This window comes from Pseudodesulfovibrio karagichevae, assembly GCF_041414475.1.
Classification (GTDB): Bacteria; Desulfobacterota; Desulfovibrionia; order Desulfovibrionales; family Desulfovibrionaceae; genus Pseudodesulfovibrio; species Pseudodesulfovibrio karagichevae.
Genome location: NZ_JBGLYH010000038.1, coordinates 1 through 41407 on the forward strand (window position 1 = coordinate 1; position 41407 = coordinate 41407).

Genomic DNA, 41407 nt, shown 5'->3' on the forward strand with positions numbered 1-41407 from the left:
CAGCGCCCGGATGGTGTCCCGGATGCCCGTAAGTGCCCGCAGCGCCTCCGCATCCCCCACCAGCCGCATATGCAGCCCGAAGGACATGAGCTCATAAAACCGCCCGGCCAGCTCCTCAAGCGGCTTGTTCGCCGCGAGGAGGTCCGGGGTTTCGCGTACGGCGGAGAAGTCGGTGTCGAGGGTGGAGAGCCAGCCGGTGTCCGGCGTTTCCAGCCATTTTTTATTACTCAAGAAACTGGCGATACCACACATGGCGGTCGTGTACTCCTGATGGATGGTTTTGATGAAGGGCGGCAGGGCGGCGCGGGAAGCCCGTTGCGCCGGCGTCCTGCACGCATGCTTTGAGTTACTGTACCTGCCGTGCCTTGGCAAGGGCGCGGCCGACCCGGAAGGGGGGACTTGAAGATTTCGATGGGTCGGGCCCATTTTCATAGGGAAAGTGATTAGAACAATCTTTTCAACATGTAATGGATATGCTATAGTCGTCTCAAAATATAGGCGAAAAGTGGGGGAACATGGCGAAACGGTGGGGCGCGGCATGATATCCGGCGGGGCGCATCGGCGGTCCATCCTGCTCGCCCTGTGTTTGGCGTGCCTCGCCTGGCCGGGGTCACGGGTCCTGGCCCGGGAGCCGGCCGGTTACGCGCTCGGCATGTCCGCCGCCTTCACCGGCTCCAGCGACGGCCTGGGGGTGGAGCTCTATCGCGGGTCCATGGCCTACTTCGCTTTTCTCAACGCGCACGGCGGCATCCACGGCAAGCCGGTCGCCATCCGCATCCTGGACGACGGCTACCAGCCCGGACCGGCCATCGACAACACCATACAATTCCTGCAGGGCGACGAGCCCCTGTGCCTGTTCAACTACGTGGGCACGCCCACGGTGACCCGCATCCTGCCCCTGCTCAAGGGGTACGGGGGGCGGCGTAAGCTCCTCTTCTTCCCCTTTTCCGGGGCCGAACCCCAACGCGAGCCGCCCTATGCCGACTACGTGTTCAACCTGCGCGCCTCCTACCGCCGGGAGCTGGCCGGGCTGGTGGACCGCTTCCTGGCCCTGAACCGCAATCGGCTGGCGGTCTTCTACCAGGCCGACGCCTTCGGGCGCAGCGGCTGGGACGGGGCGCAACGGGCGCTCAGGTCGCACGGGTACGTGCCGGTGGGCGAGGCCACCTACCGGCGAGGGGCGCGCTTCGAGGAGTCCATGAAGCGGCAGGTGGACATTCTCATGCGCGCCAATCCGGACGCGGTCCTGTCCATCGGCTCGTACGCGGCCTGCGCGGCCCTGATCCGAGACGCCCGGGACATGGGGCTGACCGTGCCCATCGCCAACGTCTCCTTCGTGGGCAGCGAGAAGATGCTCTCCCTGTTGCAGGAGGCCGGACGCGAACGGGGGCGCGACTACACCTCGAACCTGGTCAACTCCCAGGTGGTCCCGAGCTACGAGGACCTGAGCCTGCCCGCGGTGCGGGAGTATCGCGAGCTCATGGACCGCTACGCGCCGGACGCTCCGGCCCTGTCCTCCCGGGGCTACGTGCCCCTGCGCTACAGCTTCACCAGTTTCGAGGGGTTCCTCAACGCCAAGGCCATGGCCCGCATCCTGGAGACCTATGACGCCCATCCCGCGCAAGGGTTGCGGGCGGCGGCCGAATCCCTGGCCGATGTCGACATCGGCATCGACGCGCCCCTGCGCTTCGGCCCGGACCGGCACCAGGGGCTGGAGCGCGTCTATTTCACCGTTGTCCGGGACGGCAAGTTCGTGCCCATGGACGAAAGGCGGTGGCGGGCATGGCAACGATAAGGGGCATGTCCCTGTTCAAGAAGACCGGCCTGATCGCTTTTTGTCTGTTCGGGGTCATCGCGAGCCTGACCTCGGCCATGACCGCCTGGACCCTGTACGGGATGATGACACGCGAATACGTCAGCAAGGGCACGGCCATCGCCCAGTCCATCGCCGGGGCCAGCCAGGATATCCTGCTCAACCGCGACGCGGCCACGGTTCAGTCCATGATCGACCAGTACCTGGAGATCGAGGGCGTGGCCTACGTCTTCGTGGTCGACGCCGACGGGCTGGTTGTCTCGCACACCTTCGTGCCCGAGTTCCCGCCCATGCTGCGCGAGGTCCGGGGCCTGAAGCACGAGACGACCCTCGCCTACCTGGTGCTCCCTCCCTTCGGGCGGGTTATCGACATCTGCGCCCCGATCCTGGCCGGGCTGGCCGGGCACGTGCACGTGGGCATGGGCAAGGAGTTGATCCTGTCCTACTTCTGGGACGTGGTCCTCAAGATGCAGATTCTGCTCTTCCTCGTCTTCTGGGGATGCGTGGGCATTCTCTACCTGATGATGCGGCGCGTCTCTCGGCCCCTGGGGCAACTGACCGACTACGCCCGCAAGCTGGCGGCCCACGACTTTTCGGCCAGCATCGACATCCGCACCCACGACGAACTGGAGGTGCTCGGGCGGGCCATGATGTCCATGGGCCAGGAGCTGGCTCTGCTCTTCTCCGAGATGGAGAGCGAAGTGGACAAGGCCACCGCCGACCTGCGCGACCACATGGCCTACCTGTCGGCGATCATCGACAACCTGGCCGACGGCCTGCTGGTGGTGGACGTGACCGGGGCCGTCTCGGTCATCAACCCGGCCATGCGCGAATACTTCGACCTGGACGACGCCCCGTGCAAGGGGCGGTCCCCGTCCCGGTTCTTCCCCGAAGAGGTCACGGCCATGGCCGACCGGATCCGGCGGTGCACCACCGAGGTGCTGTCCGCCGAGATTCCCCTGGCGCGCGGCCGGACCGGCAAGGCCGTGGGCTCGTCCATCTTCGCGGAGGGGCCGGACCGCCCGTGCCTGGGCGGGGTGCTGCTCATCCGCGACATCACCCGCGAGAAGGAGCTCGACCAGCTCAAGACGGATTTCATCGCCACGGTCTCCCACGAACTGCGCACGCCCATGACCTCGGTCCTCGGATTCTCCAAGATCATCCGCAAGAAGCTGGACCGGGCCGTGTTCCCCCTGCTCGCCGGGGAGAAGAGCGTGGAGAAGCCCATCAGCCAGGTGCGCGGCAACATGGACATCATCGTGGCCGAGGCCGAGCGGCTGACCGAGCTGATCAACGACGTCCTGGACATCGCCCGCATGGAGGCCGGGGAGATCCAGTGGCGGGACGAGAACGTGTCCGTGGCCGGAGTCCTGCACCAGTCGGTGGAGGCCACGCGCGGCCTGTGGGAGGCCAAGGGGCTCAAGGTCGAGGTCGACGCCGGGGAGGACCTGCCCCTGGTGCGCGGCGACCGCGACCGGCTGGTCCAGGTGGTGGTCAACCTGCTGTCCAACGCCATCAAGTTCACCGAAAAGGGGCCCATCCGCTGCACGGCCATGCGCGAGGGGGAATACGTGCGGGTCTCGGTGGAGGACAACGGCGCGGGCATCGACATGGCCGATATGCGCATGGTCTTCGACAAGTTCAAGCAGGTGGGCGACACCCTGACCGGCAAGCCCGAGGGGTCCGGCCTGGGGCTGCCCATCTGCCGCCAGATCGTGGAGCGCCACGGCGGGTCCATCTGGGTCGAAAGCGAGCCCGGCAAGGGCAGCGTCTTTTCCTTCACCATCCCCCTGGCCGGGGTGGAGCCCCTGGCCGCCCTCGAGGGTGCGCCCGGGCCCTGCCGCGAGGCGGACGCGGCCCAGCCGTCCGGCGTGCCGGGCCTGCGGGTGCGGACCTCGCCCCTGGTCCTGGTGGTGGACGACGACCCCTCGCTCATCAAATATCTCAGCCAGGTCTTCGAGGAGCGGGGGTTCACCGTGCGCGAGGCGGTCAACGGCCCGGACGCCGTGGCCACGGCCAGGTCCGTGCTGCCCGACCTGATCACCATGGACATCATGATGCCGGGCATGGACGGCCACGAGGTCATCGCCCGGCTGCGGGCCATGTCCGAGACCCGGGACATCCCCATCCTGGTCATCACCGCCCTGAGCGGAGCCGAGGGAGCGGCCGGAGACATGGCCCTGGTCAAGCCCGTGGACGACGCCACCGTGATCGAGGCCGCCGAGGCGCTGCTTCGCGGCAAGGCCTACGGCGACGCCTGCATCGTGCTCGGCGGGCGGGAGTGCAACCTGAACGGGCTGCGGGTCCTGTGCTCGGGCGAGGTGACCTTCGCCACGGCCGAGGAGTTCTGGCCCCTGGTGGAGCACGGATTCCGGGGCACGGTGTTCATCTCCTCGGAGGTGGTGGGCGACCTGGAATTGGCCCGGCTGACGAGGCTCGACGGGGTGTCGGTCATCATCCTGCCGCCCTTCGCCTGCGGGGGATGAGGACCGTCGGCGTTATTCCAATTGCGATACCCCGCACTCTTGTGGCATGGTCGTGCCATTGGGGGCAGAGATTGAATTTCATTTCAACCGGTTTGTTTCAAGGAGATGAGTGATGGCCAAGAAGATCCTCATAGTTGATGACGAGGTCCACATCAAAATGCTGCTCGAGCAGACGCTCGAGGAGCTCGAGGACGAGTTTGAGGTGGACCTGTACACGGCCTCGGACGGCGAGGAGGGGCTGGAGTTCATCCGGAGCAAGCGCCCGGACCTGGTCTTCCTCGACATCATGATGCCCAAGATGAACGGCTACGAGGTCTGTCGGATCATCAAGGACGACCCGTCCCTCAAGGACGTGAAGATCATCCTGCTCACCGCCAAGGGACAGGAAGTGGACCGCAAGCAGGGGCTGGAACTGGGAGCCATGATGTACATGACCAAGCCCTTCGACCCGGACGAGATCCTGCGCGTCTCCAAGGAGCTGCTCGAGTTGTAATCGGGGCTGCCCCCGGACCGATCCCTTCGGCATGACACCTTTGAAAAAATACATACGTCCCGGGGTATTGCGCAACCTTCTTCGCAAGGCTGCCGAGTTGGCGGGCGGCCGGTGCTCACTGGCCATAAGCTTCGAGGGCGAGATCGCCATCGTGGAGGGCCCGGCCCCGGCGGCCGCCTTCGGCGAGGGCGAGCCCGGGGTGCTCGGCGCCCCCATCCGGTTCGACGAGGTCCACTCCGGGCGGCTGTTCATGCTCGTGGACGGGTCCGGCGACCTGGAGAAGTGTGCCAATCTCCTGAATTTCATCGCTTACTCCATACAGGAACTCGTGGACATGGAGTGCGCCCGGCGGTCCATTGCCGAGGAGGCCCTGGCCAAGTATCGCGAGCTGGCCCTGTTCCACCGTTCGGTGCCGAACATCAACACCTCCCTGCGCATGCGCGACGTGGTCAACGCGCTCATCGACGAGTGCCGGCTGGAGAATTATCCCGGCGAACTGGGCATGATCTTCCTGCTGGAGCCCGCCCGCAAGATATTCCGCCTGGCCGTGCAGTTCGGCTTTCCCTTCGGCACCTACCTGCAGCCCATGGTGGACAGCGCCCTGTTCCAGGAGGTGGCCGGTTCGGGCCGGGGCGAGATCGTCAACGACCTGGAGAAGGAGGCCCGCTGGGACAACGAGCTGCCCGGCATCGGGTCCATGATCCTCATCCCCATCAACTCGCCCAACCGGTGCGAGGGCGTACTCATCCTGGCCTCCAGGAATACCGGGGTGTTCGAGGCCGCCCACCGGCGCAGCCTGTCCACCCTGGCCTCGGTGGCGGGCATCTCGGTCTCCAACGCCTTCAACTTCGAGGGCATCCAGAAGCTGATGAACGCCATCATGCAGGCCCTGGCCGAGGCCATCGACTCGCGGGACCCTTACACGGCGGGCCACTCCGAGCGAGTGGCCCATCTGGCCGTGGCCTTCGGGCACGCCCTGAACGAGTCCGGGGGCTACCAGGGGCGGGTCTTCAGCGACGACGAGCTACGCGAGATCTACTACGCGGGCATCCTGCACGACGTGGGCAAGATCGGCATCAAGGAGGACGTCCTGACCAAGCGCACTCGGTTGCCCGAGCGGCGCATGGACGTAGTCCGGGCGCGGTTCCAGCTGCTGGGCCAGTTCGACGATTTCGACTGGGGCCGGGCGTTTGAGCGGCTGTGCGACGTGAACAAGGCCATGGTCCCGGACGCCAACGCCCTGGAGTTCGTCCGCGAGCTGGGCGCCAAGGTCATGCGCCGCAACGGTACCAGCCTGCGCTACCTCTACGACGACGAGTTGGAAAACCTGCTGCTGTCCTACGGCAACCTGACCCGCGACGAGCGCCGCGAGATCCAGCGCCATCCGGCCGAGAGCGAGCGCATCCTCCAGCATATCCCCATGCAGGACGGCTACGGCAACCTGCTGGCCATCATCCGACAGCACCATGAGCGCATGGACGGCTCGGGCTATCCCGACGGGCTCAAGGGCGAGGAAATCTTGACCCAGAGCCGGTTGATGGCCATCGTGGACATCTACGACGCCGTCACCCAGGAGCGCCATTACAAACCCGCCTACACCCGCAGCGAAGCCATGAAGATTCTCCGCCAGGAGGTGGAGGAGGGCAAGCTGGACGGTGAGCTGACGGACTTCTTCCTGAACAATATCGAGAACATCGAAATGCTCTCCGAGCAGGTCAAGGTGACCAAGGCCACGCACCTGTCGGCCCTGGGCAACCTGTCCAGCCTCTGATTCCCGCTTTTTCTTCGGATACTCAGCGCACCGGGCGCTGGGCGATGGTGGACAGGGGCAACTGTCCCTCGGCGAACAGGGCCCTGCAGAAGAGCGGCAGGTCCAGCCGCCACTGGCGGCGCAGTTCGGTCAGTTCGTGCAGGCCAAGCACGGGCATGGTCCGGTGGCCGGGGGCCGTGCGGATCTGCCGCACCTCGGCCAGTCCCTCCTCGCGGGTGAACCCGGCGCGGTCCAGGATGTCCAGGCAGTGGTCCTGGTCCAGGCCGCCCACGGCCAGCTCGGTGTCGATGCGCGCCAGGGCCGCCCGCCGGAGGCCGCGCGCGTGGTAAACCAGCCGGTCCAGGTCGGTCTCCAGGTAGCCCAACTCGTCCAGCAGGTGCTCGGAAAAGGCCAGCCAGCCCGCCATGAACACGGGGTTGGTCACCTGGCACAGGCACGGGTCGGCCAGGGCGCGGCGCTGGGAGTCGAGCAGGTGGCGGCCCGGGTAGGTCTGGGCTGCGGCCAGGAAAGGAAATTCGCGGCGCATGCGGGCCAGGTGGGCCGGGGTGTCGCGGAACCGGTTGCCGGAAAATATCTGCGGGTTGACGTAGCAGCGGGACGGCTCGTTCTCCCAGGCCCCGAGCACGGGGTCGTGGTGGATGGGGCGCAGGGAGGAGGCCATGTGCCGGGGCTGGGGGTCGATGCGCAGGCCGGAGTCGGCGAACACGCCCGCCAGCGGCCCCTCCTGCACGAAGGCGCGCAGCCGGTGTATCTCGCGGATGATCAGGTCCAGGGGGGCCAGGCCATCGGTGGGCGGTCCCTCGTATCCCTCGTACAGCTCGCGCCAGGAGCCGCCGCCGATCTCGGTCTCAAGCCGGTGCAGCGAGGTCAGCCGGGCCTCGAACTCGGCCTCGGCCAGGTCGCGCAGCTCGGCGATGGAGCGGTCCGTGCCCAGCACGTGCTCGGCGGTGTAGCGGAAGGAGGGCCCGTCCGGGTCGGGAATCTCCGGCCGGGAGGTGACGAAGCGGTCGTACTCGCGCAGGGCCGCCAGGGCGTCCGCCAGGAAGCGGGGAGCCTTGCCTGTCCGGCCCAGCTCCTGGCCGCCCAGTTCGGTCAGGTAGCGGGCGCAGTCCCGGATCATGGTCTGGGAAGTGGCCCGGCTGGTCGTGCTGGCGGCCTCGATGTTCTCGGTGGCGTGTGTCAGCAGGGCGGGGATGGCCTTGAGGCGGCTGATGAACCGCTTCTGCCGCGCCCGGTCGTTCTTGGCGGGCAGGTCGGCGGCCTGCTCCAGGCCGGTGAAGGCCACCTGCAGGTAGAGCTCCGGGGCGTGCTCCCAGGCGCGGATGCCGTCCAGTTCGGCGATGGCCCCGCCCGCGTTCATGGCCAGGGCGAGGGCGCGGGCCCTCTCCGCCGGGTCCGAGGCCTTTTCCGCCTCGGCCAGGAACGTATTCCGGAAGGTCTGCAGGGCGTCCACGTGCCGGGCGATGCCCCGGCCGGACAGGTCGTCCAGCCGGTCCAGCCATTTGGAGGCGTCGGTCACGGGGGGCATGAGCGGGAAGGCGCCGGAGGCGCACATCACCGGATAGTGCTTGGCCAGATAGGCGAAGAACTTCTTGGCAACTGCTGGTTTCATGGTGTTCTTTGCCTTTGGCGTTTCGTGCTTAGCCGGCCTGTTCTTCGAGCAGTTTGAGCGCCTTGGGTGCGAGCTCGCCCAGTTCGGCCTTGGAGATCTGGTCGTCGGCACCCACGGCGATGCCTTTGTGGTGCAGGGTTTCGGTGATGATGGAGGAGCACAGGATGACCGGCAGATGGCGCAGGTCGTTGTCGTCCTTGATGCGCCGGGTCAGGGTGTGGCCGTCCATGGAGGGCATCTCGATGTCCGTGACCACCAGGTTGACGTATTTTTCCAGGGGATGGCCCTCGGACTCGGCCAGGGCCTTGACCTTGAGCAGGTATTGCAGGGCCAGCTCGCCGTTTTCCTCGGTGTGGACCTTGAACCCGGCCGTGGTCAGGATGTTGGCGATCATCTTGCGCGCCATGGTGGAATCGTCGGCCAGGAGCACCCGGTAGGTCTTGTGGGCGATGGCCTCGCGGACCGTGTCCGTGGCCTCCATGTCCGGTCCGCTGCCGGGGTTCAGGTCCATGCAGATCTTCTCCATGTCCAGGATGAAGGTGATCCTGCCGGCGATCTTGACCACGCCGGTGATGGAGTTGACCGTCAGGGAGGAGACGTAGTTGGTCGGGGCCTCGACCTCCTGCCAGCCGATGCGGTGGATGCGAGTCACGCCCGAGACCAGGAAGGCGCTCTTGGTCCGGTTGAATTCGGTGACGATGACCTTGGGCGGCTCCTTTTCGGAGCGCTGCTTGTGCAGCCACCCGGCCAGGTCGATGAGCGGGATGATCTCGTTGCGCAGGTTGAACGCGCCGAGCACGGACGGGTGGGCCGCTTCGGGCATCTCGGTCAGCTCGGGCATCTGGATGATCTCCAGCACCTTGGCCACATTGATGCCGTAATAGCCCCGGTAGTCCCCCTTCGCGCGCGATTCGTCGAGATAGAATTCGACGATCTCGAGCTCGTTGGTGCCCGACTCCAGCAGGATCTTGGTTTCACTCATGAACTGGTCTCTCCAGGGCCCTCTACAGGTCCGACGGTAACGTGACCTTGAACATATACAAGCGGTTTGCCGTGCGCAACCCCGGACATGCGGCAAATCTCGGCAGAATACTCGCTATTCCTCGCCGATGCCGTACTTCTTGATCTTGTAGTGGATGGCCCTGCGGCTGATGCCCAGGCGGTCCGCCGCGTCCTTCTTGACACCGCCCGCCGCCTCCAGGGCACGGATGATGGTCTCCCGCTCGTTGTCCTCCAGGGACAGGCTGGTCCCGGACGCGGCCGGGGCGCCCGCCGGGGGGGCCTCCAGTTGCAGGTCGCCCGGTTCGATGACGTCCCCGTGGCAGAAGACCAGGGCCGCTTCGAGCGTGTTCTCCAGCTCCCGGACGTTGCCCGGCCAGGGATGGGCTTCGAGCAGGCGCATGGCCTCGGCCGAGACCTCGGCGCGGGGCCGCTGTTGGCGGGAGCAGAGCCGGGCCAGGAGCCCGTCCACCAGGGCCGGGATGTCCTCGCGCCGCTCCCTCAGCGGCGGGATGGTCAGGGTAACCACCTTGAGGCGGTAGTAGAGGTCCTCGCGGAACGCGCCGTCTGCGACCATGCGGGGCAGGTCCGCGTTGGTGGCGGCGATGACCCGGCAGGCCACGGCCCGCTCGTGGTTGTCGCCCACCCGCCGGATGGTCCCCTCCTGCAGGAAGCGCAGCAGCCGGGTCTGCATGTCCGGGGAGATGTTGCCGATTTCGTCCAGGAACAGGGTGCCGTTGTCCGCCTCCTCGATGAGGCCCTTCTTGTCCTTGACCGCGTGGGTGAACGACCCCTTGACGTGGCCGAAGAGTTCGCTTTCGAGCAGGGTGGGCTGAGTGGAGCCGCAGTCCACGACCACGAACGGCCCGCCCGAGCGGGGGCTGCCCTCGTGCAGGATGCGCGCGGCCATCTCCTTGCCCGTGCCCGACTCGCCGAAGAGCAGGACCGTGGCCGTGGATCGGGCTACCCGGTCCAACCGCTCCAGGAAGCGGGCCATGGCCGGGGCCAGGCCGCCGAGCAGGCCGTGCGCCGAGGGGGCGGTCCGGGGCGTCGGTTTTGCGGCGGACTTCGGGGCAGGGGCCATGGGCGCACCCGTGGAGGCGGGCGTTTCCGCCCGGGCTTCGAGCCGGGCGCGGACCCGGCGGACCAGCTCCTTGCCGTCGAACGGCTTGGTCAGGTAGTCGGCGGCCCCGTCCTGGATGGAGCCCACGGCGTCCGGGATGGTCCCGTGGGCCGTGAGCATGATGATCGGGATGTGCGGCCAGTGCTCCATGACTTCCCTGAGCAGTCCCCGTCCGCCCATGCCGGGCATCTTCACGTCGGAGATGATCAGGTCCACGGGCTCGTCGGCCAGCATCTCCAGGGCGGTCTCGGCCCGGTCGGCCAGAAGCGGGCTCAGGCCTGCGGAAAGCAGGCGCGCCTCGAGCACCTCCAGGATGCTCTCGTCGTCGTCCACCACCAGGATGGTCGGAATGTCCGGTTTGCTCATGATCGTCCTCGTCAGGCGGTTGCGGGCAGGGTGAAACAGAAGGTGGAGCCGTGGCCCGGTTCGCTCTCGACCCAGATGCGCCCGCCGTGGGCCAGGACGATGCGCCGGGAGATGGCCAGGCCCAGCCCGGCCCCGTCGATGGAGTCCCGCACGCCGGGCTCCCGGTAATACTTGAGAAAGATGCGCTCCCGCTCGTCCTCCGGGATGCCCGGCCCGTTGTCGCTGACGCGGAAGAGCGCCTCCTTGCCGCTGCGCGCGGCGCTCACCCGGACCCTGCCGTTCCGGCCGGAAAACTTGATGGCGTTGCCCAGCAGGTTGGTCAGCACCTGGCTGATGTGCGCGGGGTCGGCGGTTACGGCCAGACCGGGCTCGACCTCGGCCTCGAGGGTCGCGTCGGCGCCCCGGGCCGTGGGAGCCAGACGCTCCAGGGCGGCGTCCACCAACCCGGCGGCCTCCACCCGTTCCGGGGCCAGGACCAGCTCCCGGGTCTCCATGCGCGATACGGACAGCAGCCGCGCGAGTAGGTCGGACAACCGCTCGGACTCCTTTTCCGCGATGTCCAGGAACCGCTTCTGCTTCTCGTTGACCTCGCCGAAGGTCCCGGACCCGATGAGGTCCACGGCCTCGCGCACCGAGGTCAGCGGGGTGCGGATCTCGTGGGAGAGCATGGCGATGAAGTCGGCGCGCATGCGCTCCTCGCGCCGCAGCCGCGCGGCCATGGCGTTGAAGGCCAGGGCCAGTTCGCCCAGCTCGTCGTGCGACAGGATGCGCACGTCGCGGGGCGTGGCCCCGGTGCCCAGGTCGCGGATGCCCCGGCGGACCTCGCTCAGCGAGCGGTTCAGGGTCCAGGCCAGGAGCAGGCTGCCGCCCACGCCGACGACCAGGCAGAAGGCCAGACCGTACATGCCCACGTTCGCCGCGTGGCGGCCCGCGTCGCGGAGCCGGGTCAGCCGCGCCTCGGTGTCGGCCTGGTTGTCCAGCAGGGACTGCTCCAGGATGTCGGTCCAGTTGCTGACCGTGTTGTCCGGGGTCAGGTTGTCGCCGGGGGCGGCGGACGGGTCCAGGGTGATCTCGTACTCCGAGGTCAGCTCCTTCCACTCGCCGGCGTAGCGGGGGTGCTTCCGGATGGTCTCGTTGAGGATTTCGCCGAACCGGGTCAGGTCCTCGACGATGAAGCCCACGGCGGCCTGGTCGCCGCCCAGGATGCGGTAGCGCCTGATGTTGTTCTGCACGTTGTACAGCCGCTCGAGCATGCGCTGGATGGCCGAGTCCAGGTCGTGGTTCTCGGTGACCATGCGCCCGGCGATGTCCGCGTCCGCGCGGACCTGATGGAAGAGGTAGGCCGAGGTGGCGAAGAACACCGCGATCAGGGCGCAGGCCCAAATGGTCAGCTTGGTGGCGATGTTCAGATGGCGGGCCTCGGGCATGGCGCGAATCCTACTGTATTCTCAGGGGCAGGGCAAACCGGGGCGGGGGCGAAAAAAATCCCGCCCGTCACGCCGGAGGGCGCGGCGGGCAGGCCGAGGAGTCCGGGCTTGACGGGATCAGCCCCGGATCTCAAAGACGTCGAAGACCTTGTCGTATTCGATGGAATTGCAGGTTATCTCACCCCGGTCCACGATGGGGGCCTCCGCCAGGAGATGTTCGCGGAAGGCGTTGAACTTGTCCGCATCTCCCTGGAGCAGGATCTCGGCCTTGCGGTCGGCGATGTTGCGCACCCAGCCGGTCAGCCCGAGCTGCCGGGCCATGTCCTGGACCCAGGATTGGAAATTGCCGCCTGTGACCTTTCCTTCGACAACGCATGTGTAGCTCAGCATGGTGATCCTCCGATTTCGTGTTTCCTCTATACTGTAATATAGTGCAAAATCGGCGAAGTGAAAAGAGCGCGGGAAAAGAAAATGGACCTCTTTGCGGTTGCCTGGCCCGGCCGTCTATTGTATGGTGCCATTCTGCTCTGAGCGCTTCGCAGTCGTGAAGCGGAGGAATCCCCAATGCGTTCGTTGTTTTTTCTCGTCGCCTTCCTGGCGATGATCGTTTTCTCGGCCCCGGCCTGGGCGTCGCTGCCCTATTACAATGCGGACATGGGCTATACCATCTGGCTCCCCAAGGGCTGGAGCGAGGCCCCCCCGGACTCGCTGGTCGCCTTCGGGCGGACCTGCGGGGCGTGGCCCGCGCAGAATGTGACCTCGGAGCGCCGGGCGGGCTACATGGACCCGGGCCGCGGGCGGACGTGCAGCCTCCTGGTTGAGGTCAAGCCCGGCCGGACCATGCGGGCCGCCGACATCTCCAACTTCAACCGCTTCCTGGTCCTCTCCCTGGCCCGGTCCATCCGCGAAGGCGTCCGGCTGCCCGGCGATCCGGTGACGGTTCTCAAGGACGCCACCTACTTCCAGGACAAGCGGACCCTGCGCATCGAGACCGAAGTGGCCCAGAACGGCGTGACCGTGCTCAGCCTGGCCTACATCGTCTACACCCGGAAGGGCATGCTGACCTTCACGGCCTTCGTGGACCCCGCCGACCGCGAGGCGCGGCGGGCCGTGGACGAGGCCGTGCTCTCGGTCTACCTGGACGAAAGGCTGCGTCCGGCCTCCGACCGTTGACGCACCGCGGCGGGCCAGCTACCATCGGGCCGAGCGGGAACGGATGGTTCCCGGTGCGCACTTTTGGGTGCGCGCGTCCCGCGCGGTCCGGGGCAGCCTGTCGGAATCACAGTGGTTTCACGGCGGCACGCCCCTTGCTCAAGCGCGGTAGGAGGCCCGAGTGAAGAAGATTATCGTTGCGACAGTCATCACTCTCTTGATGCTCTCACCGGCCTGGGCCGCGGATGTCCGCTTCCCGGCGGGTTCTTTGCTCGTGGCCTCCCAACAGGATGACCGGAACCAGGGCGGCCGCGAGGACCAGGGCGGGAAGAAGCCGTCCACGGTCATCATCAAGGGCAAGGGCGGCAAGGTCACCGGCGTGGAGCGCGAGCCGAGGAAGCCGCCGCAAAAGAAGCGGTAGCGCCCCGCGCAACCACGCAAAAAGCCCCCGGAACCGATCGGTTCCGGGGGCTTTTTGCGCGTCTAGGGACGGGCTACTGGGCGGTGTCGCAGGTCGGGACCTGGGGGTCCGCGCCGCTTTCGAGCAGCTTGGTGCGGTACTCCTTGACCTCGTCCAGGGCGTTCCAGCCCTCGTACATCTCCAGCCATTCGCCGAACTCCATGAACTCCTCGTCCAGGTGGGGTTCGTGCATCTTCAGCCAGACGTTGAACAGATACATCTCGACCTTGAACTTGGCGTCGTCGAAGACCTGGGGCAGGACCGTGACCTCGTATTTCTGGCCGTCCAGGCGGGCGGCCACGAAGGTGCAGACGTTGTCCTGGGAACGCTGGTAGTCGAGCTCGGCGTCGTTGACCATGTCGGCGTAGCGGAACAGGTCGGGATGGTTCTCCTCGATCTTTTTCAGCTTGTCGTCCGGAATCTCGATCCACAGCTTGCCGGCCTTGTCGACCACGAAATAGAAACGGAGCCACTGGTCGAACTGGAAGATTTCGACGGCATCCTTGATCGCATTCTTCACGCTGACGCTTCTGAGCATGGCACTGATCCTTTGGAATATGAACTTGGAGACGGGAATATGGACATCATACCGTTTGGAGTCAAGGGGAAATCGGGCGCGCCGGGGGTAGACAAAGGGGATGCAGTTGTTATATGAAGTGCGGCTCGCAAGACAGAAATGCCCTCACCGGGCCGTAATATCCAAGGAGACAATCATGGCACGCCACAAGAAGCACGAACGCAAGAAAGAACTGGACCGCAAGCGTCAGCGCCGTCAGAAGGCCATCAAGGCCCGCATCAAGGAAGCCAAGGCCGCCAAGGCCTAGCCGAGTCGTTCGCGTGCGCCGCGTTTGCGGCGGCGCATCGCGTCAGCCGGGCCGCCGAGATCGTCGTGCGGCGCCGGATTTCAGCCGCGCCCCGCATGAGGCGCCGAGAATATTCGCCTTTGCCGTCGAAGGAACACGCTACGTCATGCCTATCTACGAGTATCAATGCCAGTCCTGCCACGCCATTTTCGAGGAGTGGCAGTCCGGGTTCGAAGACCAGGAGTTTCCCTGCCCCGAATGCGGCGGGGAGTCCAAGAAGCTCATTTCCCATTCCTCCTTCCATCTGAAGGGCGGCGGCTGGTACGCCGACGGCTACGGCGGACACAGCGCCGGGAACAAGCCCGGCGAAGCGCAGACGCCCGCCGCCGACTCGGCATCCGAGTCCCCGGCCAAGCCCCAGTCGGCCCCAGCCTCGACATGTCCCGCCAAGTCGGACACGTCCAGTGTGGGGTCCGCGTCCTAGACACGCGCCAAAGGCAGCACCCGCTGCCTTTTTTTATGGGTTCGCGCCCCTTGAGTTTTTGCGGCACCGTTGCCATAGTATGCCGTTCGCGCGGCCGAGCACCCCTAACACGGAGAGAACAAGACGATGCTTGAACGGTATTCCCGTCCCGAGATGCGGGCGTTGTGGACCCTGGAGAACAAGTTCCGGGTCTGGCTGGAGGTTGAGCTGGCGGTCGTCCGGGCCTGGACCGAGATGGGCAAGGTCCCGCAGGACGCCTGCGACGAGATCCTCGACAAGGCGGATTTCGACGTGGACCGCATCCTCGAGATCGAGGAGACCACCAAGCACGACGTCATCGCCTTCCTGTCCGCCGTGGAGGAGAAGGTCGGGCCGAGCTCCCGCTACATCCACCTGGGCTGCACCTCCTCGGACATCGTGGACACGGCCAACGGCCTGCTCCTGACCCGCGCCGGGGGGATCATCGCCGAGGGCATCGACCGCCTGCTCGAAGTCCTCAAGGGGCTCGCCTTCAAGCACAGGGGGCTGCTGTGCATGGGCCGGACCCACGGCATCCACGCCGAGCCGACCACCTACGGCCTGAAATTCACCGGGTTCTACGCCGAGTTCATCCGGCACCGGGAGCGCTTCGAGGCGGCCCGGGAGAACATCCGCGTGGGCAAGCTGTCCGGTGCGGTGGGCACCTTCGCCCACTCCGGCCCCGAGCTCGAGGAGCGCACCTGCGCCTTCCTCGGCCTGACGCCCGACCCGCACTCCACCCAGATCGTCCAGCGCGACCGCTATGCGCAGTTCTTCGCCGCCCTGGCCATGCTGGCCGGCGGCGTCGAGCGCCTCGGCCTGGAGCTGCGGCACCTGCAGCGCACCGAGGTCTCCGAGGTGGAGGAGGGCTTCACCAAGGGCCAGAAGGGCTCCTCGGCCATGCCCCACAAGAAGAACCCCATCTCCGCCGAAAACCTCTGCGGCCTGTCCAGGGTCCTTCGGGGCAACGCCCTGGCGGCCATGGAGAACCAGGCCCTGTGGCACGAACGCGACATCTCCCACTCCTCGGTGGAGCGGGTCATCATGCCGGACTCCACCGCGCTCATCGACTACATGCTCCACCGCATGGCGGGCGTGCTCGAACGGCTGGTGGTCAAGGCGGACGTCATTGAGCGCAACATGCTGAGTTCCTTCGGCCTCTTCTACTCCCAGCGGGTCCTGAACAAGCTTATCGATACCGGGCTGAAGCGCCAGGAGGCGTACGAGATGGTCCAGAAGGTGGCCATGCGCTGCTGGGAAAACCGCGTCCAGTTCGAGGACGAGGTGCGTAACGACCCGGAAGTAAACAAGCATCTCGATTCTAACGATCTTGACGAAGCTTTTGACCCTTCGTATTACAAACGGTATGAGGACGTGATCTTCGACCGCGTTTTTGAGGGGAAATAGGATGACTGAATTGAAATCACGGCTGGCCAAGCTCCTGCTCGAGCTCTCCTACAAGGAGGGCGACTTCACGCTGACGTCGGGGAAGAAGAGCGACTACTATTTCGACTGCAAGCAGACGGCGCTGAACGCCGAGGGCGGCTACCTCATCGGGCGGCTGTTCGTCGAAATGCTCAAGGATTACGCGGTGCAGGGCGTGGGCGGCATGACCCTGGGGGCGGACCCGCTGGTCACCTCGGTGACCGTGGTCTCCTTTCTGGAGGGGCGGCCCCTGCCCGGGTTCATCATCCGCAAGAAGTCCAAGGGCCACGGCACCAACCAGTACCTTGAGGGGCTGGCCAACTTCAAACAGGGCGACAAGGTCGTCCTGCTGGAGGACGTGTGCACCACCGGCGGCACGCTGATCACGGCGGCCGAGCGGGTGCGCGACGCCGGGCTCGAAATCGTCGGCGTCCTGGCGGTCCTGGACCGCGAGGAGGGCGGCCGGGAGCGGTTGAAGGAGGCGGGGCTTGAGCTCAACGCCATCTTCACCCGGCAGGAACTGCTGGCTGCGGGGAAATAGGGCTCGCCGGGGAGACGGGGGTCCGGATCGGGGTAACCAGGAGCGGTAGTAAGAGTATATGCGGGTAGTTTTCTTCATCCTGACAATCATCTTGTCCGCAACCACGGCCCTGGCCGGGGGCTGGACGCCGTTGCTCTCTTCCCACACATACGGGCCGAAGCGGATCATCGCCGTGGACAAGGAAGCCCAGGAACTGATCGTCCTCGAACAGCAGTCTCCCCTGCACGAGGTGCGGCGCTTCCCCTGCACCACGGGCCAGTCCACGGGCGACAAGGCCGTGGAAGGCGACATGCGCACCCCCGAGGGCGTCTACTTCGTGGGCCACCGCATCAACCGCAAGCTGGACTGGGGGCTGTACGGCAACATCGCCTACTCCCTGAATTATCCCAACCCCATCGACCGCATCAAGGGCAAGACCGGCTCGGGCATCTGGCTGCACGGCCGGGGCAAGACCTTCCTGCCGCGCGACACGCTGGGCTGCGTGGCCCTCAAGGTCCCGGACATGAAGGACGTGGCCCTGGACGCCTCCTACGGCACGCCGGTGGTCATCGCCGACGACGTCAACTGGTCCGCCGAGCCGGGCGAGAGCGAGGTCACGGCCCTGACCCTGGCCAATACCCTCAAGTCCTGGGCCCATGACTGGGGCGCCAAGGACGAGAAGTTCTTCTCCTACTACGACGGCCCGCTGCTGGAGCAGTCCGAGGGGCTGGATTTCGCCGGGTTCGAGGAGAACAAGCGCAACATCTTCGCCTCCCAGCCCTGGATTCAGGTCATGGTGGACAACGTCCGGGCCGTTCCCGGTCCAGGCTACTGGGTGACCTGGTTCGACCAGTACTACCGGACCCAGGGCATGGCCTCGACCACAGGCAAGCGGTTCTACTGGGTGCAGGACGGGCAGGGCGGCTGGCGCATCGCCGGGCGCGAGTACGTTCCGGCCTCGGAGCAGCTGGACGCCAAGTACCTGGCCTCCAAGACCGGCGAGGCCCAGGCGCTGGTCGAGAAGTGGCGCCAGGCGTGGCTCGCAAAGGACGCGGACGCCTACGAGAAATTTTACGAGCCCGACGCCGACCAAGGCGGGCGGAAGGGCGCGGCCAGCATCGCAAAATACAAAAAGACATTGTGGGAGGAGAAACCTCCTGTTAGGTTGGAGGTTGATGATCTGAAAGTCGCTTTGCATCCCAAGGGGCTCAAGGTGGCCTTTGACCAGGCGTTCGCCGACGCCAGCGGCTACTCGGACCGGGGGCGCAAGACCCTGATCCTGGTGCCCGACGGCGATTCCTGGAAAATCGACAGTGAGCAGTGGAGACGGATGAGATGAGCGATTCCAAGTACAGCGTGCTCTTCATGCGCGACGACCGGGACGTGACCCGGTATCGCCTCAGCCCGTTCTGGTTGAAGATGTTCGTCTTCAGCCAGGTCTTTCTCCTGCTCTGCGCCGCGGGCGGCATCTACATGGGCGTGCGCGGCTTCCGGATCAACGCGGCCCTTCACAACCAGAAGAAGGACCTGGAACAGCGGCTGGTGGACGCCGAGGTCCGCCTGGAGCGCCTGGGCAACATGGAGAAGATCCTCGAATCCTACGACCCGGCCGAACTGCAATCCCTGCTTTCCGCGGCGACCACCGAGGCCGAGCAGCAGCCCGAGCCGCGCGAGGATATCAACCTGAACAAGATCTTCACCCGCACCGACACCCGCCAGGTCGGAGTGGAGAACATGCAGGCCAAGCTGACCGGCCGCAAGCTGACCGTCACCTTCGAGCTGAACAATTTGCAGGCCTCCAAGTCCATGGCCGGACAGGCGGACTTCATCTACCTGACCAAGGGCGGCCGGTCCGAGGACGCCGAAACCAACAAGGACGATCTGTCGTTCCAGATTCAACGCTTCAAGCGCATCCGGACCACCTTCCTCCTGCCCGAGGGCATGGATCGCAAGGACCTCTTCGGGCTGCGTCTTGAAATCAAGGGAAAGGATGGCGATGTCATTTTTGCCGAAACGTATCCCTTCTATCACATTCTGGCTTCTTAGCCTGACCCTCCTCGCCGCTTCCCCCGCCCTCGCCGGGTCGTGGGAACACGCCTTTTTCGCGGGCACCCAATACCCGCTCAGGGTCGTCTATCTGCAGGGCGAGCAGCCCGGCCCCACGGTCATGGTCCAGGGCGGCATCCAGGGCGACGAGTCCTCGGGCTACATCACGGCCCAGCTCCTGTCCAAGTCCACGGTCTTGCGGGGCAACCTGATCGTCCTGCCGCGCGCCAACGTGCCGTCCATCAACCTGTGCAAGCGCCAGATCAACGTGGACATGAACCGGCGGTTCGACCAGAACTACAACCGCTTCTACGAGGACCGCGTGGCCCGGGTCATCCGCTTCCTGCTCAACCAGGCGGACGCCTTCATTCACCTGCACGAGGGCAGCGGGTTCTACAACCCGACCTATGTGGACAACCTGCGCAATCCCAAGCGGTACGGCCAGTCCATCATCGTGGACACCCTGGTCTACAACAAGATCGACCTGGCCCGGACCGTGAATTCGGTGCTGGACGAGCTGAACGACCACATCGGCGCGAGCGATTACAAGTTCCGGCTGTTCAACACCCGGACCTTCGACAAGGGGACCGACTACCCCGAGATGCGCAAGTCCCTGACCTGCTACGCCCTGGCCGAGCACAACATCCCGGCCATGGCCGTGGAGGTCTCCAAGTCCATCCGACAGATCGACTGGAAGGTCCGCCAGCAGCTGACCGCCACGCGCATGCTCCTGCACCGCCTCGGCGTGGAGGTCACTCCGCCCGATTTCACGGACGAGGATGTCCGGGCCTACGCCCGCACCGGGATCAAGGTCACGGTCAACGGCCGCACCCTGGGCAGCGACGGGGTCATCAACCTGGCCCCGGGCACGACCCTGGCGGTCAAGTCCGTGTCCTCCGGGCCGAACGAATTTTCCCCGGAACTGGCCCTGTTCGCCTCGGACAGGCCCGGCGTGAACCTGATCAACGCCCGGCGCATGGTCCTGGAGCCGTTCTCCGAGCTGGAGCTGCGCTCCGACGGCAGCAAGGTGGCCGAAGCCAAGGTCCGCTGGACCGGCAAGCTGCCCAACGCGCCCGGCGACGACACCCCAGTGTTCGTCTGCTGGCTGAACGGCAACCCCGTGTTCGTGCGCGACGGCGAGACCCTGCGGGCCGTGCTCGGCGACCAGCTCATCCTCGAGGGCATGTGGGGCAGCGACCTCAAGGAAGTGATCAATCTCAAGGGATTCGTGGCCATTCCCTGGGCCAACAACGGCCAGGATCTGGGCTGGGAGATCATCCTGGACCCGGACAACTTCCTTTCGCACTACGCGCTCAAATCCGACCATGCGGGCGCCACCCGGTTCAAGGTGGTCCGCGAGACGCCCGGCGCGCCGGAGGCGTCCTTCTACGTGGACATCCGGCCGCGCACGGTCCTGGCCCTGCGCCTGGGCGACAAGCACGGCCAGAACCTGCTCATCCCCTGGAACGCGGGCGGCAGCTACCGGCTCCCCGAGGGCGAGTACGTGTTTGAATCCGCCTGGAGCAACGGGCCGGACGACAAGCTCCTGGCCACGGCCGGGGACAAGCCCCTCAACGAGGGCCAGTCCTTCAAGGTGGACTACGGCGCCCCGCTCAAGCTGACCGTGCGCCAGGCCACCACCTTCGGCGACATCGGGACCATGACCTTCACCGCGAGCGGACTGGCCAGCCGGTAGGCGCGGCCCGGTCCGTCCCTCCCACGCGACAAGCCTCCGCCGGAATTCGTTCCGGCGGGGGCTTGTCGCGTGGGACGGGGCGGGAGTTCGGCCTCGCCCCGGAGAATACCTATCTCGGCAGGTTGCGCTTCCGGTTGACCGGAGGACAGGCGCTCTCGGGATGCAGCACCCGCCAGGCCCAGACGGCGACGGTCACGCCGAGGAACGCGCCGAAGAGCACGTCCGAGGGGTAGTGGCGCAGGGCGAGCACGCGGCTGACGCCCACGGCCGAGGCCAGCACCAGGGCGGGCACGCGCAGCCGGGACAGGATGAACCCCAGGGCGGTCATGGCCGAGAATATGCGCAGGGTGTGCCCGGACGGGAACGAGGAGTGCATGTCGCCCCCGGCCAGGGGAAAGAAGCCGTACACGCCCTTGGTGAAGAGCAGGGGCGGCCGGGCCCGGCCGAAGAACTCCTTGAACACGTCGCCGATGAGCATGGCCGAGGCCACGGCCAGGCAGAGGTAGAGCAGGTTGCGCGAGCGGTTCGTCAGCCCGTTGACCAGCCCGTCCACGGCTCCGGCGATCAATCCGGCGGCCACCAGGACGGTGAAGAACAGGTGGTTGGCCACCTGGGACAGTCCCTTGGCCAGGGCGTGCCAGGCCGTGTCGCGCAGGGTCAGGGCCGCTTCGGCCACGGGCCGGTCCACGAACAGGTAGCTGATGACGATGAGCAGTCCGACGGCCAGGGCGGCCCGGCAGGTTCTTGTCAGTGTGGTGTTCAAGTTTCGCCCCCTTTTATTAATTTTTCATAAGTAAGCCCCAGGCTGGATGCCGTTTTTGCCAAGTATATTGAAGTTTCCTAGAGTCTCAAAGCGAGTGGTGGCTTTTGGGCTATACATTGCGGTGATTGTTAGTATGTGCTATATGCATAACAAATATACCAATACTCTTAAATGGACGTTCTGAAATGTACCCTGATCGCATTGCGTTGTACCGAGAAATTGAAGAGGCACGGGGGTCAAAAATCCTAACCTATGTGACCGGAGATAGACCTGGATTAGAAACCCAGATTCATCCTGAAGTTGTTGACTATTTTACCGATCATTTGGATAGTTTTGGGTTGCCAATCCCAAAAATTAGTCTCCTGCTATATAGCAGGGGGGGAGTGACCCTTGCTGGTTGGTCTATTGTGAATTTGATACGAATTTTTTGTGATGAATTTGAGGTTATTGTACCTTCAAAGGCCCACAGTACGGCGACCTTGATTGCGATTGGAGCCGATCATATTGTTATGACCAAGCAAGCGACTCTCGGTCCCATTGACCCTAGTACCAATGGTCCCTATAACCCTCCTATTCCTGGGGGACAACCAAATCAAACCCTTTCAGTAAGCGTTGAAGACGTTGCTGGCTACTTTGAACTCGCGAAGGGGGAGCTCGAAGGAAGAGGATTGGAGAAGGCATTTGAGCTCCTAGCGGCGAAAGTTCATCCATTGGCTTTAGGGAAGGTCTATAGGTCAAGAGCTCAGATTCAGATGTTGGCTCAAAAATTGCTTAAAAATCATATGGACGAAGAAGCGAATATCAAAAAAGTTATTTCTTTCTTATGTAGCGACTCTGGAAGTCACGACTATACTATCAACCGTAGAGAAGCGAAAAACGATCTAAAATTGCCAATAGAAAATCCAGACGATGCTCTCTATGATCTGATTAAACGGATATATCTAGATATTCGCGATGATCTTGAGCTAACAAATCCTTACAATCAAAAGACGATACTCGGACTAGATGATGAAAAAGATTATTCCTTCAGAAGAACTATTCTTGAAAGTATACAAGGCGGTTCTCATAAATTTGTATCTGAAGGCAAGCTGAGAAAGAAAGAAGTCCCAACTCCAGCGGGTCCAATGATAGGCATAGAGGATGAAAGAAACTTTGAGGGGTGGAGACATGAGCCAGCGATTATTTAGAAATGGTAGTGGTTCGTTTGTGCAATACAAAGATTACACTACAAGCTCAGAATCAAAACCAATAACCACTTCTGCTATCAGCAATAGCAGATTTGAGATGTGCTCACAATTTCAAGCTGAGATGATCCTTGAGTTCAATAACGTCCAGATTGAGCAGATTTCTGCTTTTTTAGAAGAATTTGGCGTACAAGAGGAGCAGGACTAATACAGCATCTCTGATTGTAACCACAGTCTGTGAATTGATTTTAATGATGCCATAGAAAATGCGCCTTGAGTTCGGGAGAGAACTAGGCGCATTTTCAATTAACCAGCCGCGCTCAGGCCGGGTCCACCAGCACGGCGGCCACATCCATGACGTTGGTCCGGGTGGGGCCGGTCTTGAGCAGGGTGCCCGCGCCGGACAGGAAGTTGTAGGCGTCGTTGTCGGCCAGGGCGCGCCCGGCGGCCTCGGACCGCTCGCCGCACGCCGTGTCCGGGAAGGCCATGCCCCCGGCAGCGTCCGTGGGGCCGTCCGTGCCGTCAGTGCCCAGGCTCATGGCCGAGATGCGCTCGCGCGCGGAACCCAGCGAGGCCATTTCCAGGGCGGCGGCCAGGGCCCATTCCTGGTTGCGGCCGCCCTTGCCGCTGCCCTTGATGGTCACCGTGGTCTCGCCCCCGGCCAGGAGGCAGACGGGCGGTTCGGCCTTGCCTCCGCCGAGGGTGTATTTTCCGGCCAGCTGGATGAGCCGGGAGGCCTGGTCGCGGGCCTCGCCCTCCATGGCCAGGTCCACCACCACCGGGGTGTAGCCCAGGTCGCGGGCGGCGACGGCCGCGCCGTCCACGGCCATGGCGTTGCCCGCCACGATGGTGTTGCGCACCCGCGCGAAGCACGGGTCACCGGCCTTGCGCGTCTCCGAGGCCCGTCCGGCGCAGCCGTCGGCCACGGCCCGGACCACGCTGTCCGGCATGCGGTGGCACAGCCGGTACTTGTCCAGGATGGCCTGGCATTCCGGAAAGGTGGAGTCGTCGGGCGCGGTGGGCCCGGAGCCGATGACGTCCAGCCGGTCGCCGACCACGTCCGAGATGATCAGGGTGGCCACGGTGGCCGGGGCCAGGGTCTCGGCCAGGTGGCCGCCCTTGAATCGGGAGAGGTGTTTGCGGATGGCGTTGATCTCGCCGATGGCCGCGCCGCATTCGAGCAGCCTTCGGGTGGCCTCCTGCTTGTCGGCCAGGGAGACCGAGGAAAGCGGGGAGGGCACCAGGGCGCTGGCCCCGCCGGACAGGAGGAAGAGGACCAGGTCCCGCTCCCCGGCGTCGGCGGCGCGTTCGAGCAGGGCGTGGGCGGCGCGCACCCCGGCCTCGTCGGGCACGGGGTGGCCGGATTCCATGACCACGGTCCGGCCCAGGGACAGGCCGTGGCCGTATTTGGTGGCCACCAGCCCGCTGTGCAGCCGGTCGCCCAGGATGTCCTCCATTGTCGCGGCCATGGCCGCCGAGGCCTTGCCCGCGCCGAGCAGGAGCACCCGGTCGTAGTCGTTCAGATCGTACTCCCGGCCGTCCACGGCCAGGATGTTCCCCTCTCGTTTCACGGCCGCCCTCAGGGCGGGGTCCGGGGCCACGGCCTGGAGCGCACCGTCGACGATGCGCAGCAGGCGGGCCTTTTTGTCGGCGTAAGCGGTCATGTTCTCTCGGGTCTAGTCGTAGATTTCGGGATTCAGGCAGGTCTCGGGCTTGTCGCCCTTGAGCATGGCCAGCATGTTGCGGGCGGCCAGCACGGACATGTCCGTGCGCGCCGACTCGGTGCCCGAGCCGACGTGCGGCAGCAGGACCACGTTGTCCAGTTCGGCCAGGCCCGGCGTCAGGGCGGGCTCGTTCTCGTACACGTCGAGCCCCGCGCCCGCGATCTCGCCGGCCTTGAGGGCCGCGAGCAGGGCCTGCTCGTCGATGACCGGGCCGCGCCCCGTATTGATGATGTAGGCGGTCTTCTTCATGCGCTTGAACGCCTCGGCCCCGAACAGGTGCCGGGTGCCGGGATTCAGCGGGGTGTGCAGGGAGATGAAGTCGGACTGCTCCAGGAGTTCGTCGAAGGAGACCAGCCGTCCGTTCAGCTCCTTGTCCAGGACCTCGTTCCTGCGGCCCGAGGAACTGGTGTACAGGACCGGCATGTCGAAGCCCCGGCTCATGCGGGCCATGGCCGTGCCGATGCGGCCCGCGCCGACGATGCCCAGCGTCTTGCCGGTGACGTCGCCGCCGATGAACTGCAGGGGGCCCCAGCCGGGCCAGTCGCCCGAGCGCATGACCTTGTCCGCCTCGACCACGCGGCGGGCCACGGCGAAGAGCAGGGACCAGGCGCACTCGGCCGTGGCGTTGGTCAGCACGTCCGGGGTGTTGGTCACGGGCAGCCCGCGCCGGGTGGCCTCGGGTACGTCGATGTTGTCGAAGCCCACGGCGTAGTTGGCGTACCCCTTGAGATTCGGGGCCGCGTCGAAGAATTCGGCGTCGATCTTCTCGGTGAGCAGGCCGATGACGCCCTGGCAGTCCCTGATGATCTCGAGCAGCTCCGCGCGGGGCACGGGGCTGTCCTTCGGATTGACTTCCACCTCGGCCGCCTGCCGGAGCAGGTCGAGACCCTGTTCGGGGATCTGCCGGGTGACATATACTTTGGGTTTGTTCATTGTCGCCTCCTTGGTGTTCCCTCCAAGGATGCGGCCCATTGGCCGTGGAGTCAATGGGTGAACGGCAACAACGAAAAACCCCCTCACCGGCGGGTGAGGGGGCTTTGCTATCGTGGTGCGCCCGGCACGATTCGAACGTGCGATCTTTCGGTTCGTAGCCGAATGCTCTATCCAGCTGAGCCACGGGCGCGCAAACGAAGTGAATGTCTATGCTCAAGCGCGGGTCCCGTCAAGGGATTTTTTCAGGAATTTTTCAGTTTGGTGCTGAAAACGTCTTCCAGCCCCGTGGCCAGCTGCGCCTCGACGCCGTTGATGCGGATGAGCGTGGCGTCCGGGTGGGCGGCCAGTTCCGCCATCTGCGGGAACTTCATCAGGAAGAGCCTGGTGATGGCCTCCGTGGTCTGCCGCTTCTTGATGGGCGAATGGACCCCCTGGATGCTCAGGGCCTGCGCCTGGTCACGCCGGTCGATCAGCATGGATACGTGGGGGTGCTCCCGGATGTTCCGGCACGCCTGGGAGGAGCCGAGGGAGTAGAAGTAGAATTTCATGGCCGCGTGGTCCGCGAAGAAGTACATGAGGGAGCAGTACGGACGGATACCGTCCGAAGTGGCCAGCACGCAGAGTTCTTCACGGGTGATGAGGTCGTCGATGAGACGCATTTTTTCCTTGCTCATGGAGTTGCTGTACGGCAACTTCGGGTGGTCCGCCATTATAATGAACCGAGCACAATGACCACCCTCGACGAAAAAATCCTGCACAGCGAATCCCTCCTCTCCGGCCTGCTCGAACAGGCCCTGGCCGGGGACGGCCCGCAGCGCGTCCGCGTGGCCTGGACCGGGGGCAAGGACTCCACCGTGGCCCTGTTCATCTGGAAGCTGCTCGTGGAGCACGCCGGGGCAGGGCCGGTGCGGGCCATCACCCTGGACACGGGGTGCAAGTTCCCGGAGGTCCTGGCCTTCCGCGACCGCCTGGCCGCCGAATGGTCCGTGGACCTGCTCATCGCCCGGCCCGAGGTCTCCCTGGACGGCTACCCCCTGGCCGAAGACCCGCTCACCTGCTGTCGCGAGCTCAAGGTGGAGCCGCTCAAGAAGGCGGTGCGGGCCACCGGGACCACCCATCTGCTGACCGGCATCCGCCGCGACGAGCACCCGGACCGCGCCGGGCGGCTTGAGTTCGAGACGCGGACCGACCCGGACCACACCCTGGTCAATCCGCTGCTCGACTGGACCGAGACCGACATCTGGGCCTTCCACGCCCGTTTCGGCCTGCCCCACTGCGAACTGTACGACCGGGGATATCGCTCCCTGGGCTGCCGCCCGTGCACGACCCTGCCGGACGGGCAGGGGGGCGAGCGGTCCGGCCGCGCCCAAAACAAGGAAGCGGTCCTGTCCGTTCTGACCGGACTCGGTTATTTTTAATACGCAAAATTGTTCAATCGGGGAACACCCCGGAACCCCCGCCGAGCGGGACTTGCCCTTTTTTTCACAAAATTCCATACTTTTTCAGTTCTCATTTTTCCAAAAACGTCATCCGGTGCAAAAACGTGTGGAGATACAATCGGTTGCAGCCTGAAAAAGGATAGGGCAAAAGTCCGGTTTGGGTCTTGACCTGGGGGTCAACTTCACCTAAGGACAATTGTTTACTAGGCTAAGGGTAAAGTGCAAACGCACTGGCGTTCGGTTGGAGGTGAACCGGGCGTCAGGTGCCTGCTGTACTCGTTCTTCATCTTCTGAAACGAGGTCTTCATGTCAAATCTGTTAGTGCTTCTGATCCTGCTGCCGGCGGCAGCGGCGCTGGTCTGCTATTTCGTTCGGTCCGAGGCCGTCCGGAAGCTGACCGTGCTCGCCACCGGAGGCATCCTGACGCTTGCGGCGTTGGGATTGCTTGCGCAGGGGGCGTTTGCGCCGACCGAGGTCGGCTCATTCCTGGGCATAGGCAGCGATTTCCTGATCACGGTCCTGGATTTCGTCCTGCTCGGTGTCATCTACTTCTACGGTTACAAACACAAGAGCCTGCTCATCCAGGGATTCACCCTGGCCCAGGTGGTCCTGCTCGCCTGGTTCGAGTTCATCATGGTCGGCCATGAGGCGGTTCCGGCCGTGATGGGCGACCAGCTCTCCCTGATCATGGTTCTGGTCATCTCGATCATCGGCTCCCTGATCTGCATCTTCGCCATTCCCTACATGAAGGAACACGAAGAGCACCTGCACCTGAAGAAGACGCGCCAGCCGAGATTCTTCTTCTTCATGCTCATCTTCCTCGGCGCCATGAACGGCCTGGTCCTGTCCAACAACATCCTGTGGATGTACTTCTTCTTCGAAGTGACCACCTTCTGCTCCTTCATGCTCATCGGCCACGACGCCACCGAGATCGCCACCAAGAACTCGGTCCGCGCCCTGTGGATGAACGCCCTGGGCGGGCTGGCCTTCGTCGTCGGCATGATGCTGGTCTACTCCCAGGCCGGAACCCTGAACATCAGCGCCATCCTGGCCCTGGGCTCCACCAGCGCGGTGGCGCTCACCGGGCTGGCCTTCCTCTGCCTGGCCGGCTTCACCAAGGCCGCCCAGGTCCCGTTCCAGTCCTGGCTGCTCGGCGCCATGGTCGCCCCGACCCCGGTGTCCGCGCTCCTGCACTCCTCGACCATGGTCAAGGCGGGCGTGTTCGTGGTCCTGCGGTTCGCCCCGGCCTTTGCCGGGACCTTCCTGTCCACGGGCGTGGCCGTCTGCGGCGCGTTCACCTTCCTGGCCTGCGCCGCGCTGGGCGTCGGCCAGTCCAACGGCAAGAAGATCTTGGCCTATTCCACCGTGGCCAATCTCGGCCTGATCATCTGTTGCGCGGGCATCAACACCCCGCTGGCCCTGACCGCGGCGATCATCCTGATCCTCTTCCACGCCGTCTCCAAATCGCTGCTCTTCCTGTGCGTCGGGACCATCGAGCAGGCCATCGGCTCCCGCGACATCGAGGACATGCGCGGCCTGTACGGCACCAACCCCCGCACGGCCCTGATCACCATCATCGGCATCCTGACCATGATGCTGCCGCCGTTCGGCGTGCTGCTCGGCAAGTGGATGGCCATGGAGGCCTCGGCCGACTCCAACATCTTCATCGTGGTCATGCTGGCCATGGGCTCGGCCATGATGGTCGTGTACCTGGCCCGCTGGGCCGGTTCCATGATGGGCACCCGCGAGCCGGGCGCCAAAGCCGAATCCCAGCCCCTGCTGACCCGGCTGCCGCTCATGACCCTGTGCCTCGGCGCGGTGGTCCTGTCCCTGGCCTCGCCGTGGATCTACAACTCCCTGCTGGCCCCCTGGATCGGGTCCGCGCCCTTCGTGGTCGGCTTCGGCTCTCTGGAGTCCGCGCACGGCACCTTCGTGGTCGTGCCCCTGTTCCTGGTGCTCGGCCTGGGCCTGCTCTACGCGGTCAAGGCCGCTTCGGGCTACCGCCGGGTCAAGATCATGCCGCCCTACGTGAGCGGGGCCAACTCCGCCTCCGGCGACGGCAGCTACGTCGGCCCCATGAACGGCGTTGTGCCGTTCTCCACCGGCAACCTGTACCTGGGCGAGATGTTCGCTGAACCCAAGCTCACGCCCATCTTCAACGCACTGGCGGTCGCGCTGATCGTCCTCATGCTGGGAGGGGCGCTCTAATGGAAACTCTCATTCTCGTCATCATCGGTCTTGTGGGCGCACCGCTCGTGGGCGGCCTGATCGCCGGCCTCGACCGCCGGGTCACCGCCTGGTTCCAGTCCCGTCAGGGTCCCCCGATCATGCAGGCCTTCTATGACGTGGCCAAGCTCTTCGGCAAGGAGAAGATGGTCGTCAACCAGTGGCAGATCCTCTGCGCCTGGGTGTACCTCATCGCCGCGGCCGTGTCCGTGGCCCTGTTCTTCGCCCAGGGCGACCTGCTGCTCGTCTTCTTCGTGCAGGCCATCGGCGCGGTCTTCCTGGTCATGGGCGCCATGTCCACCAAGTCCCCGTACGCCCAGGTCGGCGCGCAGCGCGAGCTGTTGCAGATCCTGGCCTACGAGCCGATCCTCATCCTGGTCTTCGTGGGCTTCTACATGGTCACCGGCTCCTTCTCCATCCACGCCGTCTGGGCACAGGACACGCCGCTGCTGGCCAAAATGCCCCTGCTCTACCTGGCGCTCGGCTACGCCCTGACCATCAAGCTGCGGAAGTCCCCGTTCGACTTCTCGACCTCCCATCACGGCCACCAGGAACTGGTCAAGGGCGTGCTCACCGAGTACTCCGGCCCCTACCTCGGCCTGATCGAGATGGCCCACTGGTACGAGACCGTCCTGGTGCTCGGCCTGTGCGCGCTCTTCTGGCACACCAACGTGGCCTGGATGGCGCTCCTGCTCGTGGCCACCTACATGCTCGAAATCCTGGTGGACAACACCATGGCCCGCATGACCTGGCGCTGGATGCTCAAGCGCGTCTGGCTGCTCGGCATGGGCATGTCCGTCGTTAACCTCATCTGGCTGTACGCGGGGTAAATTATGTTCGGATCATTCATCAAGAAATCTCGCGCCAAGTCACCGTGGATCATGCACTTCGACTGCGGTAGCTGCAACGGCTGCGATATCGAGGTCCTGGCCTGCCTGACCCCCCTCTACGACGTGGAGCGGTTCGGCATCATCAACGTCGGCAACCCCAAGCACGCCGACGTGCTCCTGGTCACCGGCACGGTCAACCACCGGAACAAGAAGGTGCTCAAGAACATCTACGATCAGATGCCCGAGCCCAAGGCCGTCATCGCCATCGGCGCGTGCGGCAACACCGGCGGCATCTTCCGCGAGGCCTACAACGTCGTGGGCGGCGTGGACAAGGTCATCCCCGTGGACGTCTACGTCCCCGGCTGTCCGGCCAAGCCCGAAGCCATCATCGACGGCGTCGTGGCCGGACTCGCCAAGTTCGCCCAGAAAGTGGAAGAAGCCTAGTAGCTTCACGCGAGGTATATAATGCAAGGTAAAGTTATCGACGTGACCCTCGACACCCTTGTCGGCGAGGTCATGAACATGAAGAACGAAGGACAGAGGCTGGTCACGTTCTCCACCTATCAGGAGGGGGACAAGATCGGCATACTCTACCACTTCGACAAGAATCTGGAGACCACCCACCTGCGGCTTACCGCCGACATGGACAAGCCCATCCCGAGCGTGTCCGGCGTCTACTTCGCCGCCCTGCTGGTGGAAAACGAAATCCGCGACCAGTGGAACGTCGAGTTCGACGGCCTGGTCCTCGACTTCAACCGCACGCTCTTGCTTGACCCCGAGGTCACCCAGGTTCCCCTGGTGTCCAACGTCAAGATCGAGCCCAAGAAATAGGGGGCTGAAATGGCAACCACCGTTATACCCTTCGGCCCGCAGCATCCCGTCCTGCCCGAACCGGTCCACCTGACCCTCAAGGTCGAGGACGAGATCGTCAAGGAGGCCATCCCGGCGCTGGGCTACGTGCACCGCGGCCTGGAAAAACTGGCCGACATCCGCGACTTCCACCAGATGATCAACGTCTGCGAGCGCGTCTGCGGCATCTGCTCCATGATCCACGGCACCTGCTACTCCGAGACCGTCGAGGAGCTCATGGGCATCGAGGTCACGGACCGCGCCAAGCTGCTGCGCGTCATCTGGAGCGAGCTGCACCGCTCCCACTCCCACCTGCTCTGGCTGGGCCTGTTCGCCGACGCCTTCGGCTTCGAGTCCCTGTTCATGCAGTTCTGGAAGATCCGCGAGCGCATCATGGACATCAACGAGGCCACCACCGGCAGCCGCGTCATCGTGTCCGTCAACGTCATCGGCGGCGTCCGTGCCGACCTCTCCCCGGAGCAGATCCGCTGGATCCTGTCCGAGATCGAGATCGTCGAGAAAGAGGTCAAGGCCCTGCAGGACACCATCATGAACGACTACACCGTCAAGACCCGCACCGTGGGCGTCGGCGTGATGACCAAGGCCCAGGCCTGGGAACTCGGCGCCGCAGGCCCGACCCTGCGCGGCTCGGGCGTGGCCCAGGATATGCGCCAGCAGGGCTACGGCGGCTACACGTTCCTGGACTTCGAACCCGTGGTCGAGACCGCCGGCGACTGCTGGGCGCGCTCCACGGTCCGCTTCCGCGAAGTGCTCCAGTCCATCGACCTGGTCCGCCAGGCCGTGGCCAAGCTGCCCGAGGGCGAGCTGGCCGTGAAGGTCAAGGGCAACCCGCCCGAGGGCGAGGCCTACCACCGGGTGGAACAGCCGCGCGGCGAGTGCGTCTACTACATTCGCGGCAACGGCACCAAGAACCTCGACCGCCTGCGCATCCGCACGCCCACGTTCGCCAACATCCCGCCGCTCCTGGCCATGCTGCCGGAGTGCGAGCTGGCCGACGTGCCGGTCATCGTGCTGTCCATCGACCCGTGCATCAGCTGCACCGAACGCTAGGAGGACGCATGCTGTTTACACCCACCGTCATCAAGAACCTGCTCAAGAAGCCCGCCACCCGGAAGTATCCCTATGAGGTGCGCGAGCCGTTCCCCATGTACCGGGGCGAGCTGGTCATCGACATCGACAAGTGCATCTTCTGCGGCATGTGCTCCCGCAAATGCCCCAGCCAATGCATCACCGTGGACAAGGCCGCCGGCACCTGGCAGTGCGATCCGCACGCCTGCGTCTACTGCGGCCTGTGCCGGGACAACTGCCCGACCAAATGCCTGTCCATGAAGGACGTGCACCGCAAGCCGGTTACCGAAAAGGTCGTCTGGATCGAACACGGCAACCCGCCCAAGCCCAAGGTCAAGGCCGCCGCCCCGAAGGCCAAGCCCGAAGCGAAAGCCGAGGCCGAGCCCGAGAAAAAGGACGACAAATAACCGTCCTCGCACTGTGAATAAAAAAAGCCCCCGCACTTGTGCGGGGGCTTTTTTTGCCTCCGGCGGCCGGGGGAAGGGGAAGGAAAACCCTTTGAAAAGGGCTTTTCCTTCCCCTTCCCCCGGACCCCCCATCCCCATCCTTTCTGAAACTTTTTGTATACGCATGCGCGTGGGCGGCGGGGCGCAACAGGGAGTGCCGTTGCACGAGACCAGGTGGGGCGAGTCATGGTGGCAACGACCCCGGCACGGCAACAGCTCCCGCACGGCCCCCGCGAAGCGGCGACAAAAAGTTTTGAAGGGGAGTCCAGAGGGGAAACTTTTCCAGAAGTTTCCCCTCTGGCCGCCGGAGGCATTCCCCCCTATAGCTTCTGGTCGATGTCGGCGAAGCAGGGGATGCAGTAGGTCTTTCCGGCGTAGCGGCGGGTGCGGGATTCCATGGTCATTTCGCCGCACTGTTCGCAGCGCAGGCTTTGCAGCACGGCGGCGGGCCGGGGCGGGGGGCAGTCGAGGGGGGTGACCGCGAACATGTCGTCCAGGGGGATGGCCGTGAACCGTTCGATGGCCGCCTCGCGGGTTTCGCCGGGGGCGCTCATGGCCGAGTCCCGGAGCAGGGCGCGGAACCCCTTGCCGGACTTGCGGTCGAAGAAGGAGAAGGCGCGCTTGCCGTAGTCGCGGTGGATGAAGTTGCCCTTGCCGAAAGTGCAGTCGGTCAGAAACTGGATGGCGTCCACGCCGCACATGTCGGTCTCGGCCACGGCGACGAGGTCCAGAGCGTCGAGGTCGCCGAGTTCGCGGCGGGCCAGTTCCACGGCGCGGATGCCGATGGTCAGGCCGGGGCAGTGGTGGCCGTGGAAGGCGATGGCCGCCTCGATCTTGTCCTGGGGGATGGAGCAGGGCATGGAAGTCTCCTTGGGGGTTGGGGGCTAGGCGGCCGGGACGACCATGGGGTGGCCCTGGACGTGGTGGATGTGCACGGGCAGGCCGTAGACCTCCTCGACCACGGCCGAGGTGACCTCGCAGGCCGGGCCGGTGGAGTGGATGCGGCCGTCCTTGAGGAACAGGACCTTGTCGGCGTAGCGCAGGGCGGTGTTCAGGTCGTGCATGGTCATGATGGCGGCGATGCGGTGCTCGTCCACCACCCGGCGGAGCATGGTCAGGATGTCCACCTGGCTCTTGAGGTCCAGGCTCGCGGTGGGTTCGTCCAGGAGCATGAGGCGCGGTTCCTGGACCAGGGCGCGGGCGATGGCCACCTTTTGCAGCTCGCCGCCGGACAGGCAGTCGATGTAGCGCAGGGTGAGGTGGGCCATGTGCAGCCTTTTCAGGGCGGAATCGACCATCCTGAGGTCGTTTTCGCCCACCCGCCAGACGATGTGCGGCTTGCGGCCCATGAGCACGGCGTCGAACACGGTCAGGCGGGCGGCCTCGCTGCGTTGGGCCACGTAGCCGATGCCCAGCGCGATCTCGTGCGGGCGCAGCTTGAGCACGTCGCGGTCCTCCACCAGGACCCGGCCCGCGCTGGGGGCGTGGATGGCGTTGATGCACTTGAGCAGGGTGGTCTTGCCCACGCCGTTGGGGCCGAGGATGGCCAGGAGTTCGCCGCCGTCTAGGTCGAATTCCACGTCGCGGAGGACCTTGGAGCCGTTGTAGGCGAAATCGAGATCGTTGACCGAGAGGATCATCGCCGTTGCCCCCTTATGATGAGATAGATGAAGACCGGCGCGCCCATGAACGCGGTCAGGACCGAGACCGGGAGCATGTGCGGGGCCAGGACCAGCCGGGCGGCGGTGTCCGAGGCGAGCAGGAGCAGGCCGCCCGCCAGGATGGAGCCCGGCAGCAGGAACCGGTGGTCCGAGCCGAAGATCCGGCGGACCATGTGCGGGACCACCAGGCCGACGAAGCCGATGATGCCCAGAAAGGAGATGATCACCGCCGTGAGCATGGAGGCGAGCAACATGCCCACGAACCGGACGCGGTCCACGCGCACGCCCAGCCCCTTGGCGGTCTCGTCGCCCGCGTCGATGGCGTTGTAGTTCCAGCCGTTGATCAGGAAATAGACGGAGGTGGCCGCGGTCACGACGGCCATGACGCCCAGTTCGGACCAGGTGGCCCGGGCCGTGTCGCCGAAGGTCCAAAAGACCATGGCCGCCAGCTGCACGTCGTCGGCGAAGAACTGCAGGAGCATGGTTCCGGCGGTGAACAGCGCGTTCAGGGCCACGCCGGTCAGGATCATGACCTCCGGGGAGGAGCCGCGCAGCCGGGACATGCTCACGATGATTACGGCGGTGGCCAGGCTGAACAGGAAGGCCACGCCGGTGGTCAGGTAGGGGTTGGTGATGTTCACGGCGTCCGTGTTGGAGGAGCCCATGACCCCGCCGCCCAGGATCATGACCGCGAAGGCCGCGCCGAAGGCCGCCGCATGGGATATGCCCAGGGTGAGTGGGGAGCCGAGCGGGTTGCGCAGGACGGACTGCATGACCGCCCCGGCCACGGCCAGCCCGGCCCCGGCCACGATGGAGGCCAGCGCCTGGGGCAGGCGGATGTTCCAGACGATCACGTCGAACCGCTTGGACACGGCCCAGCCCATGAGGGTTTTTGCCACATCCGCCAACGGGATCTCGGCCGCGCCCATGGAGATGGAGACCACCAGGGCCAGGGCGAGCAGCCCGCCGGTCAGGCAGACCAGGGCGAGCTTGACGCCGATGTACCTGCGGTACTCGGCGGGCACCTGTCCGTCGGAGAAGTGCATCTAGTTCACCGGGATCGGCCGGAAGGCCATGCCGTGGAACAGCTCGTTCATGTCCTTGAAAACCGGCTTGCCCACCAGGAAGGTGTAGATCTCGTCGGCCTTGGCCGCCGGGTCCACGTCCGCGAACCGCTCGGGGTAGAGGACCTTGCCGATGAAATAGGCGTCTGCCAGGATGGAGCCGAAGTTCTGGGTGTACCAGTTGTACGGCAGCACGCCGTAGACGCGGCCCTCCTTGACGGCGGAGAGCATGCGGTAGGCCGGGTCGGTGCGCAGCTCGGACAATCCGCCCGCGTCGTCGCCCAGTTGCAGGGTGGCCAGGTCCAGGAAGAGCACGTCCGGGTTCCACTCGATGATCTTCTCCTTGGCTATGTCGGACTGGGCCAGGCTCTTGCCCGCCTTGCCCGCCTCATAGGCCAGGTTGATGGCGTTGACGAACTGGAACGGCGGATAGGCGGGCTCCGTGGACTGGAAGCCGTGCGGCCCGCGGAAGGCCACGCCGCCCAGGTAGACCGTGGACCGCTCCTGGCCCGGCACGTCGCCCGTGCGGCGGCTCAGGTCGGCAATGAGCCCGTCGATGTACTGGATGACCGCTTCGGCGCGCTGCTCCCTGCCCATGACCTTGGCCATGATGCGCAGGCTCTTGTACAGGGCGGGCCGGTTCTCGCCCAGGTCGCCGTAGTCGAGGACCACCACCGGGATGCCGGTCTTGTCCTGGAGCTCCTGGGGATCGTAGCCCATGGAGGAGGTGTAGGTCTTGAAGATGACCTGGGGCTGCGGCTCCAGGGTCAGGATCAGCTCCGGATTGTCGTGCCCCCGGAACTCGCCGAAGATGGGCATCTTCTTGAACTGCGGGTTGGCGATGGCGTAGGGCCGGGCGTCGAACTTGCGGCGGCGGACCTCGATGTCGTCCACGGCCGCGATGCGGTCCTGGGCCCCGAGGTAGGTCAGCAGCCGCAGACAGCCGGAGCCGGAGCAGATGGCGTGCTCGACCTTGTCCGGGATGTCGTTGGTCCGGCCGTTCGAGTCGGTCAGGGTGCGCGCTCCGGCGCTGGCGGGCACGGTCAGGAGGAGCAACAGTATGGCGCAGATAAGACGATGTTTTTTCATTTGACCACCTTGAAAAGCACACAAATAATGTGTTGCAACCCGGTTGTTGCTACGAAAGTATAAAATGTAACACTATGGTGTTCCTAAATAAAACGGGGAATGGCGTCAAGGGGGAAATAAAACCGGACTGTTGCGGTCCGATTTCAGAGGGAGTGGCCGCCGGGCAGGACGGGCGGGGTGCGGAAAAATGAAAAAGCGGCCCCGCTCGGAGTGAGCGGGACCGCCGTGCTATCGGTCGGGAACGGATCAGAATCGTTCGAAATCGGTTTCGTCGTGTCCGTCCATGTCCAGGTCCAGGCCGCCCGGTTCGGCCGGTCCGGCCGGTTCGGGCAGGGCCCTGGACGGCCGCTTGGTCACCTTGGTCATGGTCCTGGGGGCGGGGCCGGAGGGCTGACTGGAGCGTTCGCGCCGGGCCGGGGCCGGGCCGCCCTGGACCTTGAAGAAGGCCACCAGCTGTTCCAGGCCGTGGGCCTGTCCGGCCAGGTCGGCGGAGGTGGAGGCCATCTCCTCGGAGGCGGCCGCGTTCTGCTGGACCACGTGGTCCAGCTGCTGCAGGGCCGCGTTGATCTGTTCCGCGCCCGCGTTCTGCTCGCTGCTGGCCGTGGTGATCTCGCGGATGAGCTCGGCGGTCTGCTCAATGTCGGGGACCATCTCCTTGAGCAGGTCGCCGGCCTTGACCGCCACCTCCACGCTGGAGGTGGACAGCTCGGATATCTCGGCCGCGGCGTGCCCGCTGCGTTCGGCCAGCTTGCGTACTTCGGCGGCGACCACGGCGAAGCCCTTGCCGTGCTCGCCCGCTCGGGCCGCCTCGATGGCCGCGTTCAGCGCCAGGAGGTTGGTCTGGCGGGCGATCTCCTCGATGATGGTGATTTTCTGGGCGATCTCCTGCATGGCCGAGACGGTCTCGCCCACGGCCTCGCCGCCCAGCCGGGCGTTGTTCGAGGCCTTGTCGGCCATGGCGGCCGTGGTCTGCGCGTTTTCGGCGGTGGCCCGGATGTTGCCCGCCATCTCTTCCATGGACGAGGAGACCTCCTCCAGGGCCGAGGCCTGCTGGGTGGCCCCGTCGGACAGGGCGCTGGACGTGCCGGACAGCTCCTCGCTGCCCGAGGCCACGCGCGAGCTGCCGTCCACCACCTGGCCTACGATGTCGGTCAGCTTATCGGACATGGTATTCAGGGCCTGGAATATTTCGCCCACGTCGTCCCGGCGGCGGGTGTCGAGGCGGGCGGTGTAGTCGCCGTCGGCGGCCCGGCCCAGAACCCGGACGATCCGGCCCAGCGGCTTGATCAGCAGGCTGTTCATGTAGAACCACATGGCCACGCCGATGACCACCAGGACCAGCAGGGAGAGCAGGCTGGCCGAGACGGCGTTGGTCCACACCGGGGCCATGATCTCGGCTTTTTCGGTGAAGGCGATGAATTTCCAGCCCAGGGTGGGGGAGGTGTGGACCACGGCCATGTAGTCCGTGCCGCGCAGGGCGCCGTCCAGCGAACCCTTGTCCATGGCGAAGGCCTTGGCGTAGAGCGGATCGGACAGGTCCTTGACGTTCTTGAAGTTGTTCTCGGGTTGCTTGGGGTCGGCGATGACCACGCCGTCGTTCTGGACCATAACGACATAGCCCGTCTTGCCCAGGTGCACGCCCTGGATGAGCTTGGTCAGCTGGGCCAGGGAGAGGTCCATGGCGGCCACGCCCAGGACCTTGCCGCCGTCGCCGACCACGGCCTTGCCCGTGCTGACCATGGCGTCGCCCGTGGTCGAGACGTAGGCCTCGGAGACGACCGGCTTTCCCGGGGAGGCGGCCGCCTTGGCGTACCAGGGCCGGGAGCGCGGGTCGTAGCCCGCCGGGATGCCGGAGTCGCCGCCGATGACGAACCCGCCGTTGGCCGTGCCCAGGTAACAGTCCTCGTAGCTGGGATGGGAGGCCAGGATCATGCGGTAGAATCCCTGGATGGCCCCGCCAGCCGCGTCGCCGGGTTCGAGGTACCGCTTGGGGTACTTTTTGTTCGGGTCGAGATAGTTGGTCTTGATCGCGTCCACCTGTTTGGCGCGCGGGTCCTCGGCCATCATGACCGTGTTGTTCAGGGTCTCCTGCATGTACATGGAGATGGTCCCGTCGATGTGCTCCAGCTGCCCGGCCGCCGAGGTCCGGCTGTAATCCACCGAATCGTTATATATGGAGGTCAGGCTCACGGCCAGGATGGCGGCGCAGAGCAGGAAAAGCGATATGGCGAATGACAGGATGATTTTCACTCTGACATTGAGATGCATGGGCTACCCTTCTGTTTTTTTAGCGTGTTATGCATTATTGGCTACAATCCGATGCGGACATATTACTATTATAAATCGGGCGCACCGGTTTCAGGTGACGAATCCATGTCGATTCCCTGTCCACGTTTCCAGGTGCCGGGCCACTTGGCTTGGCCGGGGAAATTGCGTAACGTGCGTGTCCTTATGCAACGGAAGCGGACAAGAGCAGTGAACATCGGCGGCGTGGGCATCGGCGGGGACAACCCGGTCCGGGTCCAGTCCATGTGTAACACGGACACGCGCGACGTCCCGGCTACGCTGGCCCAGATCGACCAGCTGGCCGAGGCCGGGTGCGAGATCGTGCGCCTGGCCGTGCCCGACGAGGCGGCGGCCGCCGTGCTCGCCGACATCCGCGCCCAGTCACCGGTGCCGCTCATCGCGGACATCCACTTCGACCACCGGCTGGCCCTGGCCGCGCTGGACGCGGGTTTCGACGGCCTGCGCATCAACCCCGGCAACATCGGGGACGAAGACAAGGTGGACGCCGTGGTCCGGGCGGCCAAGGCGCACGGCACGCCCATCCGCATCGGGGTCAACGGCGGGTCGCTGGAAAAGGACCTGCTCAGGCAATACGGCGGCCCCACGCCCGAGGCCATGGTCGAGTCCGGCCTGCGGCACGTGCGCATGCTCGAGGCGCGCGGCTTTCGCGACATCAAGATTTCCCTCAAGACCTCGTCCGTGCTCAAGACCGTGGCGGCCTACCGGCTCATGTCCGAGGAGGTCGACTATCCGCTGCACATCGGCATCACCGAGGCGGGGACGCTCGTGCGCGGCGCGGTCAAGTCCGCCGTGGGGCTCGGCATCCTGCTCCATGAGGGCATCGGCGACACCATGCGCGTGTCCCTGACCCACGACCCGGTGGCCGAGATCGGTGTGGCCTACGAAATCCTGCGCAGTCTCGGCTTGCGGGAACGCGGCCCGGAGATTATATCCTGCCCAACCTGCGGGCGCACCGAGATCGGCCTGATCGAGCTGGCCGAGCAGGTGGAAGCGGCCTTGCGCGGCGTGGAAGAGGTCTTCACGGTGGCCGTCATGGGCTGCGTGGTCAACGGTCCGGGCGAGGCCAGGGAGGCCGACATCGGCATCGCCGGAGGCCGGGACCTGGGCATCATCTTCCGCAAGGGCGAGGTGGTCCGGAAGGTCCGGGGCAACGCCAACCTGCTGCCCGAATTCATGAAAGAAATCGATAAATTCCTGGAAGAAAGGAGAAATGACTAGATGCGTCTTTCCCGCTACTACATCCCGACCCTGAAGGAGGACCCGGCCGACGCCGAGGTGGTCTCCCACAAGCTCCTGATGCGCGCGGGCATGATCCGCAAGCTGACCAGCGGCATCTACAACTACCTGCCGCTGGGCCTGCGCTCCATCAACAAGGTGGGGCAGATCGTGCGCGAGGAGATGGACCGGGCGGGCGCACTGGAAGTCCTCCTGCCCATGGTCCAGCCCGCCGACCTGTGGAAGGAGACCGGCCGCTGGGAGTACTACGGCAAGGAGCTGCTCCGCTTCAAGGACCGCCACGACCGCGACTACTGCCTCGGACCGACCCACGAGGAGGTCATCACCGACCTGGTGCGCGGCGAGATCAAGTCCTACAAGCAGTTGCCGGTCAACCTCTACCAGATCCAGACCAAGTTCCGCGACGAGATCCGTCCCCGGTTCGGGCTCATGCGCGGCCGCGAGTTCATCATGAAGGACGCCTACTCCTTCGACAAGGACGAGGCGGGCGCGGAAGAATCCTATTTCAGCATGTTCAACGCCTACAAGGCCGCGTTCTCGCGCATCGGCTTGCGCTTCAAGCCGGTCCAGGCGGACTCCGGGGCCATCGGCGGCGACTTCTCCCACGAATTCATGGTCCTGGCCGAGACCGGCGAGGACACCATCGCCTCCTGCCTGCACTGCGACTTCGCGGCCAACCTGGAAAAGGCCAAGGTCAAGGCGCCCGCGAACGCCTCCATCGACGAATCCGCCGTACCCCCCATGGAGGAGGTCGCCACCCCCGGCGCGCACACCGTGGAAGAGGTCTGCGATTTCCTCAAGATTTCCGCAGACAAGCTGGTCAAGACCATGCTCTTCGTGGTCGACGGCAAACCGGTGGCCGGGCTGGTGCGCGGCGACCGCGAGCTGAACGACGTCAAGCTGCGCAACCTGGTGGGCGGCAACGAGATCGAGCTGGCTGACGAGGCCCTGGTCCGCAAGCTGACGGGCGCGCCCGTGGGCTTCGCCGGTCCCGCCGGGCTGGACCCCGAGGTGCCGGTCTACGCCGACCACGAACTGCTCGCCGCCACCGACTGGGTGGCCGGGGCCAACAAGGGCGACGCCCACGTGCTGCACCTGGCGCTGGGCCGCGACTGCGAGATCGTCAAGTACGCCGACCTGCGCGTCATCGAGCCCACGGACGCCTGCCCGGAATGCGGCGGCAAGATCGAATTCACCAAGGGCATCGAGGTCGGCCACGTGTTCAAGCTCGGCCTCAAGTATTCCAAGAAGATGGAAGCCACCTTCCTGGATGAGAACGGCAAGTCCCAATACATGATCATGGGCTGCTACGGCATCGGCGTGTCGCGCATCGTGGCCTCGGCCATCGAGCAGAACAACGACGAGAACGGCTGCTGCTTCCCGCCGTCCATCGCGCCCTTCGAGGTCTGCCTGATCTCGCTCGGCGGCAAGGACCAGGATGTGGCCGACAAGGCCGAAGAACTCTACGCCGAACTGCAAAAGCTCGGCGTGGACGTGGCCTTCGACGACCGCAACGAGCGGCCCGGCGTCAAGTTCGCCGAGGCCGACCTGATCGGCTACCCCATGCAGCTCGTGCTCGGCGGCAAGGGACTCAAGAACGGCATCATCGAAGCCAAGGACCGCAAGACCGACGAAAAGATCGAACTGCCCCTCGACACCTTCGCCGCGTCCTTCGCCGACTGGCGAAACCGGATCTGGAATAACTGGGGCCTCCAAACCCCCTAGATTCCGTACGTTCGTTGACATCCAACAATCCCCGGCGCGGAATCGCGCCGGGGATTGTTTTTTTGGTGCCTCCGGCGGCCGGGGGAAGGGGAGAAGGAAACCCTTTGAGAAAAGGGTTTCCTTCTCCCCTTCCCCCGGACCCCCATCC

The 41407-nt window shown here is 65.0% G+C and carries 39 protein-coding genes and 1 tRNA gene; 23 read left to right on the forward strand and 17 right to left on the reverse strand.

Annotated features, from left to right (window positions below; translation table 11 throughout):
• A partial coding sequence (locus AB6M95_RS12855; RefSeq protein WP_371387160.1) for a hypothetical protein occupies positions 1–252 on the reverse strand: 252 nt, incomplete at its 3' end.
• 286 nt (positions 253–538) lie between these two features.
• Here AB6M95_RS12855 and AB6M95_RS12860 point away from each other — a divergent pair.
• The 4 genes from AB6M95_RS12860 (at position 539) to AB6M95_RS12875 (ending at position 6563) form a co-directional block, all read left to right on the forward strand.
• Entirely contained in the window at positions 539–1795 is a 1257-nt protein-coding gene (locus AB6M95_RS12860; protein WP_371387161.1) for an ABC transporter substrate-binding protein, read from the forward strand.
• A complete protein-coding gene (locus tag AB6M95_RS12865) occupies positions 1783–4299 on the forward strand; it encodes an ATP-binding protein (protein ID WP_371387162.1) in 2517 nt (838 codons plus the stop codon). The genes AB6M95_RS12860 and AB6M95_RS12865 overlap by 13 nt, the downstream gene beginning before the upstream one ends.
• Before the next feature lie 112 nt (positions 4300–4411).
• Positions 4412–4792 (forward strand): response regulator transcription factor, encoded by a 381-nt coding sequence (locus tag AB6M95_RS12870; protein ID WP_371387163.1) that lies wholly within the window; start codon positions 4412–4414, stop codon positions 4790–4792.
• Positions 4793–4859: 67 nt separating this feature from the next.
• Complete coding sequence (locus AB6M95_RS12875; RefSeq protein ID WP_371387164.1) at positions 4860–6563, forward strand: HD-GYP domain-containing protein; 1704 nt, start codon at positions 4860–4862, stop codon at positions 6561–6563.
• 22 nt (positions 6564–6585) lie between these two features.
• Here AB6M95_RS12875 and AB6M95_RS12880 read toward each other — a convergent pair whose 3' ends face one another.
• The 5 genes from AB6M95_RS12880 to AB6M95_RS12900 all read right to left on the reverse strand — a co-directional run bounded on the left by AB6M95_RS12880 (position 6586) and on the right by AB6M95_RS12900 (position 12480).
• Positions 6586–8175, reverse strand: coding sequence for a DUF885 family protein (locus AB6M95_RS12880; protein WP_371387165.1), 1590 nt, complete (start codon positions 8173–8175; stop codon positions 6586–6588).
• A 28-nt stretch (positions 8176–8203) separates the two neighbouring features.
• Positions 8204–9157 carry a chemotaxis protein gene (locus AB6M95_RS12885; RefSeq protein ID WP_371387166.1) on the reverse strand — a complete coding sequence of 318 codons (954 nt, stop codon included), beginning with the start codon at positions 9155–9157 and terminating at the stop codon, positions 8204–8206.
• Between the two features lie 114 nt (positions 9158–9271).
• Positions 9272–10663, reverse strand: a complete 1392-nt coding sequence (locus AB6M95_RS12890; RefSeq protein WP_371387167.1) for a sigma-54-dependent transcriptional regulator — start codon at positions 10661–10663, stop codon at positions 9272–9274.
• Positions 10664–10674: 11 nt separating this feature from the next.
• The gene (locus AB6M95_RS12895; RefSeq protein ID WP_371387168.1) at positions 10675–12090 is read right to left on the reverse strand and encodes a HAMP domain-containing sensor histidine kinase; all 1416 of its coding nucleotides are present in this window, start codon (positions 12088–12090) and stop codon (positions 10675–10677) included.
• A gap of 117 nt (positions 12091–12207) precedes the next feature.
• Positions 12208–12480: an acylphosphatase gene (locus AB6M95_RS12900; protein ID WP_371387169.1), complete on the reverse strand. Its 273-nt coding sequence runs from the start codon at positions 12478–12480 to the stop codon at positions 12208–12210.
• 174 nt (positions 12481–12654) lie between these two features.
• Between AB6M95_RS12900 and AB6M95_RS12905 the strand changes: the two genes are divergently transcribed.
• Both AB6M95_RS12905 and AB6M95_RS12910 read left to right on the forward strand, forming a co-directional pair.
• Positions 12655–13263, forward strand: a complete 609-nt coding sequence (locus AB6M95_RS12905; RefSeq protein ID WP_371387170.1) for a hypothetical protein — start codon at positions 12655–12657, stop codon at positions 13261–13263.
• A gap of 160 nt (positions 13264–13423) precedes the next feature.
• Complete coding sequence (locus tag AB6M95_RS12910; protein ID WP_371387171.1) at positions 13424–13663, forward strand: hypothetical protein; 240 nt, start codon at positions 13424–13426, stop codon at positions 13661–13663.
• Positions 13664–13736: 73 nt separating this feature from the next.
• Here the strand turns inward: AB6M95_RS12910 and AB6M95_RS12915 are convergent, their stop codons facing one another.
• Positions 13737–14240: a hypothetical protein gene (locus tag AB6M95_RS12915; RefSeq protein ID WP_371387172.1), complete on the reverse strand. Its 504-nt coding sequence runs from the start codon at positions 14238–14240 to the stop codon at positions 13737–13739.
• Between the two features lie 431 nt (positions 14241–14671).
• On the opposite strand from AB6M95_RS12915, the gene AB6M95_RS12920 reads away from it, so the two are divergent.
• The 6 genes from AB6M95_RS12920 (at position 14672) to AB6M95_RS12945 (ending at position 20694) form a co-directional block, all read left to right on the forward strand.
• Positions 14672–14989, forward strand: coding sequence for an FmdB family zinc ribbon protein (locus tag AB6M95_RS12920; RefSeq protein ID WP_371387173.1), 318 nt, complete (start codon positions 14672–14674; stop codon positions 14987–14989).
• A 126-nt stretch (positions 14990–15115) separates the two neighbouring features.
• Positions 15116–16414: an adenylosuccinate lyase gene (purB, locus tag AB6M95_RS12925; protein WP_371387174.1), complete on the forward strand. Its 1299-nt coding sequence runs from the start codon at positions 15116–15118 to the stop codon at positions 16412–16414.
• A gap of 1 nt (position 16415) precedes the next feature.
• Positions 16416–16973 carry an orotate phosphoribosyltransferase gene (pyrE, locus tag AB6M95_RS12930; RefSeq protein ID WP_371387175.1) on the forward strand — a complete coding sequence of 186 codons (558 nt, stop codon included), beginning with the start codon at positions 16416–16418 and terminating at the stop codon, positions 16971–16973.
• A 58-nt stretch (positions 16974–17031) separates the two neighbouring features.
• A complete protein-coding gene (locus AB6M95_RS12935; protein WP_371387176.1) occupies positions 17032–18291 on the forward strand; it encodes a L,D-transpeptidase family protein in 1260 nt (419 codons plus the stop codon).
• Positions 18288–18998 (forward strand): hypothetical protein, encoded by a 711-nt coding sequence (locus tag AB6M95_RS12940; RefSeq protein ID WP_371387177.1) that lies wholly within the window; start codon positions 18288–18290, stop codon positions 18996–18998. The genes AB6M95_RS12935 and AB6M95_RS12940 overlap by 4 nt, the downstream gene beginning before the upstream one ends.
• Entirely contained in the window at positions 18949–20694 is a 1746-nt protein-coding gene (locus AB6M95_RS12945) for a M14/M99 family metallopeptidase (RefSeq protein ID WP_371387178.1), read from the forward strand. Before AB6M95_RS12940 ends, AB6M95_RS12945 begins: the two co-directional genes overlap by 50 nt.
• A gap of 109 nt (positions 20695–20803) precedes the next feature.
• Here the strand turns inward: AB6M95_RS12945 and AB6M95_RS12950 are convergent, their stop codons facing one another.
• Positions 20804–21457 carry a phosphatase PAP2 family protein gene (locus AB6M95_RS12950; RefSeq protein ID WP_371387179.1) on the reverse strand — a complete coding sequence of 218 codons (654 nt, stop codon included), beginning with the start codon at positions 21455–21457 and terminating at the stop codon, positions 20804–20806.
• Positions 21458–21642: 185 nt separating this feature from the next.
• On the opposite strand from AB6M95_RS12950, the gene AB6M95_RS12955 reads away from it, so the two are divergent.
• Positions 21643–22644 (forward strand): SDH family Clp fold serine proteinase, encoded by a 1002-nt coding sequence (locus AB6M95_RS12955; RefSeq protein ID WP_371387180.1) that lies wholly within the window; start codon positions 21643–21645, stop codon positions 22642–22644.
• A complete protein-coding gene (locus tag AB6M95_RS12960) occupies positions 22625–22849 on the forward strand; it encodes a hypothetical protein (protein ID WP_371387181.1) in 225 nt (74 codons plus the stop codon). Before AB6M95_RS12955 ends, AB6M95_RS12960 begins: the two co-directional genes overlap by 20 nt.
• A 112-nt stretch (positions 22850–22961) precedes the next feature.
• Here AB6M95_RS12960 and AB6M95_RS12965 read toward each other — a convergent pair whose 3' ends face one another.
• From AB6M95_RS12965 to AB6M95_RS12980, 4 genes are all read right to left on the reverse strand, one after another.
• The gene (locus AB6M95_RS12965) at positions 22962–24305 is read right to left on the reverse strand and encodes a glycerate kinase type-2 family protein (protein ID WP_371387182.1); all 1344 of its coding nucleotides are present in this window, start codon (positions 24303–24305) and stop codon (positions 22962–22964) included.
• 12 nt (positions 24306–24317) lie between these two features.
• Positions 24318–25298, reverse strand: a complete 981-nt coding sequence (locus AB6M95_RS12970; RefSeq protein ID WP_371387183.1) for a 2-hydroxyacid dehydrogenase — start codon at positions 25296–25298, stop codon at positions 24318–24320.
• Between the two features lie 113 nt (positions 25299–25411).
• A tRNA-Arg gene (locus AB6M95_RS12975) sits at positions 25412–25488 on the reverse strand.
• Positions 25489–25540: 52 nt separating this feature from the next.
• Positions 25541–25972, reverse strand: coding sequence for a pyridoxamine 5'-phosphate oxidase family protein (locus tag AB6M95_RS12980; RefSeq protein WP_371387184.1), 432 nt, complete (start codon positions 25970–25972; stop codon positions 25541–25543).
• A gap of 54 nt (positions 25973–26026) precedes the next feature.
• On the opposite strand from AB6M95_RS12980, the gene AB6M95_RS12985 reads away from it, so the two are divergent.
• The 7 genes from AB6M95_RS12985 to AB6M95_RS13015 all read left to right on the forward strand — a co-directional run bounded on the left by AB6M95_RS12985 (position 26027) and on the right by AB6M95_RS13015 (position 32138).
• Entirely contained in the window at positions 26027–26716 is a 690-nt protein-coding gene (locus tag AB6M95_RS12985; protein ID WP_371387185.1) for a phosphoadenosine phosphosulfate reductase family protein, read from the forward strand.
• A gap of 327 nt (positions 26717–27043) precedes the next feature.
• Complete coding sequence (locus AB6M95_RS12990) at positions 27044–28945, forward strand: NADH-quinone oxidoreductase subunit 5 family protein (RefSeq protein ID WP_371387186.1); 1902 nt, start codon at positions 27044–27046, stop codon at positions 28943–28945.
• Complete coding sequence (locus AB6M95_RS12995; RefSeq protein ID WP_371387187.1) at positions 28945–29793, forward strand: respiratory chain complex I subunit 1 family protein; 849 nt, start codon at positions 28945–28947, stop codon at positions 29791–29793. Before AB6M95_RS12990 ends, AB6M95_RS12995 begins: the two co-directional genes overlap by 1 nt.
• A gap of 3 nt (positions 29794–29796) precedes the next feature.
• Entirely contained in the window at positions 29797–30237 is a 441-nt protein-coding gene (locus AB6M95_RS13000; protein ID WP_371387188.1) for an NADH-quinone oxidoreductase subunit B family protein, read from the forward strand.
• 21 nt (positions 30238–30258) lie between these two features.
• A complete protein-coding gene (locus AB6M95_RS13005; protein ID WP_371387189.1) occupies positions 30259–30624 on the forward strand; it encodes an NADH-quinone oxidoreductase subunit C in 366 nt (121 codons plus the stop codon).
• A gap of 9 nt (positions 30625–30633) precedes the next feature.
• Positions 30634–31713: a hydrogenase large subunit gene (locus AB6M95_RS13010; RefSeq protein ID WP_371387190.1), complete on the forward strand. Its 1080-nt coding sequence runs from the start codon at positions 30634–30636 to the stop codon at positions 31711–31713.
• An 8-nt stretch (positions 31714–31721) separates the two neighbouring features.
• Positions 31722–32138: a 4Fe-4S binding protein gene (locus tag AB6M95_RS13015; RefSeq protein WP_371387191.1), complete on the forward strand. Its 417-nt coding sequence runs from the start codon at positions 31722–31724 to the stop codon at positions 32136–32138.
• Between the two features lie 359 nt (positions 32139–32497).
• On the opposite strand, the gene AB6M95_RS13020 is transcribed toward AB6M95_RS13015, so the two are convergent.
• From AB6M95_RS13020 to AB6M95_RS13040, 5 genes are all read right to left on the reverse strand, one after another.
• Positions 32498–33037: an FmdE family protein gene (locus AB6M95_RS13020; RefSeq protein ID WP_371387192.1), complete on the reverse strand. Its 540-nt coding sequence runs from the start codon at positions 33035–33037 to the stop codon at positions 32498–32500.
• A 24-nt stretch (positions 33038–33061) separates the two neighbouring features.
• Positions 33062–33817 carry an ABC transporter ATP-binding protein gene (locus AB6M95_RS13025; RefSeq protein WP_371387193.1) on the reverse strand — a complete coding sequence of 252 codons (756 nt, stop codon included), beginning with the start codon at positions 33815–33817 and terminating at the stop codon, positions 33062–33064.
• Entirely contained in the window at positions 33814–34884 is a 1071-nt protein-coding gene (locus AB6M95_RS13030) for a FecCD family ABC transporter permease (RefSeq protein WP_371387194.1), read from the reverse strand. Before AB6M95_RS13030 ends, AB6M95_RS13025 begins: the two co-directional genes overlap by 4 nt.
• Positions 34885–35991, reverse strand: a complete 1107-nt coding sequence (locus tag AB6M95_RS13035) for an iron ABC transporter substrate-binding protein (RefSeq protein ID WP_371387195.1) — start codon at positions 35989–35991, stop codon at positions 34885–34887. It abuts the gene before it with no gap.
• A 246-nt stretch (positions 35992–36237) separates the two neighbouring features.
• Positions 36238–38259 carry a methyl-accepting chemotaxis protein gene (locus AB6M95_RS13040; protein ID WP_371387196.1) on the reverse strand — a complete coding sequence of 674 codons (2022 nt, stop codon included), beginning with the start codon at positions 38257–38259 and terminating at the stop codon, positions 36238–36240.
• A gap of 183 nt (positions 38260–38442) precedes the next feature.
• Between AB6M95_RS13040 and ispG the strand changes: the two genes are divergently transcribed.
• A complete protein-coding gene (gene ispG, locus AB6M95_RS13045) occupies positions 38443–39516 on the forward strand; it encodes a flavodoxin-dependent (E)-4-hydroxy-3-methylbut-2-enyl-diphosphate synthase (RefSeq protein WP_371387197.1) in 1074 nt (357 codons plus the stop codon).
• Positions 39517–41259: a proline--tRNA ligase gene (locus AB6M95_RS13050; RefSeq protein WP_371387198.1), complete on the forward strand. Its 1743-nt coding sequence runs from the start codon at positions 39517–39519 to the stop codon at positions 41257–41259.
• Positions 41260–41407 lie beyond the last annotated feature (148 nt).

Coding starts and splice junctions, on each gene's coding strand:
- AB6M95_RS13005 (WP_371387189.1), top strand. CDS start 30,259: ATGCAAGGTAAAGTTATCGACGTGACCCTCGACACCCTTGTCGGCGAG.
- AB6M95_RS13010 (WP_371387190.1), top strand. CDS start 30,634: ATGGCAACCACCGTTATACCCTTCGGCCCGCAGCATCCCGTCCTGCCC.
- ispG (WP_371387197.1), top strand. CDS start 38,443: ATGCAACGGAAGCGGACAAGAGCAGTGAACATCGGCGGCGTGGGCATC.
- AB6M95_RS12890 (WP_371387167.1), bottom strand. CDS start 10,663: ATGAGCAAACCGGACATTCCGACCATCCTGGTGGTGGACGACGACGAG.
- AB6M95_RS13035 (WP_371387195.1), bottom strand. CDS start 35,991: ATGAAAAAACATCGTCTTATCTGCGCCATACTGTTGCTCCTCCTGACC.
- AB6M95_RS13030 (WP_371387194.1), bottom strand. CDS start 34,884: ATGCACTTCTCCGACGGACAGGTGCCCGCCGAGTACCGCAGGTACATC.
- AB6M95_RS12895 (WP_371387168.1), bottom strand. CDS start 12,090: ATGCCCGAGGCCCGCCATCTGAACATCGCCACCAAGCTGACCATTTGG.
- AB6M95_RS12985 (WP_371387185.1), top strand. CDS start 26,027: ATGACCACCCTCGACGAAAAAATCCTGCACAGCGAATCCCTCCTCTCC.
- AB6M95_RS12880 (WP_371387165.1), bottom strand. CDS start 8,175: ATGAAACCAGCAGTTGCCAAGAAGTTCTTCGCCTATCTGGCCAAGCAC.
- AB6M95_RS12935 (WP_371387176.1), top strand. CDS start 17,032: ATGCGGGTAGTTTTCTTCATCCTGACAATCATCTTGTCCGCAACCACG.
- AB6M95_RS12900 (WP_371387169.1), bottom strand. CDS start 12,480: ATGCTGAGCTACACATGCGTTGTCGAAGGAAAGGTCACAGGCGGCAAT.
- AB6M95_RS12940 (WP_371387177.1), top strand. CDS start 18,288: ATGAGCGATTCCAAGTACAGCGTGCTCTTCATGCGCGACGACCGGGAC.
- AB6M95_RS12995 (WP_371387187.1), top strand. CDS start 28,945: ATGGAAACTCTCATTCTCGTCATCATCGGTCTTGTGGGCGCACCGCTC.
- AB6M95_RS12905 (WP_371387170.1), top strand. CDS start 12,655: ATGCGTTCGTTGTTTTTTCTCGTCGCCTTCCTGGCGATGATCGTTTTC.
- AB6M95_RS12980 (WP_371387184.1), bottom strand. CDS start 25,972: ATGAGCAAGGAAAAAATGCGTCTCATCGACGACCTCATCACCCGTGAA.
- AB6M95_RS13040 (WP_371387196.1), bottom strand. CDS start 38,259: ATGCATCTCAATGTCAGAGTGAAAATCATCCTGTCATTCGCCATATCG.
- AB6M95_RS13050 (WP_371387198.1), top strand. CDS start 39,517: ATGCGTCTTTCCCGCTACTACATCCCGACCCTGAAGGAGGACCCGGCC.
- AB6M95_RS12965 (WP_371387182.1), bottom strand. CDS start 24,305: ATGACCGCTTACGCCGACAAAAAGGCCCGCCTGCTGCGCATCGTCGAC.
- purB (WP_371387174.1), top strand. CDS start 15,116: ATGCTTGAACGGTATTCCCGTCCCGAGATGCGGGCGTTGTGGACCCTG.
- AB6M95_RS12915 (WP_371387172.1), bottom strand. CDS start 14,240: ATGCTCAGAAGCGTCAGCGTGAAGAATGCGATCAAGGATGCCGTCGAA.
- AB6M95_RS13020 (WP_371387192.1), bottom strand. CDS start 33,037: ATGCCCTGCTCCATCCCCCAGGACAAGATCGAGGCGGCCATCGCCTTC.
- AB6M95_RS12990 (WP_371387186.1), top strand. CDS start 27,044: ATGTCAAATCTGTTAGTGCTTCTGATCCTGCTGCCGGCGGCAGCGGCG.
- pyrE (WP_371387175.1), top strand. CDS start 16,416: ATGACTGAATTGAAATCACGGCTGGCCAAGCTCCTGCTCGAGCTCTCC.
- AB6M95_RS12920 (WP_371387173.1), top strand. CDS start 14,672: ATGCCTATCTACGAGTATCAATGCCAGTCCTGCCACGCCATTTTCGAG.
- AB6M95_RS12870 (WP_371387163.1), top strand. CDS start 4,412: ATGGCCAAGAAGATCCTCATAGTTGATGACGAGGTCCACATCAAAATG.
- AB6M95_RS13025 (WP_371387193.1), bottom strand. CDS start 33,817: ATGATCCTCTCGGTCAACGATCTCGATTTCGCCTACAACGGCTCCAAG.
- AB6M95_RS12970 (WP_371387183.1), bottom strand. CDS start 25,298: ATGAACAAACCCAAAGTATATGTCACCCGGCAGATCCCCGAACAGGGT.
- AB6M95_RS12960 (WP_371387181.1), top strand. CDS start 22,625: ATGAGCCAGCGATTATTTAGAAATGGTAGTGGTTCGTTTGTGCAATAC.
- AB6M95_RS13015 (WP_371387191.1), top strand. CDS start 31,722: ATGCTGTTTACACCCACCGTCATCAAGAACCTGCTCAAGAAGCCCGCC.
- AB6M95_RS12955 (WP_371387180.1), top strand. CDS start 21,643: ATGTACCCTGATCGCATTGCGTTGTACCGAGAAATTGAAGAGGCACGG.
- AB6M95_RS12860 (WP_371387161.1), top strand. CDS start 539: ATGATATCCGGCGGGGCGCATCGGCGGTCCATCCTGCTCGCCCTGTGT.
- AB6M95_RS12945 (WP_371387178.1), top strand. CDS start 18,949: ATGTCATTTTTGCCGAAACGTATCCCTTCTATCACATTCTGGCTTCTT.
- AB6M95_RS12885 (WP_371387166.1), bottom strand. CDS start 9,157: ATGAGTGAAACCAAGATCCTGCTGGAGTCGGGCACCAACGAGCTCGAG.
- AB6M95_RS13000 (WP_371387188.1), top strand. CDS start 29,797: ATGTTCGGATCATTCATCAAGAAATCTCGCGCCAAGTCACCGTGGATC.
- AB6M95_RS12865 (WP_371387162.1), top strand. CDS start 1,783: ATGGCAACGATAAGGGGCATGTCCCTGTTCAAGAAGACCGGCCTGATC.